Genomic DNA, 55,623 nt, shown 5'->3' with positions numbered 1-55,623 from the left:
TCCATCTCGTCCTTGGCGGCACCGGGGGCATCGGTGCGGGCATCGCGGCCTGGCTGCTCTCGCAGTCCGCGCGCCGGGTGATCCTGCTGGCCCGGCGACCCCGGCTGCCCGACAGCCTCGCGCCGTGGGCGGACCGCGTCGAGCTGATCGCCGCCGACCTGGCCGAGGAGGACCCGCGGGCCATCCTGGCCCGCATCGACCGGCTCGGCCATCGCATCGACGGGGTGGTCCACGCGGCGGGCATGCCGGGCGGCGGTCTGATCGGCGGGCGGGACGGCACTGCGATGCGGGCGGCCACCGCGGCCAAGCTGGGTGGCGCGCTGCTGGTCGAGCGGCTCATCGCGCAGCGCCGGCCGCGCTTCGCGGCGTACTGCTCGTCGATGTCGGCCCTGTTCGGCGGGGTCGGCCAGTTCGACTACGCCGCGGCGAACGGCCTCCTCGACGGCTTCGCACGCCATCGGGGCGGCCCCTCGGAGAGCACCGTACGGATCGGCATCGGCTGGGACGTCTGGAACGAGGCCGGCATGGCGCGCGACGCCCTCGCCACCGACCGGCGCCATCAGGCACACCTGGCGGTCGGCCTGACGCTCAAGGAAGGGCAGCGCCTCTTCGGCAGGGTCCTGCGCCTCCAGCTGCCCCAACTCCTCATATCGACCACGGACGTTGAGGAGTCGAGCGCGTTCTATGGTGGGGAAGCGCACGCCTCCCGCAAGGCGCCCGGCGACGCTCAGAGGGAGGAATCCGCATCCATCGCCGAGCTGCTCACGGTCTGGCTGTGTGAATGGCTGGGTGTGGACGAGGTCGATCCGGAGGTCTCCCTCTACGACTACGGCGCCGACTCCCTCACCATGCTCGACGTCATCAGCAAGGTGAAGCGGCACTGCGGGACCGACCTCGAACTGTCCCAGCTCAGCCACGAGGCGAGCCTGTCCGAGATCCTCGGCCTGCTCGATCAGGACGAGCCGCTTGATCAGGACGAGCAGGTCGACGGCGGCCCGGTGCCGGTGGAGGTCTGGCAGCGCGGCACCGGGCGCGAAGTGGTGTGTCTGGTGCATCCGGTCGGCGGCGACATCCAGGCGTACCGGGCGCTGGTCCCGGTGCTCGATCCGCGCTTCACCGTCTGCCTGATCGCGGACCCGGCGCTGCGCGAGGCCGTGCCGTCGCCGTGGTCCCTGGCCGAGCGGGCCCGGCACTACCACGCCGCTCTCCAGGCCCGCTTCCCGCACGGCCTCTGGTACTGGCGCCTGGCGGGCTGGTCCTTCGGCGCCTGGGTCGCGCACGGGATGGCCGTCGAGGCGGAGTCGGCCGGGCGGCCCGTCGAGGGGCTCTATCTGCTCGACCCGCCGCCGCCCGACGCCGGCCCGCGCTTCGAGGCGTACGACGGCACCCAGTTGGAGGCGGTCTTCGTCCACGAGCTGGGCCAGGGGAACACCGCGGCCCCCGCGAGCGAGGAGGCGCTGGCGTACGCGGAGCGGCTCGCGCGCTGCTGCCGGGCCAATCTGGCGAGCATGGCGCGGCACGAACTGCCGCCGCTCCCCCGCACCCCGACCCGGCTGTGGCTGGCGACCAGACCGGTGCCGGGGCTCCCGGACCTGGGCTCGCCCGATCATCAACTGGAGCTGTGGCATGGCCAGTTGACACTCTCCAGCGACGGGGAGCTTCTTGACACCACCCATTACGACCTCGTACGGCCGCCGCACGTGCAGACCATCGCGCGGACGATCAACGCGGAGCCCCCGCCCACGCCCACGTCTCCCCCGTCCCTCTCATCTCCTCCAACTCCTACGTCACCGGCGCCTCCTTCACCTTCTACGTCTCCTTCATCTCCTTCGTCCGACGAGTCGAGGCCCACACCATGAACCCGTACTCATCGCTGCCCGCCCGCTCGTTCTGGCGTACCGCCGTCGCCGAGCCGGACCCGATGGACATCGACGGGCTGTGGAGCCCCAAGTTCGCCGTGGGCCAGGACGACGTCGTCCTCACCGCCGGGTCCTGCTTCGCCCGGCACATCGGGCGCGCCCTGGTCGAGCGCGGCATGAACTGGCGCGAGGCCGAGCCCGCGCCGCCGGGGCTCAGCGAAGCCGAGCGGCAGGCCCGGCACTACGGGGTGTTCTCGTTCCGCACCGGCAACGTCTACACCGCCGCGATGCTCAGACAGTGGCTGAGCTGGGCGTACGGCGAGACCGACGCACCTGAGGGGGTCTGGCGCGAGGACGGCCGCTTCTTCGACGCGTTCCGGCCGAGCGTCGAGCCCCATGGCCATGCCTCGGCCGAGGAGGTGCTTACGGCCCGCGAGGCGACGCTCGCCGCGATCCGTGCCGCCGTCGCCGAGGCGAACTGCCTCGTCTTCACGCTGGGCCTGACCGAGGCCTGGCGGGACCGCACACATGGCACGGTCCATCCGGTGTGCCCCGGCACCGTACGCGGCACGTTCGACCCCGAACAGCAGGTGTTCCACAACTACACCTTCGCCCAGGTCCACCACGACCTGTCCGCGGCGATCGGTCTTGCCCGCGCCGCCAATCCGGGGCTGCGCGTCCTGCTCACCGTTTCCCCGGTGCCGCTGACCGCGACCGCGACAGGGAGCCACGCGCTCACCGCGACGACGTACTCCAAGTCCGTACTGCGCGCGGTGTCCGGGCAGTTGGCCGAGGAGTGCGCGTACGTCGACTACTTCCCGGCGTACGAGATGGTCACCGGCTTCCCGTTCAAGGCGGCCTTCTTGGAGCCGAACCTGCGCACGGTCACCCCCGAGGGCGTCGCCTTCGTCATGGGCCGCTTCTTCGACGCGCTCGCCCGTCGCCCGGCCGAGCCCCCGGCGGACCGCGCCGTCCGGCCCCGAGCGGGAGAGGACCTCTGGTGCGATGACGCCGTACTCGACTACTACAACCCCCGCTAGTGCACCAACCACCCCTAGATTCCTGCTACTTGGTGATTCTCACGCGGGGCCGATCGGCCGGGCCGCCAAGGGGGCCGGAATCCCCTTCCAGGGTGGGCCGGTCGGGGCCGGGCGGGAGTTCAACGCGGAGTTCTTCGATGCCCGCGGGGACGACGTCGTCTTCCGCAAGGCCGAGGCGGACGCGCTCTACCGGAGGTTCCTGGCCGGGCTGGGCGTCGCCCACCTGGGCGGAATCGGTGTCCCGCTGGTGTGCACCTTCGGGTTCAGCGCGCACTTCCTCGCCACCATCGAGAACTGGCGGATCTACCGGGTCCCCGGCGGCGGCTTCCCGGCGGGCTTCCTGTCGAGCGGCCTCTTCGACGCCGTCATCCGCGCCACGGTGCGCGACGCGCTCGCCTTCTACGGCCATGCGCGCGCCCTGGGCCTCCGGGTCCTCGCGGTGATGCCGCCGCAGCGCGTGCCCGGCCTGTCCGACCCGGCCGTCTTCATGGCGGCCCAGGAAACCGTCCGCCGGGCGCTCGTCGAACTCGGTGTGGACATCGTCGACCTGCGCTCACGCGTCGCTGATGAACGGGGAGTGCAGCGAGCCGAGTTCTGCGAGCCCGACGACACCATCCACGGCAACCTCGCCTTCGGCCGGCTGATCCTGGCGGACCTGCTGGCGCGAGGCCTCTGAACGACGACCCCCACCCCCACTCATCAGGAGGACAGCATGGAACAGTTCGCGCTGGACGCCATCGAGCGCATCACCACCCGCCCGCCGGAGGTCCACCACACCCTCTCCCTCGACCCGCTGACCCCGCTGATCGGCGCCGAGGTGTCCGGTCTCGACCTGTCCAAGGAGCTCACCGACGATCAACTCACCGAGCTGAAACGGGCTTTCCTCACCCATCACGTGCTCGTGTTCCGCGATCAGGAGCTGTCGGACGCGGACCACAAGCGGTTCGCCGCGTACTTCGGCGAGCTCCACCCGGTGACGCTGCCCGCCGAGGGCTCCGATCCGTACGTCCTCGAAATCAGCACCACCAAGGACTCGCGCGCGGTGGCCGGCAACGGGTGGCACGCCGACGGGACCGCCGACGCCGAGCCGTCCCTCGGCTCCATGCTCTACATCACCCGCACCCCCGAGGCGGGCAGCGGCGGCGACACCCTGTTCGCCAACATGCATCTGGCGTACGAGATGTTGTCGCCCCCCATGAAGTCCCTCCTCGACGGGCTCACCGCCGTACACGACGGGCTGCTGCCCTGGCAGGGCGCGACACCGCCCGACGGATACGTCGCACCCAGGACCGAGCACCCGGTGGTGGTGCGCCACCCGGACACCGGCCGCAAGCTGCTGTTCGTGAACGGCGCCTACACCTCCCACATCGTGCAACTGTCGCGCGCCGAGAGCAGGGCGCTGCTCGACCTGCTGTACGACCAGATCGCCCGCACCCCTTTCCTGAACTGCCGGGTGCGGTGGGCCCCGAACACGCTGGTGTTCTGGGACAACCGCTGCGTACAGCACCATGCGACCTGGGACTACTACCCGCACTCGCGCTACGGCCGCCGCGTCGCCATCAACGGGCAGCGCCCGCTGGCCTGACGGCCCGGTCCGCCTTCACGGACGCATGCGGTCCAGATGCATGTGAGTCGTAGTCCGGTCGGTCACGCAGGCCGGTCATACGCGGGCGAGGCTGTCCGCGAAGCCGTCCGTCAGCCGCCCACAGGCCGCGCGCCGCCCCTCGCCCACTCCCTCTCCTGCCCTCTCACCCCCTCCTTCGTCCGGGCCCGCGCAGGCGAGGGCGTACGCGTTGACGCGGGCGTACGGGTAGGTCGCCGCATAGGTCTGCCCGTCGGCGTTCGCGTAGGCGAGCGCGACCGCCCGGGCGTTGGCGAGGGCGTTCGCCACGGCGTAGGAGCGGGCGTTGGCCGTGGTGTTGAGGTCGGCGTAGGTCGCCGCGAACCGTGTCGCCTCGGCCGCGCCGTAGTCGTTGGCCATCGCGTACGCATGAGCGTTGGCGGAGGCGGTGGCGTGGGCCTCTGCGTAGGGATAGGCGGAGCCGTACACCTCCCGCAGGGCCGGTTCGAGGGCGCCGGTCCATTCGGTCGCCTCGATCCGCTCGCCCTTGAGGGCGCGGGCGTGCAACTGCCCGACGGCCACCAGCAGGCCGGTGTCCTCGCCTCGTCGCGCGGCCGCCTCCACCAGCATCGGCACGACCGTGGACGCGTACCAGTCGTGCACGACCCGGAACGGCACCCGGCCGCCCAGGCGCGCCAGTTCACCCTGGACGCGCCGCACCCCCTCCAGCTCGGGGCCCCCGTCGCTCAGCGCCGTGGCCAGCTGAACCGGCCACGGCTCCATGCCCCCGTCGGACACGGCGTCTCCGCACGGGGCACCCGCATCGCTGGACTCCTCGGCGCGCATGGGCCTGTCTCCTGTCTCGGCCGTTCCACCCCAACTCGGGCGCTGGGAAGGGAGATGTCCCGAACCGTACCCCTATGGATCATGAAGCGCAGGTGCCTGGAGCCACCGGTTTTCCGGGGTCCGGCGCCGGGCCCGTGCCCAGGAGGCAAGCGGAGGGCCACCTTCCGAGAACCTGCACATCGAATGCGCAACCCCGTCACCGAGGTCACGGACAGGACTCGGGTCCGGACCGGCGGCCGGGGCTTTGGTGCGGGAGTGTCCCACTTGAGAAAAGTGAGCCCTGGGCCCCAGGAATTCAACTCGTGAAGCTCGTGAAGAATCTGACCCCAAATCATGAACACACCTGCACGCGACCGCAATTCAAAGCGGTGCCGAACCCCTGGCCAGTGCCGGATCGATTGGCTGTGAAAGCTGTCGGCGTGTTTTGATCCTGGCCACTGCGGGAGCCCCGGCAAGGAGTTCCCGATAGGAAATGTCCCCATGAAAGGCAGTACTCACCATGAACAACGCTCCCCAGATTCAGACCGTTGAGATCTCCGACGCCGACCTCGACAACGTGTCCGGCGGCCTCGTCGGCACCGCGCTCGGCAACGTGACCGGCACCGCCGACTCGATCCTCCCGGTCTCCGGCATCGTCGGCTCCGTCACGGGCCTCGTCGGCTCGGTCACCGGCGTGAACACCGCCCCCGTCACCGGCCTGGCCACGGGCCTCGTCGCCGGTCTCTGAGATCGCGCGTGAGCCCCGGAACCTCCACGGTTCCGGGGCTTTGCGGATGATTTGCGGATGGTTCACGGTTAAGGAAAGAGTTTCTTGCAGTTTCGCCAACAGGCCCTTTCCAAACTGCAGTCACCGGAGGAACTCGACCTGCCGGTGCGTTTCGCGCGCCCGCAGGGCAGGCTCGTCCTTTTTGTCACTGTGGTGGTCATGGCCGCCGCCTGTTTCTGGGCCGTGACGGGTTCCGTTTCCTCCACGATCGACGCACCCGGAATCCTCACGCACGCACAGGGCAGCTATGTCCTGCAGAGCCCGGTGGCGGGCCAGATCACCGGCGTGTTCGCCCAGGAGGGCCAGACCCTAGCCGCCGACGCGCCGCTCCTCAAGGTCCGTACGGCGCAAGGCGACCGGACCGTCCGGGCGATCGCCGCGGGCCGTCTCACCAGCCTCTCCGCCACCATCGGCTCGGTCGTCGCCACCGGCGCGAATGTGGCGAGCGTGGAGCGGACCGACGGTGCCGAAGACCCCCTCATCGCCATGCTGTACCTGCCCGGCGACAGCGTCGCGAGTGTTCCCGTGGGCGCGTCCGTGGACCTCGCCGTGCAGTCCGTGCCGGGCGAACAGTACGGGGTGCTGCGCGGCCAAGTGGCCGCGGTCGGCAGGGCGCCGCAGACCAAGGAGCAGATCGCCGCGTTCCTCGGCGACGCGCAGCTCGCCGAGCAGTTCTCGCAGCACGGCAGGCCCGTGGGGGTCCTTGTGAAGCTCGACCCCGCGCCCGGCACGAAGTCCGGCTACCGCTGGTCGTCGGCCGGGGGCCCGCCGTTCGCCGTCGCCTCCATGACCCTGGCCGCCGGCACCGTCCACCTGGCCGACCGGCGTCCCATCGATTGGCTGCTCCCGTGACCGCACCGCACCCCTCCCCCACCGCCCCGCAGCTCCCGCCCACCGGTCACGGCCGTCGGCGCCCCGCCAACTCCCCGGGAGGCAGCCGCCGTTCACGTGCGCGGCAGGCGCCCAAGGCACGGCGGACCAGGACCGTGCGCAGCCCCACGGTGCTCCAGATGGAGGCGCTGGAGTGCGGTGCCGCCTCTCTCGCCATGGTGCTGGCCCACCACGGCCGCCATGTGCCCCTTGAGGAGCTGCGCATCGCGTGCGGCGTCTCGCGGGACGGCTCGCGGGCCAGCAACGTCCTGAAGGCGGCCCGCAGTTACGGGCTCACGGCCAAGGGCATGCAGATGGAACCGGCCGCGCTCGCCGAGGTCCAGGCGCCCGCCATCCTGTTCTGGGAGTTCAACCACTACGTCGTGTACGACGGCATGGGACGGCGCCTCGGGCGCCGGGGCGTGCACATCAACGACCCGGACAAGGGCCGCCGGTTCGTGCCGACGGAGGACTTCGACACCAGCTTCACCGGAGTCGTCCTGGTCCTGGAACCGGGCCCCGACTTCCGGCGCGGCGGCCGCAAGCCCGGCGTCATGGGCGCGCTGCCCGCGCGGCTTCGCGGCACCACGGGCACGATGCTGGCCTCGCTGCTCGCCAGCCTGCTCCTCGTGGCGGTCGGCGCGACGCTGCCCGCGCTGAGCCGTACGTACATCGACCTGTTCCTGATAGGCCGTCAAACCTCGTTGCTGGGCGTGCTGTTCGTGGCGATGGGCACCATGGTGGCGCTCACCGTGGTGCTGACCTGGCTCCAGCAGGCGAACCTGCTGCGGGGGCGCATCATCTCCTCCACGCTCAGCAGCGCCCGCTTCTTCCGGCATCTGCTGAGGCTCCCGGTCACGTTCTTCGCGCAGCGCAGCCCCGCCGACCTCGTGCAGCGGCTCCAGTCCAACGACGCGGTCGCCGAGACGCTGGCGCGCGATCTGACCGCGGCGGCCGTGGACGGCATCGTCGTGCTGCTCTACGCCTTCCTGCTGTGGACCTACGATCCGCAGCTGACCGTCATCGGGGTGGGCATCGCACTGCTCAACGTCGTGGCGATGCGGATCGTCGTACGGCTGCGGGCCACCGGCACGCAGAAGCTGCGGGCCGACAGCGCGCGGCTCACCAACACCTCGTACACCGGGCTCCAGTCGATCGAGACGATGAAGGCCACCGGTGGCGAGAACGGGTACTTCCGCCGCTGGGCCGGCCAGCATGCCACCACCCTGGAGGTGCAGCAGCGCCTGGGCGTGCCGAGCGCCTGGCTCGGTGTCGTCGCCCCCTTGCTCGCCACCCTGAACAGTGCGCTGATCCTGTGGATCGGCGGGCTGCGGGCGGTGGAGGGGCACATCTCGATCGGTCTGCTCGTCGCGTTCCAGGCACTGGTGACCCGCTTCACCGCGCCGGTCACCCGCCTCAACGGGGTGGCGGGCCGCATCCAGGACTTCGCGGCCGACGTGGCCCGCCTCAAAGACGTGGAGAACTTCCCCGTCGACGCGTTGCACACCCGCCCCGAACCGGCCGCGAGCACGCGCCGCCTCAAGGGCCATGTCACGCTCGAAGACATCACCTTCGGCTACAGCCCGCTCGACAAGCCTCTGCTCACCGGGTTTTCGCTGACCGTCGGACCGGGTCAGCAGGTGGCCCTCGTCGGCGGCTCGGGAAGCGGCAAGTCCACGGTGTCCAGGCTCATTTCGGGGCTCTACGCGCCCTGGGAGGGCACGATCCGTATCGACGGGCAGCGCCTGGAGGACATCCCGCGCGGGGCGCTCGCCGCGTCGGTCTCCTTCGTCGACCAGGACGTCTTCCTCTTCGAGGGCACGGTCCGTGACAACGTCGCGCTGTGGGACCCCTCGATCCCGGACGACGCGGTCGTGGCGGCCCTCAAGGACGCGGCCCTGTACGAGGTCGTCGCGCGCCGGGCGGGCGGCATCCACAGCCGGGTCGAACAGGACGGTCGCAACTTCTCCGGCGGCCAGCGCCAGCGTCTGGAGATCGCGCGGGCGCTGGTGCGGCGGCCGAGCATCCTGGTCCTGGACGAGGTGACCAGCGCCCTGGACGCCGAGACCGAGCACGTCATCATCGACAACCTGCGCCGCCGCGGCTGCGCCTGCGTCGTCATCGCCCACCGCCTCAGCACGGTCCGCGACAGCGACGAGATCGTGGTGCTCGACCACGGGACCGTCGTGGAGCGCGGCCGGCACGAGGATCTGGTCGCCGCCGCGGGTCCGTACGCCGAGCTGGTCAGGGAGCACTGAGGTGACCTCCGTACACCCCCTCGCCGAACCCGGCGCCGACCCGGTCGTGGGCGCGCTCGGCGGGCTCGGACAGCACATCGACTGCGCCGGTCTGCGCGGCTTCTCGCTCGACGGGCCGCAGGTGCTGTGGCTCGTGGTGGGCGGCGCCCTGGACCTGTTCGCGGTCGACGCGGCGGCCCAGGGCCACTGGCACTTCCTCGGCCGGCTCGAACCGGGCACCCTGCTGCTCGGCCCGGTCGAGGGCCCGCAGCACACCCTGGTCGGCCGCCCGCTGCGGGAGTGCGTGCTGCGCCGCATCCCGCTGCGCGAGCTGTACCGGTACCCGGACTCCGGCGGGTACGAGGGGCAGTACCTCAGCCAGTACGACACCGGGGACGCGGCGCTCAGCCTCCTGGAGCACGCCTTCTCGCTGGGGGTCGGGCGTGGTCAACGCGTCCTGTTCGAGGCTCCGTTGGACGGCCGCACCGCCCTCGACGAGGCGGTGGCCGACGACGACATCCTGTGGCTCCCGGTGTCGCCGGGCAGCGTGCAGTACGGGGCGGCGTTCAGCGCGGAGGCGGCCGGTGACCTGCTCGTCGACGGCGCCCTGTGGCAGGGCATGGTCAACCAGCAGTACCGGCTGCTCTCCGCCCTCGACCGCTGGATCGAGCGCCTGGAGCGCGCCCACGAGGACCGTACCGCGGCCGGCATCAAGGCGGGCGAGGCCGTCCGCGAGGAGGCCGACCGGGCGCTGCTCACCTCCATCGGCCGGACCCGCAAGGCGCCTTCACGGACAGCGGGTTCGGGCGACGACGCGACGTACGCGGCCTGCCGCCTCGTCGCGGAGGCGGCCGGGATCACGCTCGCGGATCCGGCGCTCGGCGGCGCTGTCAGCGACCGGATCGACGCGGTCGAGCGGGTCGCGGTCGCCTCCCGGATCCGCACCCGGCCGGTGCGGCTCGACGGGCGCTGGTGGCGCGAGGACTCCGGCCCGCTGGTCGGCCACCGCACCAGCGGCACCGCGGTCGCCCTGCTGTGGCGGCGCGGCGGGTACGAGGCGGTGCACCCGGTGTCCGGGCGGCGCACCCGCGTCGACGCGGACAACGCGGAGGAGTTCGAGCAGCGGGCCGTCATGTTCTACCGGCCGCTGCCGGAAAAGGCACCCGGCCTGTGGGGGCTGCTGCGGTTCAGTCTGCGCGGCACCCGCCCCGACGTACGCAATCTGCTGCTCGCCGGTCTGGTGACGGTGGCGCTCGGCGCGCTTGTGCCGATCGCGACCGGGCAGGTGCTCGGCGTCTACGTACCCCGCGCCGAGAACAGCCTCATCGTGCAGGTCTCGCTGGCCGTCATCGTCACCGGCATCGTGTCGGCCGCGTTCACGCTGCTCCAGAACCTCACCATCCTGCGCATGGAGGGACGGATCGAGAGCACCCTTCAACCCGCCGTGTGGGACCGGCTGTTGAGGCTGCCGACGAAGTTCTTCGCCGAGCGCTCCACCGGCGAACTGGCCAGCGCGGCGATGGGGGTCAGCGCGATCCGGCGGGTCCTTTCGGGCATCGGCCCGGTCGCCGTGCAGGCGGGCACGGTCGGCGTGATGAACCTCGTCCTGCTGCTGTGCTTCAGCGTGCCGCTGGCCCTGGTGGCGATCGCCATGCTGATCGTCATCGCCGCCGTGTTCCTCACCATGGGCATGTGGGAGCTGCGCTGGCAGCGCCGCCTGGTCGAGCTCGGCAACAAGCTCAACAACCAGGCGTTCCAGACCCTGCGCGGACTGCCCAAGCTGCGGGTCGCCGCGGCCGAGAGCTTCGCGTACGGGGCGTGGGCGGGCGAGTTCGCGCGCAGCCGGGAGCTGCAGAAGCGGGCGGGCCGGATCAAGAACCTGACGACGGTCCTCAACGCCGTCTATCTGCCGCTGTGTTCGCTCCTCCTGTTCGTCCTGCTCGCGGGCCCGGCCCGCGGCTCCCTGTCGGCAGCCGCGTTCCTGACCTTCAACACCGCCGTGACGATGCTCCTGACCGCGGTCACCCAGCTCACCGGCGCGTTCATCTCGGCCGCCGCCGTGCTGCCCATGTTCGAGCAGATCAAGCCGGTGCTCGACGAGGCGCCCGAGGTGCGCGGAGCGAGCACCCAGCCCGGCGCGCTGTCCGGCGGGATCGAGGCGCGGGGCCTGTCCTTCCGCTACACCGACGACGGGCCGCTGGTCCTGGACGACGTGTCCCTGAAGGTGGCGCCGGGCGAGTTCGTGGCGGTCGTCGGCCCGAGCGGCTGCGGCAAGTCGACGCTGCTGCGGCTGCTCATCGGCTTCGACGATCCGGTCTCGGGCAGCGTCCTGTACGACGGCCAGGACCTGGCCGCCCTCGACCGGGCGGCCGTGCGCCGCCAGTGCGGGGTCGTGCTGCAGAACGCCCAGCCGCTCAGCGGGTCGATCCTGGACTGCATCTGCGGCGCGGAGGTGTTCAGCCAGGAGGAGGCGTGGGAGGCGGCCGCGATGGCGGGCCTCGCCGAGGACATCAAGCGGATGCCGATGGGCCTGCACACCATGATCTCCGGGGGCGGTGCCATCTCGGGCGGCCAGCGCCAGCGCCTCATGATCGCCCAGGCTCTTGTCCGGCGCCCCCGTGTCCTCTTCTTCGACGAGGCCACCAGCGCCCTCGACAACGAGACCCAGCGCATCGTGATCGAGAGCACCCGGAGCCTTGAGGCAACCCGCATCGTGATCGCCCACCGGCTCTCCACCGTCCTGGACGCCGACCGCGTGATCGTCATGTCCGAGGGCCGGATCGTGCAGCAGGGCCCGCCCGCCGAGCTCCTCGCCGACTCCCATGGACGCCTGCACGAACTGGTCCGGCGGCAGCTGCGCTGAACGCCCGGCGCGGTGGCATGGTGGAGAGTGAGCATCACTTCACCGGTCCTGGAGAACGCCATGATCAAGAGGAATGTGCCGTCCCTCCTGCGGCCCCCGGTCCCGGCCGCGCGAGCCCGTACCGCTCCGGGGAGGGTGTGACGGCCGTGCACAGCCGCTTCGAGCCCGACCGGCAGCTGACCGCCCGCATGCTGGTCACCCTGTTCCTGCTCGGCCTGCTGTACGTGGCGTTCGTCGGGGCCCTTCTTGTCCTGCTGAAGTCGACGCTGGTAGTGGTCGTGGTGGCGGCGGCCGTCCTCGTGTCGCAGTACTGGTTCTCCGACCGGATCGCCCTGTACGCGATGCACGGCCGCGTCGTGACCCGCGAGGAGCAGCCGCAGCTGCACGGCATCGTCGACCGGCTCTGCGCGACCGCGGACATGCCGAGGCCTCAGATCGCGGTCTCCGACACCGACCTGCCCAACGCGTTCGCCACCGGCCGCAATGCCGATCACGCGGTCCTCTGCGTGACCACGGGGCTGATGCGCCGCCTGGAACCCGACGAGCTGGAGGGCGTCCTGGCGCACGAGCTGTCGCACGTCGCGCACCGCGATGTCGCGGTGATCACCGTCGCCTCGTTGCTCGGCGTCATCGCGGGGCTCATCGTCCGCTTCGCCTTCTACTCCCAGATGTACGGGGGCCGCGGCCGGCGCGACCAGAACACCATGGTCGTCCTGCTCGGCGTGATGGCGGTCTCGGCGGCGGTGTACTCGCTCAGCTTCCTCCTCATCCGGGCCCTTTCCCGCTACCGGGAACTGGCCGCGGACCGGGCCGGTGCGCTGCTCACCGGGCATCCCTCGGCCCTCGCGTCGGCGCTGACCAAGCTCGACGGGGACATCGCCCGCATCCCCAGCAAGGACCTGCGGACGGCGAGCGCGTTCAACGCGTTCTACTTCGTCCCGGCCTTCGGCAAGGGCAGCAACCTCGCTCGCTTCTTCAACACCCACCCGACCCTTGAGCAGCGCCTCGACGGGCTGGCGAAGATCTCGGCGGAGCTGGGCCGTCCGGCATGACCGCCACCCGGGCCGCCGCCGACTGACCGAGGACGGAGCGCATGGGCTTCCTTGACATCCTGCTCGGCCGCACCCGGCCGACGGCCCCCGACCTGGACCGGCTGTTCGGCCTGCCGTCGGCGGCCGTCACCCTGCAGGCGGCCGCCGGGTTCACGCCGACCGGGCGGGGCTCGGTGTGCTTCACCACGGTGGAGGGCTCGGCGTTCGCCCGGATCCGCCAGGACGTCACCGACCTGCTGAACGCGGACACCGAACGGGACCCGTCCTCGGTCGAGTTCAGCCGCGACTCCTACGGATACTCGTGGCTGCTCTCCCGCCGCGGCCCCGACGATCTCGCTTCGCTCGTAGCCGATCTGCACGCCGTGAACACCGCGCTGGAAGGCTCGGGCTTCGGCCCTCAACTCCTGTGCTCCCTGGTCGGGTTCAGCGATGCGGAGGGCCGGACGTTCGCGTTGGTGTACCTCTACAAGCGGGGCACGTTCTACCCCTTCGCGCCGCTGTCCGGGGAGAAGCGGGACAACGCGCTTGAGCTGCGGATCAGGGCGGTCGTCGCGGACGACCTGCGCATAGAGGGCGACCTGTCCCGCTGGTTCCCGCTCTGGGGAGCGCCGGGCCTGTGAAGCGTGAAGGGCCCAACAGGGCTTCTGTCGACGCCTGTTGAACATCGGGGTGCCCGTTCCCGTACTGGAGGGAGTCCCGCCGCACCCTCAGCCCGAAGGGCCTTCCGTGAGGCACGCATCGAAGCGCAGTGCGGCCCGCTGGGCCGTGGCGCTCGCGACCGCGAGCACGGTCGCGGGCACCGGAGCGGCGCTGCCCGCGAAGGGGCCCACGCCGTCCGTCGCCGCGGTGGACGACTGCGCCCGGGGCGGCGTGGACGTCACGGCGAGCAACGGGGGCGACGCGCCGTTCACCTTCCAGTTGGCGGGCGTGTCGGCGGCCGTTGCGCCGGGCCGGTCCCGGACCATCCTGGTTCCGGTCGCCGACCGCCAGACCTACCGCTTCACCGTCCTCGGCCCGGCCGGCTTCCGCCAGGACGTGAGCGGCGTACTGAACTGTGCGACGGCTTCCCCGTCGCCATCACTGCCCCCGTCACCGACGCCCGGCGAGGACCGGGCGGCCGGCTCCCGGCCCGCCACCGTCACACCTCGCGATGCCGTCGCTGACGGGGGCGGGCGCCGGTTCGCGATCGCCGGGGTCACCGACCTCGACTCGCTGATCACGGGGACGGTCCTGGTGCTGCTCGGCGCGATGCTCTTCGTCGTACGGCGGCTCAGGCTGTGAGCACGGCGCGCCGAGCAGCGGGGTCGGTCGGCTCAGAAGTCGGCCTGGGCCCTGACGTCGGCGCGGCCGACGGACTCCAGGCCGTACATCGAGCAGTACAGCTTGCGGATGTACTGGATGTCGGCGTCGTGCGTGTGGGCCTCGCGGGCGGGATAGAGCACCGTCAGCTCGTAACTGATCTCGCGGTTGATGGAGCCTGTCCTGTCGCGCCACTGGCCGCGGCCCTGCTGGATGGTGAGCCCGGATGGGAAACGGGGGGTGATCACGTCGGCGACGAATTTCATGAACTGCTCGTCGGTTATGGGTGGTTCGCCGTGGTGGCGGCCTGTGCCGAAGTAGAGATGGGTCGCCAGGTAGGGGCTGCCGTGCGCGGCCGGCTGCGTTTGTGTCGACGCGGCCGCGGACGTGCCGTAGGCGACTTCGGACACCGGTCCTCCGGTGGCGAAGAGGAGAACGACCGCCACGAATGCGGCGGCCACGGGCGTGGACACCCGGATCTGGAGCATGTTGTCCCTGTCTGTCGGCTTGAGGTGGGGTGTGTTCCTGGCAGAGCCAGGAGGTCCTAGCGGGAAGGACAGTCCTGGCCGTCGCGGTACAGGGGGACGGCCCCGAGGAGGAAGGCCGCCGCGTCCCGCAGGTTGGCGGGGGCCGCCGGGCAGCCGCGTAAGCGGGCGGCGGTGCGGGCGAGGGTCTCGGTCGTCCGTACGGAGCCGATGCTCGCGGCGCGCGGGGCGAGGTCCGCGATGAGGTCCTCGGCGTCGCCCCAGGCCCCGGCGCCGGCGAGGGCGGCGAGGAGTTCCGCGGTGAAGAGGTGCCGGTAGGAGGGGCCGGGGGCGGTGGCGGCCTCGTGCAGGAGGGGGATGGCCCGGTCCCAGTCGTGCAGCCGGGCGAGCACCCAGCCGTGGTGGCCGGTGAGTTCGACCTGATCGATCCACCAGGCCCAGGGCGGGTCCTGGCGCGAGGGGCCGTCGAGGAACCGGCTCCGGGCGCGGGAGATGAGCTCGTCGGCGTCCCGGCGGCCGCCCAGCATGGCGGTGGCGTGGGCCCGGCGGACCAGGACGAGCGTGCCGACCAGGGTCGGCAGCGGGCGGGGCCCGGCCACGCGGGCGGCGGATTCCAGGGCGGCTCTCGGGCGTCCGGTGCGGGCGTGGAGCATGCTGTCGTTGAGCAGCACCAGGCGGGCGATGCCCCGGTCGCCGCAGAGTTCCGCGAGGGCCAGGGCCCGGGTGTTCATGCGGTGGGCCGTGCGGTTCAGGCCCGCGTCGAAGAGGATCCAGCCGATCACTTCGCAGAGTTCGGCGAGGGCGGCGAGCAGATCGCTGTCCTCGTCGCGCAGGGCGGCGGGGTCGGCGGACAGCTGCGGGACGCCGTGCAGCAGGTCGCGTACGGCGGGCACCGCGGACGTCGCGCCGTGCTCGGCGTCGAGAGCCACGAGGCGCTCAACCGCCCGCAGCGCGAAGGGAGTCAGGCGCTCACGGCCGATGCCGTCGCACCCTGGTGGGTACGGCTGCGTCATGACGGGATTCTGTCGGCCGCGCGCACCGCCCGGCCCTGGGTGAGGGCGGTGAACGAGGACGCGACCTGGGTGAGCCACTCCACCTCGTCGCGGAAGTCGTCGTACGGCGGCCGTGCCGGAATGTCGGCGGCGTCGGCCTGCTCGTCGCGCTCCTCGGCCGGGCGGTTCAGGACAGCCCGCACCTGAAGCGCCTCGCCCAGCGGCGAGGTGGGGTCCTCGGGGAGGCCGAGGGAGCGGGCCACGCGGGAGAAGTCGGCCAGCGAGAGCGAGGTGCGCAGCATCAGCTGTCCGTCGCGTATCTCGATGACGCGCCGGTAGAGGCTGTAGTGCGGATCGCGCGGCGGGACGAGGTCGCGCGCCCAGGACCGGGGCGGGTCGAGCGCGATGTCCGGCGAGGCCTGGTACAGCGCCCACCACAGGGGCCGCAGCCGCAGGTAGGAGCGGTAGCTGCGCAGCCAGCCGACGGCGCGGGTGATGTGGATGCCCCAGGACGGAATGGTCCAGCCGGTGATCTGGAGCAGCGCGCCGATGGTGCCGCACGACCACTGGAGGGGGTCGAGGGCCGAGGCGTCGAAGTGCAGCCGGGTGCCGGCGATCTGAATGCTGCGGGTGACGCAGTAGACAAGGATCAGGCTCGCGCCGACGGTCACGGTGCGCATACCGACTTTGAGCCATTGCCGGTTGGCCATCTTCGTGAATCGCAGCGAAAGCCGAACCGTCTCGAATTGCCCGATACCGCAGATGACGAGGTAGAACGACATGTACAGCGCGTATCGGCCGTCCTGAATGCTGAGAAGGATCGTCGACGTGGCCGTTTTCGCGCTGGCGACCGGGCTGACCGCGAGCGAGGCCACCACCAGGACGCACAGCGCGGCACCGAAGAACAGCACCCTGCGTCGCGCCCTGTGCCGGGCCTCTTCGGGCGGTGACGACCAGTACACGAGGACGACCTGCTGAGCCGCGGTAAGGACGACCACGGCGACCTGGACGATCAGCGAGGTGATGTTGGGCAGGCCGAACAGGTCGGAAATGTGCACCCGCAGCGCGTCCAGGTCGACCAGGAAACTGATCCCGGAACACAGGAAGTAGATGCACAGCGCCCGCAGCGCGACGTCGTGCTTTCTGCGCAGCAGATCCGGCAGCCGGTAACCGAAGGCCGCGAGGCCGCCGAGGGAGCAGACCCAGGTGAGGACCAGGTTGACGGTATTCATGACTGATCCGGGTTGCCGACGCCGTTCTCGATGCGCGCGACGATCTCCGCGGCCTCCTCCGGAACGCCCCAGGCGGGTTCCAGCCACCTCTTGGTGGCGCGGGCCAGGATCAGCGACGCCATCGTCTCGGCCTCCTGCTCCTCGTCGTCGCTGTAGCGAGAACGCATCAACATGCTCTGGACCACCGCCGGTTCGACATCCGTGAACAACTGACTCGTATCACTGCGGTCGAATTCCACGGAACCCCGGTGCGCGAAGGCGATATGAGACAGCTCATGGGCGATGATGTGCTCTTTGTGTGACGGCGAGGCCGCCTTCTCGTAGGCGATGATGTCGAAGTCGTCGAGTTTCAGCCAAAGGCCGAAGAGATGACGCTCCGGGAAGGGCATCGGAATGAGATGGATCGGCCGCTGATTCTGCGTGCTGAGATAGCGGTGCAGTTCATCGATGCCGCAGCCGTGCTCCATGCCCCAGTCCGCGAGCAGCGCCTCACAGGTTTGACGAACCTTTTTGAGACGGCGCCTGAGCCGACGGTCCTCCGGCGACGGTAACGCAGAGCCAGACACCTTCATCCTTTAGCCTTCCACGCCTTCCACGCTGGAGAAGCAGGCCGTTGCAATGCCGATTCAGCGATGCTGGGGATTGAGGTTGCCGAATCCCCTGGCATACGACGCGGCCATGATGCCACACCCCTCAACTCACCTACTGTTGAAGTGACTTTCGCCCGACTCAGCCGACAAAACTCAGCCGCACCTGCCGGTTCGGATTGTCCTTGTTCGTGTCCACCAGGCACACCGACTGCCAGGTGCCGAGCGCGAGTTGCCCACCGATGACCGGCAGCGTGGCGTGCGGCGGCACCAGGGCGGGCAGGACGTGGTCGCGACCGTGGCCGGGGCTGCCGTGCCGGTGCTGCCAGCGGTCGTCGGCGGGGAGCAGGGTGTGCAGCGCGGCGAGCAGGTCGTCGTCGCTGCCCGCGCCGGTCTCCAGGACGGCCACGCCGGCGGTGGCGTGCGGCACGAAGATGTTGAGCAGGCCGTCGCGGCCGGCCGCTCGCTGCCGCAGGAACTCCTCGCAGTCCTGGGTCAGGTCGGTGACCGTCTCGCGGGAGCCGGTCGCGATGTCGAGGACGTGGGTGGTGAAGGCGTCGGACATGCTCCCCATCTTCCCGCCCACGCGCCGGGTACGCGTGGGCGCCGCACCGGGGCCGCCCAACAGGCAAGACCGCGCGTCCGAGGAACGAGACACCGTTGACCCCGTCCGGAACGGGTCGCTACGTTCACGCCATGTTGCGTACAGCCCTGCTCACCACGCGCGGTCACATCGACCTGCTGCGGGTGGCGTCCGCCGCCTGTTGTCGCGGCTGCTGACGTCCCTTCGGGCGACGGGCACCTCTCGGATGGGGCCGGCGGGTCAGCTGGCGCCGATGTATCAGAAGGTGCTGGCGGATCAGATGTTGCTGACGCGTCCTTCCGCCGGTCACGGCTGCTGAAGCCTTCTCCCGCGGCCCCCACGGCCCGTCGCGGCCACTGACGGTACGTCTCTCCTTTCCGAGTCCGGCCCGGTCCTGCCAGTCCTGCCAGTCCTGCCGAGCCCTTCCCAACGCTTGCAGGACCTCGCCGTCGTCCCCTTACACGCGCGGCCGGACGCTCACGTCCCGCACCATCACCCGGCGCATGCACGCGTCCGCGCATGTCCGCGTCGTGTTGGCGGCCGCCGCTGCCCGAGGCCCGCCCGCCCCCTCCCTCTCCCTCCTCGTCCGACCATGGAGTGCCCATGACCGTCGACCATGCCCCGCCGGATATTTCGGTTGAATCCGATTCCGCCGCCTTCGCCCCGCCCGACGGCCCCGCTCTCGAACCGGTCGTACCCGCCGCTTCCCGGGGCGGCCGACTGCGCTCCGTGCCGCGCTGGCTGCGCCGTACCGTCGGGCCTCTGACGCTGCTCGTCCTGTGGCAAGTCCTCAGCGCCACCGGGGTGTTGAGCCCCGACACCCTCGCCTCGCCCGGCACTGTGGCCCGCGCCGGGGCCGATCTGGTCGAGGACGGGACGCTGCCGTCGGCGATGGCCGTCTCGCTCCAGCGGGTGGCCGTCGGCCTGCTGGCCGGCGGCGCGGTCGGGATCACGCTCGCCCTGGTCTCGGGACTCTCGCGGCTCGGCGAGGACCTGATCGACGCCACGGTGCAGATGCTGCGCACCGTGCCCTGGGTCGGCCTCATCCCGCTGTTCATCATCTGGCTCGGCATCGGCGAAGCCCCGAAGGTGGCCCTCATCGCGCTCGGCGTGGCCTTCCACCTGTATCTGAACGTGTATGCCGGGATCCGCGGTGTCGATGCCCAACTCGTCGAAGCGGGGCAGGCGTTGGGGCTCGGCCGCTGGGGCCTCGTGCGTCATGTGGTGCTGCCGGGCGCCCTGCCCGGCGCCATGACCGGGCTGCGCTACTCGCTCGCCACCGCCTGGCTGGCCCTGGTGTTCGGCGAGTCGATCAACGCGGACGCCGGCATCGGCTTCCTGATGAACCAGGCCCGCGAGTTCTTCCGTACCGACGTGATCGTCGTCTGCCTGGTCGTGTACGCCTTCCTCGGCCTGCTCGCCGACGCCGTCGTCCGCACTCTCGAAAGGCTGCTCCTCCAATGGCGACCGACCTTCACGGGCCAGTGACCACCACCACGGCCACCGCCGATGCCGTACGGGTCGAGGGGCTCACCCGGGTCTTCGACGGGCGGCCCGTCATCGACGGGCTCGAACTCACCCTGGGCTCGGGCGAGTTCACCGCGCTGCTCGGGCGCAGTGGCTGCGGCAAGTCGACGCTGCTGCGGGTCCTCGCCGGGCTCGACCGGGAGATCGAGGGCACGGTTCTCGTGCCCAAGCGACGGGCCGTCGCGTTCCAGGCGCCCCGGCTGATGCCCTGGAAGCGGGTGTGGCGCAACGTACTCCTCGGGCTGCCCGGCAAGCCCCGACGCGCCGTCGCGGAAAGCGCGTTGGAGGAGGTGGGGCTCGGGCACCGGTCCGGAGCCTGGCCCAAGACGCTGTCCGGCGGCGAGGCCCAACGCGCCTCGCTGGCCCGGGCGCTGGTGCGCGAGCCGGATCTGCTGCTGCTCGACGAACCGTTCGGCGCGCTTGACGCGCTGACCCGGATCAAGGCGCAGCAACTGGTCGCCGAGCTGTGGCAGCGGCGCGGCTGCGCGGTCCTGCTCGTCACGCACGACGTGGACGAGGCGCTGCTGCTCGCCGACCGCGTCCTGGTCATGCGGGACGGCGTCATCGCCCATGACACGCCTGTCGATCTCGACCGGCCTCGCACGGTCGGCGCGCCCGGATTCTCGGCCTTGCGGTCCCGGCTCCTTGCCGAACTGGGCGTGGAGCAGCCCGCCGTCTCCCCCCTCTGAACCCCTGCGAAGGAAGCACGTATCCATGCGACGCCATACCCTGCCCGTTCTGCTCCTGCCCCTCACCCTGGTCCTCGCCGCCTGCGGCGGGAACTCGGCCGCCGACACCAAGACGAACTCCGGGTCCGGCGCGGTCACCCTCAACATCGGTGATCAGAAAGGCGGTTCGGAGGCGATCCTCAAGGCGGCCGGTGAACTCGACCACCTCGACTACAAGATCAAGTGGTCCACGTTCACCTCGGGGCCGCCCCTGCTCGAAGCGGTCAACGCCAAGGCCGTCGACATCGGCGCCGTCGGCAATACGCCGCCGGTTTTCGCCGCGGGCGCCGACTCCAAGATCAAGGTGGTGGCGGCCAGTCACGGCTCGTCCGCCGGTGAGGCGATCCTCGTCCCCGACGACTCCCCGCTGAAACAGACCTCCGACCTCAGGGGCAAGTCGATCGCCGTGGCCCAGGGCAGCTCCGCCCACTACCAGTTGCTGGCCGCCCTGAAGAAGGCCGGGCTCGGCATCGGCGACGTCAAGCTCAGCTACCTCCAGCCCGCCGACGCCCTTGCCGCCTTCAACCGCGGCAAGGTCGACGCCTGGGCGGTGTGGGACCCGTACACCTCGCAGGTTCTCGGCTCGAAGAAGGGGCGTGTGCTCACGACCGGCGAGGGGGTCGTCAACGGCCTCGGGTTCCAGGTCGCGGCGCCTTCCTCGCTGGGGGACCCGGCCAAGGCGAAGGCCATCGGGGACTACATCCAGCGCCTCAACCGTGCCCAGGACTGGGTGTTCAAGCACCCCGAGACCTGGGCCAAGGTCTGGTCGAAGGCGACCGGCCTTCCCTACTCCGTGGCGCTCGACGCGGTGAAGCGCAGCAACGGCACGCGGGTCGCGGTGGCCGTGGACCCGGCCGCGATCGCCTCGGAGCAGCAGATCGCCGACACCTTCGCCGATCTGAAACTGATTCCGCGCCGCTTCTCCTTCGAGGACTACGTGGACACCCGCTTCAACGGCTCGCTGCCCGCCTCCACCACCGCGCCCCGCTCGTACGGAAAGGCGTCCTCCTGATGACCGTCCATCTGCACTGGTTCCTGCCCACCGGCGGTGACGGCCGGACCCTGGTCGACCGGCACGCCTACACCGACGGCGGCATCAAGCGCTCGCGGATCACCCCGGTGACCGGGGTGCGCGCGCCCGACATCGAGTACTTGGCCCAAATCGCCAAAGCGGCCGAGCAGTTGGGGTTCGAGGCGGTCCTGACGCCGACGGGGACCTGGTGCGAGGACGCCTGGCTGACGACGGTCGCGCTCGCCCAGCACACCGAGCGGCTGAAGTTCCTCGTCGCCTTCCGGCCCGGCGTCATCTCCCCCGTCCTGGCCGCGCAGATGGCCGCCACCTACCAGCGCATCACCCGCGGCCGGCTGCTGCTCAACGTGGTGACCGGCGGCGACTCCACCGAGCAGCGCCGCTTCGGCGACCACCTGGACCACGACCGCCGCTATGCGCGGACCTCGGAGTTCCTTTCGGTCGTACGGGGTGCCTGGCGCGGGCAGCCGTACGACTTCGACGGCGAGCACTACCAGGTGGAGGGCGGTCTGACCGCGCTGCCGCCGGACCCGCTGCCGGAGATCTTCTTCGGGGGCTCGTCGGCGGCGGCCGGGCCGGTGGCCGCCGAGCATGCCGATGTGTATCTGACCTGGGGCGAGCCGCCCGCGCAGGTGAAGCAGAAGATCGACTGGATCCGGGGGCTCGCGGAGGAGCGGGGGCGCACCGTCCGGTTCGGCATCCGCCTGCACACCATCTCGCGGGACTCCTCTCGCGAGGCGTGGGCGACGGCCGACCGGCTGCTCGGAGACCTCGACCCCGAGACGATCGCGGCGGCCCAACAGGCCCTCGCGAAAAGCGAGTCGGTGGGCCAGCAGCGGATGCTCGCCCTGCACGGCGGCTCGCGGGCCGATCTTGAGATCTCGCCGAACCTGTGGGCGGGCGTGGGTCTCGTGCGGGGCGGCGCGGGCACGGCACTGGTCGGCAGCCATACGGAGGTGGCCGCCCGGATCGAGGAGTACCACGATCTCGGCATCGAGCACTTCGTGCTCTCCGGCTACCCGCATCTGGAGGAGGCGTACTGGTTCGGCGAGGGCGTGACACCCGAGCTCGCCGCGCGCGGCCTGCTGCCGAGGATCCCGGCCTCACCGCTGCTCGGCGTGCCCGCGGCCAACGGCCGCCCGGCCTCCGCGCCGGGCGGGGCCCCGCTCCTGGTGGGCGGCGGACGTTAGGGGCGAGCCTCCCGGGAAGATCTCCGCACCCCGCGCGGTTGGTAGAACCGTGAACGACTTCGGGGTGCGAGACGTGGACGTGGTGGTCATCGGCGCCGGGCAGGCGGGCCTGTCCGGCGCGTACCACCTGCGGCGGGCGGGCCTTGAGCCCGACCGCGACTTCGTGGTGCTCGACCACGCGCCGCGACCGGGCGGCGCCTGGCAGTTCCGCTGGCCCTCGCTCACGTACGCCAAGGTGCACGGCATGCACGCGCTGCCCGGCATGGAGCTGACGGGCGCCGATGCGGACCGGCCCTCCTCCGAGGTCATCGGCCGTTACTTCACCGCGTACGAGGACGCCTTCGACCTGCGGGTGCACCGGCCCGTCGATGTCAGCGCGGTACGGGAGGGCGAAGGAGGGCGTCTGCTCGTCGAGACTTCGGAGGGCGGCTATGCCACGCGTGCGCTGATCAATGCCACGGGGACCTGGGACCGGCCGTTCTGGCCGCGCTATCCCGGCCAGGAGACGTTCCGGGGGCGGCAGTTGCACACGGCGAACTATCCGGGGCCCGGCGCGTTCGCGGGGCAGCGGGTGGTCGTGGTCGGCGGCGGGGCCTCGGGCACCCAGCATCTGATGGAGATCGCGGAGGTCGCCGCGGACACGACGTGGGTGACGCGCCGGCCTCCGGTCTTCCGCGATGGCCCGTTCGACGAGGAGGCCGGGCGCGAGGCCGTGGCGATGGTGGAGGAGCGGGTGCGGCTCGGGCTGCCGCCCAGGAGCGTGGTCTCGGTGACAGGGCTGCCGCTGAACGACGCCGTCCGGGCGGCGCGGGCCAAGGGCGTCCTGGATCGGCTGCCGATGTTCGACCGGATCACCGAGCACGGGGTGGCCTGGAACGACGGGCGGAGCATCGAGGCCGATGTCATCCTCTGGGCCACCGGGTTCCGCCCGGTCGTCGACCATCTCGCCCCGCTGCGCCTGCGCGAGCCGGGCGGCGGCATCCGCCTGGAGGGCACCAGGGCGGCCCGGGACGAGCGCGTCCATCTGGTCGGCTACGGCCCGTCGGCCTCGACGATCGGCGCGAACCGGGCGGGCCGGGCGGCGGTACAGGAGATCAAGCGGCTCCTTGAGCGGGAACCGGTCGGGGTGAAAATCGGGGTGCAAGCCGGAGTGTAAACGGCCCGCTCGGGCACCGCCGGAGGGCGGCCGGGCGGATCAGTCGGCCCTGGCCGCCTTCTTCTGGTGCTTGTTGAACTCCCTTACGTTCAACCGGTGTTGGGCATAGCTGTCGGCGAAGCGGGTGTCGCCGGGCGCCACCGTCACGAAGTACAGCCAGTTGCCCGGGGTCGGGCTGAGAGCGGCGTTCACCGCCTGCTGGCCCGGGTTTCCGATGGGGGTCGGGGGCAGGCCCTTGTGCTCGTAGGTGTTGTACGGGCTGTCGGTCCTGGTGTCGTCCGCCGTGGTGGTCAGCGTCGAGCGGTTGAGCGCGTAGTTCAGCGTCGAGTCCATCTGGAGTGGCATGCCGCGGGCCAGGCGGTTGTGGATGACGCGCGAGACCTTGCCCATGTCGGCCGCGGTGTCGGCCTCGGCCTGCACGATTCCGGCGATGGTCACGGTCTGATAGACCGTCAGGCCGCCACGCCGGGCACTCGCGGTGATCCGGTCCTGCCCGAAGTGCTTGTTGGCGGTCTCGACCATGTGGGCGAGCAGTCCGCCCGGGCTCGTGTCGTCCGTGATCGGGTAGGTCGCCGGGTACAGATAGCCCTCGGGGTTGCCCTTGGCCTCGGCCGGCAGCTTGAGGTCCGCCGAGGCCGCGGCCGCTTTGGTGGTGCCGGGCGGCAGATCGAGCCGCTTGTCGACGGCCGCGTACACCTGGCTCGCCCTCCACCCCTCCGGCACGACCAGCGTCCTGACCGGGGCGCCGGCTTCTTCCCTCAGCGCCAGGAAGAGTGCCGCACCGGCCGCCACGAGCAGCGCGAGCACCAGCAGGAGGAACAGCCAGCCACGGCGGGACAGCCGGACCCGTCGGCGGTACGAGGTCTCACTCATGGCGGCACGCTACCCCCAGATTTAAGACAAATCAGACATTCGACGGGCTCGTCGCGAGCCGCCCGGCGCCGTCGCTCCCCGCCCCCACGGGAGCGGCGGTGTCGCCGCGTGTGCGCCGGGCGTTCGGACACGGGCCCTCAAGGAGTGGGGGCCAGCTCGGCGTCCCTGCGGACCAGTGCCGCGTATCTGCCGTCCTGGTCGAGGAGTTCCTCATGGGTGCCGCGCTCGGCTATCCGGCCGCCGTCCAGGACGACGATCTGGTCCGCGTCGCGCACGGTGGACAGGCGGTGGGCGATGGTGATGGTGGTGCGGCCCTCGGAGAGCGCATCGATGGCCTGCTGCACCGCGTGTTCGGTACGGGTGTCGAGCGCGCTGGTCGCCTCGTCGAGGATGAGCACGGGCGGGTCGCGCAGGATGGTTCGGGCGATGGCGAGGCGCTGCTTCTCGCCGCCGGAGAACCGGTAGCCGCGCTCGCCGACGAGGGTGTCGTAGCCGTCGGGCAGCGAGGCGATGTGGTCGTGGATCTGGGCGGCGCGGGCGGCCTCTTCGAGTTCCTCGTCGGTGGCTTCCGGCTTGGCGAAGCGCAGGTTCTCGGCGACCGAGGCGTGGAAGAGGTAGGTCTCCTGGGAGACCACGCCGACCGAGCGGGCCAGGCTGTCGAAGTCCAGCTCGCGCACGTCGACGCCGTCGAGGGTGACGCGGCCGCCGGTGACGTCGTACAGGCGCGGCACCAGGTAGCTGAGCGTGGACTTGCCGGAGCCGGTGGGGCCGACGACGGCGAGGCTGCCGCCCGCGGGCACGGTCAGGTCTATGCCGGCGAGGGTGGGGTGTTCCTGCTTGTCGTCGTACCGGAAGTCGACGCCCTCGAAGCGGACCGCGCCGCGCGCCTTGGTCAGGCGTACCGGCTCGTCGGGCTCGGTGATGTCCACCGGCAGGTCGAGGTATTCGAAGATCCGCTGGAAGAGGGCGAGCGAGGTCTGCATCTGGACGCCCGTGGACAGCAGGCTCACGGCGGGCCGGAACAGGCCCTGCTGGAGCGAGACGAAGGCGACGAGGGTGCCGATGGAGACGGAGGGGCCGCCGGTCTGGAGGGCCATGCCGGCCGCCCAGTAGATGACGGCGGGCATGGCGGCCATGACGATGCCGATGGTCGACATGCGCCAGCGCCCGGCCATGTTGGAGCGGACTTCGAGGTCGACGAGGCGTTCGGACTCGGCGGCGAAGGACTTGGTCAGCGAGTCGGAGCGGCCCATGGTGCGGCCGAGCAGGATGCCGCTGACGGAGAGGGATTCGGTGACCTCGGCGGCCATCGCGGCCATCTGCTTCTGGCGCTGGGTGGTGATCTTCTTGCGTTCGCGGCCGACCCGGCGGCTGATCCACACGAACACGGGCAGCAGGAGCAGCGAGACGACGGTCAGGCGCCAGTCGAGCGCGAGCATCGCGACGACGGAGGCGACGACGGCCGTGAGGTTGGAGACCAGCGAGGTCGCGGTGGAGGTGACGGTGGCCTGCATGCCGCCGATGTCGTTGGCGATGCGGGACTGCACCTCGCCGGTACGGGTCCGGGTGAAGAAGGCGAGTGGCATCCGCTGGAGCTGGGCGTAGACCGCGGTGCGCAGGTCGTGCATGACGCGCTGGCCGACGGTGGTGCTGATGAGGGTCTGCAGCACGCCGAACACGCTGTTGACGACGGCGGTGGCGATCATGCCGAGGGCGAGCAGGCTCAGCAGGCCCGTGCGGTTCTGCGGGATGGCCACGTCGAGGATCTCGCGCAGCAGGAACGGCGAGGCGACCGAGACGAGCGAGGACGCGGCGACGAGAAGGCCGACGATCGCGAGCCTGCCGCGGTAGGGGCGGAACAGGCCGAGGATGCGGCGGACCTGGGCGGGCTCTTGCGGCTCGGTGCCGCGGGGCGGGGGTGTCCAGGTGGATTGTTCGGGGCGCATGGGCTCCTTCGACAGGGTGTGAGGGCGTCCGCCCGGGGGCGGAACGGCGATGGCTTCGGGAGCATAGCTCATTGTTACCTATACTCACAATGAACGGGGTCCTGTTATTGTTCCCGTATGCAGCCACATATTTCCCGGGCCCCCGACGCCGACGGCCTGCTGGCCGAGCAGTTGCTGCGGCTGACGCGCCGACTGCACCGGATCCAGAAGCAGTACCTGGAGCCTGTCGGGATCACGCCCGCGCAGTCCCGGCTGCTGCGCACCGTCGCGCACTGGAACGAGCCGCCGCGCATGGCCGATCTGGCCGCACGCCTCGAAGTGGTCCCGCGTGCGGTGACGACGCTGGTCGACGCGCTGGAGGAGAGCGGGGACGTGCGCCGGGTGCCGGATCCGACCAACCGCCGGGTGATCCGGATCGAGCTCACGGACGCGGGCCGCGCCACGCTGCGTGCGTTGCGCGGCGCGCGCCGGGGCGCCGCGGAGGAGATCCTGGCCCCCTTGACCGCCGACCAGCGCGAGGTGCTCGGCGGACTGCTGACGGCTCTGGTGGACGGGTCTCCGGAGCGCCGCTGCTGACGGACCCTACGAGGTCGTAGCGCCGCCGGAGCCTCGCGCCCCCTGAGCCCCCCGGTACCGCATCGGAGCCCCGGGCCCGCTCGCGCCCCGACACGCGCACCCCGCCCTCTTGCGCATCAACCGCCTCACCCTCCAATGTCGCTACCCAGGTTCGGTAAAGGGTGGGCAAATGGCCGCCCAGGGAAGTCTCGTCGATCGCCTGGAGGTTCGATGAACGACGCGGTACCGGAGCAGCACGACGTCAGTCGGCGGTCCGTTCTGTGGTCCGCGGGGGCCGCCGGGGCCGGGCTCGCGTTCGGGGCGCCGCCCGCGGTGGCGGAGGAGGTGCCCGCTCAGGAGCCCCGGCGGCAGGGCCGCACCATGATCGGGGTGCCCTTTCAGCGGCGTTCGGCGGTGCGGGTCGCGCTGATCGGGCTCGGCAACCGGGGCGGGGCGATGATCGACCTCTACCTGGCCGTGCCGGGCGTCAAGGTGGTGGCGCTCTGCGATCCGGTGAAGGCGAAGGCCGAGCGGGCCGCCGCCAAGGTCACGGCCGCCGGGCAGCCCGCACCGGCCGTCTACGTGCACGGCGACCACGACTACGAGCAGCTTCTCCAGCGCGGCGACATCGACTTCGCGCATGTCGCGACGCCCTGGGACTCGCACTTCGAGATCGCCAAGTCGGCGCTCCTGAACGGGGTTCACGTCGGCGTGGAGTGCCCCATCGCGCTCCAGCTGGACCAGCTGTGGGACCTGGTGAACCTCTCCGAGCGGACCCGCAGGCACTGCATGCAGCTGGAGAACTGCTGCTACGGCCGCAACGAGATGCGGGTGCTGCGCATGGCGCACGCGGGCAAGTTCGGGGATCTGCTGCACGGGGCGGGCGCGTACAACCACGACCTGCGGGGCCTGATGTTCGACCCCGCGTACTACGAGGGCCCGTGGCGCAGGCTGTGGCACACGCGGCTGCGCGGCGACCTCTACCCCAACCACGGCTTCGGGCCGGTCGCCAACTACATGGACCTCAACCGGGGCGACCGCGCGGTCAGCATCGTCAGCGTCGGCTCGCCCTCGCTCGGCCTGGCCCAGTACCGGGCCGCCAACTTGCCCCCGGGCGACCCGAGTTGGAAGGAGACGTACATCGAGAGCGATCGCACGATCAGCCTCGTGCAGACCGCGAAGGGCCGGGTGATCCGGCTGGAGCACGACGTGTCGACACCGCATCCGTACAGCCGGATCAACAGCCTCGGCGGCACCAAGGGGCTCTTCGAGGACTACCCCGAGCGGATCTACATCGAGCCGGACCACAAGAACGACGAGTGGGGCGACTTCTCGAAGTACGCCGAGTGGGACCACTGGCTGTGGAAGGAGCACGCCAATCCCCCGGGCGGGCACGGCGGGATGGACTACATGCTGGTGTTCCGGCTGATGCAGTGCATGCGCCTGGGCCTCGTGCCCGACTTCGACGTGTACGACGCGGCGACGTGGACCTCGCCGGTCCCGCTGAGCGATCTGTCGATCAAACAGCGGGGCATGCCGCAGCGGATCCCCGACTTCACCCGGGGCGAGTGGCGGAAGTCCCGGCCCGGGATGGACTCCGAGAAGCCCGCCGAGGTGTGAGGCCGCCGGTGCCGGACCGCCTCCGCGGTCCGGCACCGTCACAGGAACGGTCCGGCACCGTCACAGGAAATGGCCGCTGGCCAGGTACGGCGCCGGGTCCTTCATGCCGCGTACGGCGATGTACCCCTCCTGGCCGATGTCGAGCCGGGCCGCGAGACCGACGTCGAGGGCCCACTCGTTGGCCGTGGTGATGCAGTTGACGAGGGTGTCGCCGCGCGAGGAGGCCAGCGCCTCCCACAGCAGTTTCTCCGCGGTTTCCGGGTGCGCGGCGGCCAGGAGCGTCGCGCGCCCCTGGCCGTCGATGTACACGTAGCCGGGCCGGCCGTTCTCGCGGGACACGACCAGGCGCTGGGTGTCGAGCAGGTAGCCGTGGTCGGGCCCGTGGCCGGCTCCGCGCACGTCCTGGTCGAGCCGGTCCATCCAGGCGAGGTCGTCGGCCCGCCCCTCGTCGAGCCCGGTGATCGCGGGAAGCGTGGAGCGGTCGACGGTGCCGACCATCCGCATCTGCGGGTGGAGGGAGAAGCCCGCGAGCCGGTAGCGGCGGGTGGCTCCGGGGTGCACGGACGAGGAGAACAGTCCGGGGCGGCCGTCGGCGTGCGCCAGGGCTGCGTCCATCAGGCGCCTGCCGACGCCCGCCCGCTGGTAGTCGGGCAGCACGCCGTAGGTGGCCAGGAACCAGAGGCCGTCGCGGTTCTGCGAGATCGCGAAGCCGACGACCGCGTCGCCGTCCACGGCGATCGAGCAGCCCCCGGGATCCACGGTGAGGAAGTGCCGCATCCGGTCGATCCACTCCTTCTGGCCGGCCACGGAGCGCGGCTCCGGCTCGGGATCTCCGACGCGTGCGCCGATCCGGTCGCCGTCGAGGAAGGTCACGTCCGACGCGCGCTCGGTGCGGTGGAGGTCGTCCTCCCGCATCGGCCGCACCTGTACAGAGTCCATGCCGAGAGCGTAGGGACGCCCCCGGTTGCGGGGCATCCGAATTTCCGGGTGCCCCCGGCCGGCGCGGGCCGGGGGCAGCGGCCTCTCAGCAGTGCCGGACGTCCTCGGTCAGGGTCCCCTGGGCCGTCTTCAGGCTGCGGTCGTAGCAGCCGTCCGAGCCGTACAGGCGGTAGCGCTCGACGGAGGTGCCGACCGCGTGGCGCTGGTCGCGCGGCACGTTCATCGTCCACGACGCGTCACCCTGATAGGTGTCGTCGAGGTGCGAGAAGGCGGTGGGGCGCGCGCCGCGCAGAGTGAGCGCGTCCGCGCGGTCGCCGAGGGTGATGACGGTGCGCAGCCGGTTGTCCGCGGCGATGGTCGTGGTGCCGTCCATCGTGTACGTCCGGGTGTTCCGGGCGGTCACGGCGGGGCCGCGGCCGGCCGTCGTCACACTCTCGTCGTCGCGCCAACTCCCCTTCAGCGCATCGGTGTTCTCGCCCTGGGTCCAGCGGTGCACCGAGTCGGCCGACACCGAGCGGGCCACCGTCGTGGTGACGCGTCCGTGCGAGGTGTCGAGGTAGCCGGCCGTGGTGAGCCGGTGGCTGCTGCTCGCGTCGAGCCGCAGTTCGGGCGAACCGGGCTTGTACGTGGTCGAGTTGACCGGCGTCGTCTCGTCGTGCCGGGTCAGTGCGCCCGTCACGGCCTTGCTGCCCTTGTCCTGCCAGATGAGCAGGTTCGTGGGCGTGGACCAGCCGGCCTGCCCGGCGGGGACCCCTGCGACGGACACCTCGACCTTGTGGGGGCGGCCGTCGTTGAGCAGCGCCGCGTACGGCGTCAGGTCGTACTCGACGGGCTTCACGTCGAAGGCGCGGGGCGCGGGGACGACGTACCAGAGGAAGGGGTTGGACCAGCCGCCCGTCCATACGGTGGGGAACGGGGCGGCGATTCCGGCGAGTTGGCCGTCGACCCTGATCTGCACCTCCCGGTTCGGTCCGGCCGGCGCCTTGCAGGAGTACGCGGCGGGGTCGGGGACCGCGAGGTACCAGAACTCCTCGCAGCCGCCGCCCGAACCGGTCGCGTACACCTCGGCGACGACGCGTTCCGCGTTGCGCGGGGTGGTCACCTGCGGGGTGTTCAGCGGGAGCACCGTGTCGGGGGTCGCGGCGGGTGCGGTGTGTCCTTCGGCGGCGTAGAAGGTGAGCGTCACCTTGACGTCGATGACTCCGGTGTACGTGTCGTCGACGGTGTTGCCGATGAGCATCTCGACGGGCTGCGCGGAGCGGAAGGTGTCGCTGTAGCGCGTGACGTCCTTCTCGACGTTCCAGGCGATGCCGTCCACCGAGGGCTCCGGCGTCGAGGTGCGCAACACTTCCACGCCGCCCATGTGGAGATAGCCGAGGCGGTCGTACTGGCGTCCCTTGACCTTGCCGTCGAGGCGGAGCACCACCTTGCTCCAGCGGTCGCCGCATTCCTTGGGGGGTGTGTAACTCCCCCGGTAGGGCGTGTAGTCGCGGAACTGGGTTTCGGCCAGGGTGACTTGGCAGGACCTGGTGTGCGGTGTGGCCACCGGCGGCGCCGCGGTCAGCGGGTCGTGCCAGTCGGTGCCGAACTCGGCGGGCGGCGTGTCGGCAGCGGCGGCCGGGCCCGCGCCGAGCACCAGACCGGCGGCCAGGGTGAGGCCGCCGAGCATGGACATGATCCTTCGTCGTCTCATGGGTCAGGAGTGAAGCGCGAGCGCGGCCGGGACGCCAGACCCGAGGGGTGGACCATGGCGGGTTCTGTGCGCCAACGCGGAAAAACCGATTGAAATCCGCAAGCAGAAAGGGCGAACCTTGCACGGCTTCAGCCACTCGATGCAAGGAATCCCGGACGCCATGCAGATTCGCGATCTTCCCTTTACGGATCCAGGCGAACCGGACGTCCGCTCGGGTCCCCGCTTCCTCTACTGGCTGGGCCGCAACCAGCTCGGCGGCCAGCTCAAGTCCCTCGCCTGGGGACTGCTCCACCAGTGCGGCATCGCCGGACTTCCGCTGACCGTCGGCCTCGCCGTGCAGGCAGCCGTCGACCGCTCGGGCAACCGGCTCGCGCTGGCCGCGGCGCTCAACGTGCTGCTCGGCGTGGCCATCGCGGTCGGCGAGACGATGCTGCACCGCACCGCGGTCACCAACTGGATCACCGCGGCCGCCCGGGTGCAGCAGTTGCTCGCGCGCAAGACGGCCGAGCTCGGCTCGGTGCTCACGCGCCGGGTCGCGGCGGGCGAGGTGGTGGCGGTGTCAACGGGTGACGTCGAGAAGATCGGATGGTTCGTGGAGGCGCTCTCGCGGTTCGCGGCCGCTGCCGCCGCGCTCGTCATCATCTGTGTCGGGCTGCTCGTCTACCAGCCCGCGCTCGGCATCGTCGTCGCGATCGGCGTGCCCGTACTGGCCCTGGCCGTCCTGCCGTTGCTGCCCCGCGCCACCAAGCGCGCGGACTTCCAGCGCGAAAAAGCGGGCCGGGCAACGGAGTTGGCGTCCGACACGGTCGCCGGGCTCCGGGTGCTGCGCGGCATCGGCGGCGAGGAGCTGTTCCTCGGCCGCTACCGCGAGGCCTCGCAGGAGGTCCGCCGGGCCGCCGTGCGCAGCGCCCGCATGTGGTCGCTGATCTCGGCGGTCCAGGTACTGCTTCCGGGGCTGCTGCTCATCACGGTCGTCCTGTACGGCGCGCCTCTCGCGCTGGACGGGCGGATCGCGGTGGGTGAACTGGTCACCGTGTACAGCGCGGTGACGCTGATGCTGTACCCGCTGCAGCACTTCGAGGAGATCGCCATGGCGTACTCGTTCTCGCGGCCCTCCGCGAAGCGGGCGGCGCGGGTGCTCGCGATCCAGCGGGGCACTGATCCGGCCGGGACGGACACGGGGGTGTCGTCCGGGCCGGATCAGGCTCTGCCGTCGGGTGACCTGTACGACCCGGCGACCGGGCTGCTCGCGCCCGAAGGCCGGTTCACGGCCGTGGTGTGCGGCGACCCGGACGCGGCCGGGCGGCTCGCGGACCGGCTCGGCGGGCATGCCGCCGAGTCGGACGGGCTGGCTTCGGTGCTGCTCGGCGGGGTCGCCCTCGACGGGCTCGCGCTGGACGACGCCCGCACCGTCGTCCTCGTCCAGGACAAGGACCCGGTGCTGCTCTCGGGCACGCTGCGCGAGCTGCTCGACGTGCCGTCGTCCGGGCAGGTCGAGGCGGCGGACGCGCTGGCGGCGGCGCAGTGCGATGACGTACTGGAGGCGCTCGCGCAGGCCTCGGTCGACGACGGGCAGGACCCGATGGGCACCCGGATCACCGAGCGCGGCCGGTCGCTCTCGGGCGGGCAGCGTCAACGCCTGGCCCTGGCACGGTCGTTGGTGACCGACCCCGAAGTGCTGGTGCTCGACGAGCCGACCTCGGCGGTCGATTCGCACACCGAGGCGCGGGTCGCGGACGGCATCAAGCGGCTGCGGGCGGGGCGCACGACGGTGGTGTTCACGTCGTCGCCGCTGCTGCTCGACCTGGCCGAGCGGATCGTGTTCGTGCATGACGGCGAGGTCGCGTCGGTGGGTGTGCACCGCGAACTGGTGCACACCGACGTCCGCTACCGCGCGGTCGTCACCCGCGAGACGGACGAGGAGGAGTCGAAGGCGATGTCCGAGGCGGCGGCACGGGCGATGGAGAAAGTGGAGGAGTCGGCATGATCGGCGTGGCAGCACCGGAGTACGACCCGGCGGCCCCGCAGTCGGCGACCACCCTGCCGGTGGGCACCCCGGCGACGGTGCGTTCGTACGTGAAGGAACTCATGCGGCGCCACCGCAGGGCGTTCTCGGTCCTGGTCGGGGTCAACGCGGTCGCCGTGATCGCCTCCATGGTCGGCCCCTATCTCCTCGGCGGCGTCGTGGAGGACCTGTCGAAGGGGTCCCGCGACCTTCAACTCGGCCGCGTGGCAGCCCTGTTCGCGGCCGCGCTGATCATCCAGACGGTGTTCGTGCGGATGGTGCGGCTGCGTGGCGGGATGCTCGGCGAGGAGATGCTGGCCGATCTGCGCGAGGACTTCCTGGTGCGGTCGGTCGGGCTGCCGCCGGGCGTCCTTGAGCGGGCCGGTACGGGCGACCTGTTGTCCCGGATCACCACGGACATCGACCGCCTGGCCAACGCGATGCGCGAGGCCGTGCCGCAGCTGGCGATCGGCGTGGTGTGGGCGGCGCTGCTGCTCGGCGCGCTCGGGGTCACGGCCCCGCCGCTGGCGCTCGCCGTGCTGATCGCGCTGCCGGTGCTCGTGGTGGGCTGCCGCTGGTACTTCCGGCGGGCGCCCGCGGCGTACCGCTCGGAGGCCGCCGGTTACGCGGCGGTCGCCTCCGCGCTGACCGAGACGGTCGACGCGGGGCGCACGGTCGAGGCGCACCGTCTCGGCGCGCGCCGGATCGCGCTGTCGGACCAGCGGGTCAAGGAGTGGACGGCCTGGGAGCGGTACACGCTCTTCCTGCGGTCGGTGCTTTTCCCCGTGGTCAGCGTGACCCACATGACGATCATGGTGTCGGTGCTGACGATCGGCGGGGTGTTCGTCCTCAAGGACTGGATCACGGTCGGCCAGCTCACCACGGGCGCGCTGCTCGCCCAGATGCTCGTCGAGCCGGTCGGGCTCATCCTGCGCTGGTACGACGAGCTCCAGGTCGCCCAGGTGTCGATCGGGCGCCTGGTCGGCGTGCGGGACATCGAGCCGGACGCGGGCGACGCCGCGATGCGCCCCGACGGCCGGGACGTCGAGGCGGACGAGGTCCGATTCGGCTACCGCGAGGGCGTGGACGTACTGCACGAGGTGTCGCTCTCGGTGGCCCCCGGCACGCGGGTCGCCCTGGTCGGCCCGTCGGGCGCGGGCAAGTCGACGCTCGGCCGGCTGCTCGCCGGGATCTACGCCCCGCGCGAGGGCCGCGTCACGCTTGGCGAGGCCGAGCTGTCGCGGATGCCGGCGGAGCGGGTGCGCGAGCACATCGCGCTGGTCAACCAGGAGCACCACGTGTTCGTGGGCTCGCTGCGGGACAACCTGCTGCTCGCCCGCACGGGCGCCGACGACGCCGAGCTGTGGGCGGCGCTCGGGGCGGTCGACGCGGACGGCTGGGCGCGGGCCCTGGACGACGGCCTCGGTACGGAGGTCGGCTCGGGCGGTCTGTCGCTCACCCCGGCGCAGGCGCAGCAGATCGCGCTGGCCCGGCTGGTCCTCGCGGACCCGCACACGCTGGTCCTGGACGAGGCGACCTCGCTCCTGGACCCGCGGGCGGCCCGCCACCTGGAGCGCTCCCTTGCCCGCGTCTTGGACGGCCGCACCGTCGTGGCGATCGCCCACCGCCTGCACACCGCGCACGACGCGGACGTCATCGCGGTGGTCGAGCGCGGCCGGATCAGCGAGCTGGGCAGCCACGACGAGCTGGTGGCGGCGGATGGCGCGTACGCGGCGCTGTGGCGGTCCTGGCACGGGTGACCCTGCGGGGCGGGGGCCCGGCACTTCGGTGCTGGGCCCCGGCCCGGCACTCCGGGGCCGGGCCACCCCGGTCCCGGCTCGGGGCTGGGCGCCGGGCCCTTGTTCGCTGTTCACTGCGGGCCGTGCGTGGCTGATCGCGCCCACGCGGCGGAGCCGCACAATGTCACAGCCCCGCGCCCCTGGCAGGGGGGTCCGGGGGCGGCGCCCCCGGGAACGGCCCTCAGCCCTTTCACCCCCGGAGGGTCTCAGGAAGAGGCGGGGCGGGGTTCAAATGAAGTTCAGCGCCCCCGCCGCGCCTATCCCGCCCAGCACCATGAACGCCGGCATCAGCACCTTCAGCTCGACCCAGCTGCCGGCCCTGAAGCGCATGCCCTTCGGCGGGCCGACCGGGTGCCAGCGCTTGCGTCCCAGCGGGATCGGCCACAGGATCGGGCAGCCCGAGACCGTCAGCGCGTCGCCGATGTCGTGGACGAGGGCGCCGAGCACGATCGGCAGGCCCAGCCACAGGTATTCCTGGCCCGGCCCGCTGAACAGCCAGTCCGAGCCGTTGCCCGGCTGGTCGAGAATGCCGGCCAGGATCCACGCACTGGTCGCGCCGAGCGCCCACACCAGTACGTCGCTGGAGACCCGGGCGGCCCGCCAAAGGAGGCCTTCCACGGCGAGGACCAGGTGTACGAAGAGGATCGCGAGGACCGCCCAGCGCCCGCCGAACACCGCCGCCGCGGAGGCGCCCGCCCCGATCAGGACGGCCCACAGCCAGGTGTGCGTCAGGGTGCGGTGGCCGCCGTTGCGGCGCGGGTCGCCGGGCCCGCGGGTCGCCTTGTAGACGGCGTGCGACAGCTCGTCGACGATGCCGCACAGGCCGCGCGACACCGGCCCGAAGGCGCGCGAGATGGTCGCCGACTTGTGGTCGAGGTCGGGTGCGAGCGCCGCACCCGCCGTGATCAGGGCGCCCACGGCGAGCACCGGCCACGGCATGGGGTGTCCGGCGGCGGCCGCCGCCGCGCCCACCCCGAGCCAGGCCGCGGCCCCCGACAGTGAGTGCGCAGGTCCCATCATGACCGTGCCCCGCCCCATTCCTCTTGTTCCGTCCGTCAGTTGACGGCCCGTCCGGGGACGGGCCGAGCTGGCAGCCTACCTGCGATGATCTTCCGGTCGGCGGCCGGTTCCCGCTTCCGGCCGTGCGCCAGGCAAGATGGGGTCGTGACCCTTATCGATCAGCTGCCGCCGAGTGCCGACCCCGATGCCCTTTTCGAGGCCTTCTCCACCTGGGCCGAGGACCAGGGCATCAACCTGTACCCGGCCCAGGAGGAGGCGCTGATCGAGGTCGTTTCGGGGGCCAACGTCATCCTGTCGACCCCGACCGGCTCCGGAAAGAGCCTGGTGGCGGCGGGTGCGCACTTCGCGGCACTCGCTCGCGACGAGGTCACCTTCTACACCGCGCCGATCAAGGCGCTGGTCTCGGAGAAGTTCTTCGACCTGTGCAAGCTCTTCGGCACCGAGAACGTCGGCATGCTGACCGGCGACGCCTCCGTGAACGCGGACGCGCCCGTCATCTGCTGCACCGCCGAGGTGCTCGCCTCCATCGCGCTGCGCGACGGCAAGCACGCCGACATCGGCCAGGTCGTGATGGACGAGTTCCACTTCTACGCCGAGGCCGACCGCGGCTGGGCGTGGCAGATCCCGATCCTGGAACTCCCCCAGGCGCAGTTCGTCCTGATGTCGGCCACCCTCGGCGACGTCGCGATGTTCGAGAAGGACCTGACGCGCCGCACCGGCCGCGAGACCGCCGTCGTCCGCTCGGCGACCCGGCCCGTGCCGCTCTCGTACGAGTATGTGACGACGCCCATCACCGAGACGCTGACCGAGCTGCTCGAAACCAAGCAGTCGCCCGTCTACATCGTGCACTTCACGCAGGCGCAGGCGGTCGAGCGCGCGCAGTCGCTCATGTCGATCAACATGTGTACGCGCGAGGAGAAGGACAAGATCGCCGATCTGATCGGCAACTTCCGCTTCACCACCAAGTTCGGCCAGAACCTGTCCCGTTATGTCCGCCACGGCATCGGTGTGCACCACGCGGGGATGCTGCCCAAGTACCGCCGCCTGGTCGAAAAGCTCGCGCAGGCGGGCCTGTTGAAGGTCATCTGCGGCACGGACACCCTCGGCGTCGGCGTCAACGTGCCCATCCGTACGGTGCTTTTCACCGCGCTCACCAAGTACGACGGCAATCGCGTACGCACGCTGCGCGCCCGCGAGTTCCACCAGATCGCGGGCCGCGCCGGGCGCGCCGGGTTCGACACCGCCGGGTTCGTGGTGGCCCAGGCACCCGAGCACGTCATCGAGAACGAGAAGGCGCTCGCCAAGGCCGGCGACGACCCGAAGAAGCGCCGCAAGGTGGTCCGCAAGAAGGCCCCCGAGGGCTTCGTGGCCTGGTCGGACACCACCTTCGAGAAGCTGATCGGCTCCGAGCCCGAGCCGCTGACCTCGCGCTTCCGGGTCACCAACATCATGCTGCTGTCGGTGATCGCCCGGCCGGGCAACGCCTTCGAGGCGATGCGGCACCTCCTGGAGGACAACCACGAGCCGCGCAAGGCCCAGCTGCGGCACATCCGCCGGGCCATCGCGATCTACCGTTCGCTGCTCGACGGCGGTGTGGTGGAGCAGCTGGACACCCCCGACGCCGAGGGCCGCACGATCCGGCTCACCGTCGACCTCCAGCAGGACTTCGCGCTGAACCAGCCCCTGTCGACGTTCGCGCTCGCCGCGTTCGACCTGCTCGACCCGGAGTCGCCGTCGTACGCGCTCGACATGGTCTCGGTCGTCGAGTCGACGCTCGACGACCCGCGGCAGATCCTCGCCGCGATGCAGAACAAGGCACGCGGCGAGGCCGTCGGGCAGATGAAGGCGGACGGCGTCGAGTACGAGGAGCGCATGGAGCGGCTCCAGGACATCTCGTACCCGAAGCCGCTGGAAGAGCTGCTCTGGCACGCGTACAACGTCTACAAGAAGTCGCATCCGTGGGTCGGCGACCACCCGGTCTCGCCGAAGTCCGTCATCCGCGACATGTACGAACGGGCGCTCACCTTCACGGAGTTCACCTCCTGGTACGAGCTGGCGCGCACCGAGGGCATCGTCCTGCGCTATCTGGCGAGCGCGTACAAGGCGCTCGACCACACCATCCCGGACGACCTGAAGACCGAGGACCTGGAGGACCTGATCGCCTGGCTGGGCGAGATGGTGCGCCAGGTGGACTCCTCGCTCCTGGACGAGTGGGAGCAGCTCGCCAACCCCGAGGTGCAGACCGCCGAGGAGGCGCAGGAGAAGGCCGACGAGGTCAAGCCCGTCACGGCCAACGCCCGCGCCTTCCGCGTGCTCGTGCGCAACGCGCTGTTCCGCCGGGTCGAGCTGGCCGCCCTGGACAACGTCGACGCGCTCGGCGAGCTGGACGCGGAGTCCGGCTGGGACGCGGACGCGTGGGGCGAGGCGATGGACAAGTACTGGGACGAGTACGACGACCTCGGCACCGGCCCCGACGCACGCGGCCCGAAGCTGCTCTCGATCGAGGAGGACGCGGCGCACGGCCTGTGGCGCGTCCGCCAGACGTTCGCCGACCCGAACGGCGACCATGGCTGGGGCATCAGCGCGGAGGTCGATCTGGCGGCCTCCGACGAAGAGGGCCGCGCGGTGGTGCGCGTCACCGACGTCGGCGAACTCTGACCGCTCCCCCCCTTCTGCGAGAGGACCGCGACGACATGACCAACCCGGCGGAGAGACTCGTCGATCTGCTCGACCTGGAGCAGATCGAGGTCAACATCTTCCGTGGCCGCAGCCCGCAGGAGTCCCTCCAGCGCGTCTTCGGCGGGCAGGTCGCGGGCCAGGCGCTGGTCGCGGCCGGGCGCACCACGGAAGGCGAGCGCCCGGTGCACTCGCTGCACGCCTACTTCCTGCGTCCGGGCCGCCCCGGCGTGCCGATCGTCTACCAGGTGGAACGGGTCCGCGACGGGCGTTCCTTCACCACCCGGCGGGTCACGGCCGTGCAGCAGGGCCGCACGATCTTCAACCTGACCGCGTCCTTCCACCGCCCGGAGCCCGGCAGCATCGAGCACCAGCTCCCACCCCGCCTCGACTTCCCGGAGCCGGAGTCGCTGCCCACGGTCACCGAGGAGATCCGCGAGCACCTGGGGGCGCTGCCCGAGGCACTGGAGCGGATGGCGCGCCGCCAGCCGTTCGACATCCGGTACGTGGACCGGCTGCGCTGGACGGCCGAGGAGATCAAGGACGCGGATCCGCGCAGCGCGGTCTGGATGCGCGCGGTGGGCCCCCTCGGCGACGACCCGCTGGTGCACACCTGCGCGCTGACGTACGCGAGCGACATGACGCTCCTGGACGCGGTGCGCATCCCGGTCGAGCCGCTGTGGGGGCCGCGCGGCTTCGACATGGCCTCGCTCGACCACGCGATGTGGTTCCACCGCCCGTTCCGCGCCGACGAGTGGTTCCTGTACGACCAGGAGTCCCCGGTCTCGACCGGCGGCCGGGGTCTTGCCCGCGGCCGGATCTACAACCGCGAGGGCGAACTGCTGGTGTCGGTGGTGCAGGAGGGCCTCTTCCGCCCGCTGGTCACCGTCGCCCGCGACTGATCAACTCACCTTATTCCAGAAGGAGTTACCTATGAGCCTGTACGACATCCCGCTGCGCACCCTGACCGGCGAGCCGACCTCGCTCGCCGACTACGAGGGCCGGGCCGTGCTCCTGGTGAACGTGGCGTCCAAGTGCGGTCTGACCCCGCAGTACGCGGGTCTTGAGCGGCTCCAGAAGGAGTACGGCGACCGCGGTCTGACCGTGCTCGGCGTGCCGTGCAACCAGTTCGGCGGCCAGGAGCCCGGCACCGCCGAGGAGATCGGCACGTTCTGCTCGGCGACGTACGGCGTGACCTTCCCGCTGCTGGAGAAGACCGACGTGAACGGCGAGGGCCGGCACCCGCTGTACTCGGAGCTGACGAAGACCGCGGACGCCGACGGCGAGGCCGGCGACATCCAGTGGAACTTCGAGAAGTTCCTGCTCTCCCCGCAGGGCGAGGTGGCCGCCCGCATCCGCCCCCGCACGGAGCCGGACGCCCCCGAGGTCGTCGCCCTCATCGAGGCCAACCTCCCTGCCTGACCCGGTAGTTGACGCCAAGGGCGCTCCCCCTCCTCCGAGGGCGGGGCGCCTTTCGCGCACCCGGGGCCGGTCAGCGGCGGCCGAGCGCCTTGGCGTGCGTGTGCGACCAGCTCGTGAGGATCACTCCGGCGGCGATCACGACCGCGTACGCGCAGAGCAGGGCCCAGTATCCGGCGGGGATCCAGCCGAGCAGTCCGCGGTTGTCGTGGTCGATGAGCAGCCGGATCGCCCCCTGTGCGAACAGGGTCATCATGATCGCGCCGACGATCTGCAACACGTCGTACTTCATGGTTCCTCTCCCGTGGAATCGCTCACCCGTTGATACGAACGTACCAGCGCGAGGGGATGAAATTCCTAGGGAAGGGCGCGTTACGTCACACTAATTCTCCGCCTATAGTCAGTTGTGTGCGTGACGAAAAGGAAGCCTGTTGCGAGGTGTGCGGTACGAGCCTGGGGCCGGTCGGGCGCGGTCGTCCGGCGCGCTACTGCTCGCGGAGTTGCCAGGCGCGGGCGTACCGCGCGCGCAAGCGGCCGCCGCTGCCGGAGCCCGAGCCGCAGGAGCCCGAGGAACCGGCGGGGCGGCGGCGGGAGATCGCGGGGGCGGTGTGGCGCATCGCGGCCGGGCGGGGGCTGCACGAGGCGAGCATGCGGGAGATCGCGGCCGAGGCGGGCGTCTCGCTGCGCTCGGTCCAGTACCACTTCGGGAGCAAGCACCAACTCCTCGTCGGTGCGCTGAAGTTGCTGCACGCGGACAACGAGCGGCGGGCCCGCGAGCGGATCGACTACGACCCGAGCGACCCCCGCGCGCTGCTCGACGCGATCCTTCAGGAGTTCCTGCCGCTCGACGAGGAGCGGTGCTTCGGGCTGCGGGTCCTGGCGGCCTATTACTCCCGCAGCCTCACCGATCCCGCGCTCGCGGCGGTGTTCCTGAGCGCCGAGCATCCACTGGAGGACCTGGTCGCGGGGATCATCGCGCAGGCGCAGGAGGACGGCGCCTGCCGGCCCGGCCTGGACGCGCGCCACGAGGCCGACCTGCTCGTGTCGGGTGCCGTGGGGCTCGGCGGGGACATGCTGCACGCGCGACGCACGGCGGTCGAGGTGACAGCCACCCTGGGCTATCACCTCGACCGGATCTTCGGGCCGCGCGCCGACCACTAGCGGATCGGCATGCCCGACAGGGTGCGGGCGATGACGAGTCGCTGGATCTCGCTCGTGCCCTCGAAGATCGTGTAGATGGCGGCGTCCCGGTGCATGCGCTCCACCGGGTACTCGCGGGTGTAGCCGTTGCCGCCGAGGATCTGGATCGCCTGGGCGGTGACCTTCTTCGCGGTCTCGCTCGCGTACAGCTTGGACATCGAGCCCTCGGCCGCCTCGAACTTCTTGCCCGTCGTCGCCATCCAGGACGCGCGCCACACCAGCAGGCGGGCCGCGTCGATCTGGGTGCGCATGTCGGCGAGCTGGAAGGCGATGCCCTGGTTGTCGATGATCGGACGGCCGAACTGCTCGCGGGTCTTGGCGTATTCGAGCGCGTAGTCGTACGCGGCCCGTGCGGTGCCGACGGCCATCGCGCCGACGGCCGGGCGGGAGGCCTCGAAGGTTGCCATCGCGGCGTTCTTCACGCGCTCTCCGCCCGCCTTCGCCTTTTCGCGCGAGCGGGCCAGCCGCTCGTCGAGCTTCTCCTTGCCGCCGAGCAGGCAGTGCCCGGGCACACGCACGTCTTCGAGGACGACCTCGGCGGTGTGCGAGGCGCGGATGCCGTGCTTCTTGAACTTCTGACCCTGCGTCAGGCCAGGGGTGCCCGGCGGCACGATGAAGGAGGCGTGGCCCTTGGAGCCGAGCTCGGGGTCGACCACGGCCACCACCACGTGGACGTTGGCGATGCCGCCGTTGGTCGCCCAGGTCTTGGTGCCGTTCAGGACCCACTCGTCCTTGGCCGCGTCGTATACGGCCCGGGTACGCATCGAGGCGACGTCGGAGCCCGCGTCCGGCTCGGAGGAGCAGAAGGCGGCGACCTTGACGTCGGTCACGTCGCCGTACATCTGCGGAATCCAGGTACCGATCTGCTCCTCGGTGCCGTTGGCGAGGACGCCGACGGCGGCCAGGCCCGTGCCGACGATGGAGAGTGCGATGCCCGCGTCGCCCCAGAACAGCTCCTCCATGGCGACCGGGATGCCGAGACCGGTCGGGTCGAAGAACTGCTGCGCATAGAAGTCGAGGGAGTAGATTCCGACCTTGGCCGCCTCCTGGATCACCGGCCAGGGGGTCTCCTCGCGCTCGTCCCACTCGGCGGCCGCGGGGCGGATCACATCCTTGGCGAACCCGTGCAGCCAGTCCCGGACCTGCTTCTGGTCGTCGCTGAGATCCATCGTGAACTCGGCCATGTCCCCTCCACCACTCCATGCGTTACTTGCGGTAACAGCAGTCTGTTACCGACGGGTAGCCTCTGTCAACCGACCACCGGCCGCCCAGCGCAGCGGCCGGACGGAGTGTTACGTTGCGCAAGGCTTTCGAAAGATGGAACCCACGGAAAATGCAGTACGGGCGGGGAGAAGAACCCATGGAGACCACACAGCAGGCCGAACAGCAGCGAACGGCGGCGGAGCGCCGACGGCGCGAACTGCTTGAGGCGGCGGACCGGGTGGTGCTCCGGGACGGCCCGAAGGCCTCCATGAACGCGATCGCGGCGGAGGCGGGCATCACCAAGCCCATTCTCTACCGGCACTTCGGCGACAAGGGCGGGCTCTACCGGGCCCTTGCCAAGCGCCACACCGACGCCCTGCTCTCCGCGCTGCGGGCCGCGCTCGACGCGCCGGCCGAGCGGCGCGAGCGGGTCGAGGCGACGCTGGAGACCTATCTGACCGCCATCGAGGCACGGCCTCAGGTGTACCGGTTCCTGATGCACCCCGCCGAGGACTCCCCGGCGCCCGAGTCCGAGCAGGGCTTCGACGTCGGCCGCCACTCCGCGCCGCTGCTTCGGCGCATGGGCGAGGATCTGGGCGTGGTCATCGCCGAGCGCATCGACCTCGGGCCCGGCAGCGAGGTGCTCGCGCGGGTCTGGGGACACGGGATCGTCGGCATGATGCATGCGGCGGGCGACTGGTGGCTGGGCGAACGCCCCTGCTCCCGCGCGGAGTTGGTGCAGGCGCTGGCCGACCTCCTGTGGGGGCGGCTCGCGGCGGCGGGCGACAGGGCGGGCGGGCCGGGGTTCTGATCCCCTATATCCCGCCCCTTCCCCACGGCGCCCGACGGATCGCCCGCCGCAGCAAGGACCTGCGCCACCCCGTGACCCGGTCCGCGTACACCACCCCCTCCAGGTGGTCGCACTCGTGCTGCAGGCAGCGGGCGAAGAAGCCCGTGCCCTCGATGCGTACGGGCTCACCGGAAAGGTCCACGCCCTCCACCACCGCGCGGTCGAACCGCGAGGTCGGCGCCTCAAGGCCCGGCAGGGAGAGGCAGCCCTCGGGGCCGCGCACCTCGATGCCGTCCGCCTCGACCAGCCGAGGGTTCACCACGTACCCGAGATGCCGCATGTCCTCGTCGTCGGGGCAGTCGTACACGAACACCCGCTGAGAGACGCCGATCTGGTTGGCCGCCAGGCCGACGCCGTCGGCCGCGTACATCGTGGCGAACATGTCCTCGACGAGCCGGCGCAGCGCGGGACCGAAGTCCGTGACGGGCTCGCAGGGGGCGTGGAGCAACCGGTCGCCGAGGAGACTCATCTCTCGTACGGAGCCGGAACTGCCGGGAATGGGACGGTGGCGCATGGGCGCAAGAGTACGTTCCGAGGGGTGGAGGCCATTCCGGATGGTGGCGCGGTTCGGGCCGCCGACCGGATCTCGATAGGCTGACACCCGACCCAGGCGCAAGGAGGATCAAGGACGATGTCAGGACACGTTGGAGGTGCCGGGCCCCTGTCACCGCGAGCCAAGCTGGCGGTGACCGCGGGCAAGGCCGCCGCGGCGGTGTCGCGCGCGGCGGGCCGGGGCAGTGGATCGGTGATCGGCGGGCGCGTCGCGCTCAAGCTCGACCCCGATCTGCTCGGGCGGCTCGCCACTCATCTGGACGTCGTCCTGGTGTCGGCGACGAACGGCAAGACGACCACGACCCGGCTGATCGCCGAGGCGCTGCGGGCCAGCGGCCCGGTGGTGTCGAACGCGCTCGGCGCCAATATGCCCGCGGGCATCACGTCGGCGCTGGCGGGCGGTTCGGACGCCAAGTACGGCGTGATCGAGGTCGACGAGAAGTATCTGGCGGGTGTCGCTCGCGATGTGACGCCGAAGGCGATCGCGCTGCTCAACCTCTCGCGCGACCAGCTCGACCGCGCCGCCGAGACCCGGATGCTCGCCGAGAAGTGGCGCGAGGGCCTGTCCGGCTCCAAGGCCGTGGTGATCGCCAACGCGGACGACCCGCTGGTCGTGTGGGCGGCGTCCTCCTCCCCCAACGTGGTGTGGGTGGCGGCCGGCCAGGAGTGGAAGGACGACGCCTGGTCGTGCCCCGCCTGCGGCGGTGTGATGCAGCGGCCCGGCGACGACTGGTTCTGCGGCGAGTGCGGTTTCCGCCGCCCGGCGCCCAGTTGGGTCCTGAACGGCGACTACGTACTGGACCCGCACGGGTCGGCCTGGCCGATCCACCTCCAGTTGCCCGGCCGTGCCAACAAGGCCAACGCCGCCGCGTCCGCCGCGGTCGCCGCGGTGTTCGGGGTGCCGCCGCAGGTCGCCCTTGAGCGCATGTACCAGGTGCAGGCGGTGGCCGGTCGCTACGACGTCGTGAACTTCCAGGGCCGGGAGCTGCGGCTGCTGCTCGCGAAGAACCCGGCGGGCTGGCTCGAAACGTTTTCCCTCATCGACCCGCCGCCCACGCCGGTCATCCTGTCCGTCAACGCGCGCGGCGCGGACGGCACGGACACCTCCTGGCTGTGGGACGTCGACTACACCCGGCTCGCCGGCCACCCGATCTTCGTGATCGGCGACCGCAAGCTGGACCTGGCGGTGCGTCTTGAGGTCGCGAACCTGGACTTCCGGGTCTGCGAAAGCCTGGAGGAATGCGCCCAGTTGGCGCCGCCCGGGCGGATCGAACTCATCGCCAACTACACCGCGTTCCAGGACGTCCGCCGCGTCGTCGGCAACTGACCCAGCAAGGAGCAAGCAAGCGACATGGCAGACAACAGCCTGCGCCTCGTGTGGGTCTACCCCGACCTGCTGAGCACCTACGGCGACCAGGGCAACGCCCTGGTCGTGGAGCGACGGGCCCGCCAGCGCGGCCTGGAAGTGCACCGGCTCGACGTCCGCAGCGACCAGCCGATCCCGACCTCCGGTGACATCTACCTCATCGGCGGCGGCGAGGACCGGCCGCAGCGGCTCGCGGCCGAGCGGCTGCGCCGCGACGGCGGCCTGGAGCGCGCCGCGTCCAACGGCGCGATCATCTTCTCGGTGTGCGCCGGGTACCAGATCCTCGGCCACGAGTTCATCAACGACCTCGGCGAGCGCGAGCCGGGCCTCGGCCTGATCGACGTGATCTCGACGCGCGGCGAGGGCGAGCGCTGCGTCGGCGACGTGCTCGGCGACATCGACGAACGGCTCGGCCTGCCCCAGCTGACCGGCTTCGAGAACCACCAGGGCGTCACCCACCTCGGCCCGACCGCCCGCCCGTTCGCCCGGGTCCGCCTGGGCAAGGGCAACGGCACGGGTGACGGCACCGAGGGCGCGTACAACGACACCGTGTTCGGTACGTACATGCACGGCCCGGTCCTCGCGCGCAATCCGCAGATCGCGGACATGCTCCTGAAGCTGGCGCTCGACGTGAACGCGCTGCCGCCGACCGACGACCGGTGGTACGAGGCGCTGCGCGCCGAGCGCATCGCGTCGGCGACCCAGCCCGCGTAACCACGCGAAACGGGCAACCGCGACAACTCGGCCCGACTGATGGACGGTTCGTACGTTCGTACCACGTCCATCAGTCGGACCTCCGATTCGGCCCCCGTCACCTTGCGCCGGTAGGGTGACGGGGATCCAACCGGACGACGTGGTCCGGTCGTCGGCCCACGTTGCAAAGGTTCTCCGGGCAATGCGAATTGGTGTGCTCACCTCCGGCGGCGACTGCCCCGGCCTGAACGCCGTCATCCGATCCGTCGTGCACCGCGCGGTGGTCGACCACGGCGATGAGGTCATCGGCTTCCACGACGGCTGGCGGGGCCTGCTCGAAGCCGACTACCGCAAGCTCGACCTCGACGCGGTCGGCGGCATCCTCGCCCGTGGCGGCACTATCCTCGGCTCCTCCCGCGTCCAGCCCGCGCATCTGCGCGACGGCGTCGAGCGCGCCAAGGGACACGTCGCCGAACTCGGTCTCGACGCGATCATCCCGATCGGCGGCGAGGGCACCCTCAAGGCCGCGACCCTGCTGTCCGAGGCGGGGCTTCCGATCGTCGGCGTGCCCAAGACCATCGACAACGACATCGCCTCGACCGATGTCACCTTCGGCTTCGACACCGCCGTGGGCGTGGCGACCGAGGCCCTCGACCGCCTCAAGACCACCGCCGAATCGCATCAGCGCGTGCTGATCGTCGAGGTCATGGGCCGCCACACCGGCTGGATCGCGCTGCACTCGGGCATGGCCGCCGGCGCGCACGCCATCGTCGTGCCCGAGCGCCCCTTCGACATCGACGAGCTGACCGAGCTGGTCGGCCGGCGCTTCTCGGCGGGCAAGAAGTTCGCGATCGTGGTCGTCGCCGAGGGCGCCAAGCCGCGCGAGGGCTCGATGCAGTTCGACGTGGGCGGCACCGACGTCTACGGCCACGAGCGCTTCGCCGGGGTCGCCCGCCAGCTCTCCATCGAGCTGGAGCAGCGCCTGAACAAGGAGGCCCGGCCGGTCATCCTCGGCCACGTCCAGCGCGGCGGCACGCCCACCGCGTACGACAGGGTGCTCGCCACCCGCTTCGGCTGGCACGCGGTGGAGGCGGCGCACCGCGGCGAGTTCGGAATGCTGACCGCGCTGCGCGGCACCGACATCGTGATGGTCCCCCTCGCCGAGGCGACGGCCACCCTGAAGACCGTCCCGGCCGAGCGCTACGCCGAAGCGGAGTGCGTCCTCTAGCTTCCCGCCGGGCAGCGCCCTCCGCTTCCGGATTGTTTTGTACGCAATGAACCGCCCCCGGCCGCACCACCGGCCGGGGGCGGTTCTAGTCTGGTGCGGGACAACCGGTACGAATCAGGAGTCAGCGGATGGATCACAGCGGGCACGGCATGGACATGAACATGGACCTGCCGCCGTTCACGCTGGCGCGGGGCCTTGAGTGGTCGGCGGACTCCTTCTTCCTCATCGGCTGCCTCCTCGGGCTCGCCCTGTACGCGTGGGGTGTGGTCCGGCTCAGGCGGCGCGGTGACAGCTGGCCGGTCAGCCGGATGATCTTCTGGACCGTGGGGGTCGTGACCATCGGGCTCGTCATGTGCACCAAGCTGAACGACTACGGCATGGTCATGTTCAGCGTGCACATGGTGCAGCACATGGTGATCAGCATGCTGTCGCCGATCCTGCTGCTGCTGGGCGCGCCGGTCACCCTCGCGCTGCGTGCGCTGCCGGTCGCCCCGCGCGGCCGCAAGGGCCCGCGCGAGCTGCTCCTGATGCTGCTGCACAGCCGGTACATGAAGATCATCACGCATCCGGCGTTCACGATCCCGCTCTTCATCGCGAGCCTGTACGGGCTCTATTTCACGCCGATCTTCGACTTCCTGATGGAGTCGAAGACCGGGCACATCGCGATGATGGTCCACTTCCTCGCGGTCGGTCTGGTCTTCTTCTGGCCGATCATGGGCGTGGACCCGGGCCCGCACCGGCCCGGCTATGTGATGCGGATGCTGGAGCTCTTCGCCGGTATGCCCTTCCACGCCTTCTTCGGCATCGCCCTGATGATGGCCAGCGAGCCCATGATCGGCACGTACAAGAACCCGCCGGCCTCGCTCGGCATCGACGCGCTCACCGACCAGCAGGCCGGCGGCGGAATCGCCTGGGCGTTCAGCGAGATCCCCTCGGTGCTGGTCCTGATCGCCCTCGTCTTCCAGTGGTACGCCACCGAGAAGCGGCACGCGCGCCGCACCGACCGGGCCGCCGACCGCGACGGCGACAAGGAACTTCAGGCCTACAACGCCTATCTCGCCTCGCTGAACACGCGCGGGCAGTAGCGCGGCGGCCCCTCCCGGGGAGACCATGGTCTTCACGGCGCCCGCCGGGAGGAAGGGGACGCGATGCCCCGTTCGACGAAGTCGATGATGGTGCTCACCCTGGTGATGCTGGTGCTGATCACGGCGTACACGGTGGCGCTCGGCAGCAGCGGCTGGCTGTGGTTCGGCTGGGTGGTGCTCGGGCTCACCGCGATCGGGACGGCCGCGACGTCGCGCAGCACGTGAGCGCCGGCGTCCGGTACTCCCCTCGGTCAGCCGAGCCTGACGGCGGTCTCCTGGGTGGCTCCCCCGGTGCCGCTGAGGTCGCCGAAGGTGAGGGTCAGGGACGAGCCCGTGGTGGCGCCGGTGACGGTGGCCGGCCGGGACGTCACCGAGGCGACGGCCCGTACGGTGGCCCGGCCGGGGAAGACATAGCCGCCGTGGCCCGCGAGGTGGGCCCAGGAGGCGCCAGTCAGGGTCGCTGACCAGGGGTAGGAGAGCGGCTGCACGGTGCCGTCGACGGTGAGGGCGGCGCTCCCGGTCGGCCCGAGGTCGCGATTGTCGACGGTCGACTCGACGGCCGTGCCGTCCGTGCAGGAGATGCCCGCGCCGAGGCACACGATGGTGTCGTCCAGGCAGAACCAGGACTTCTTGGCGACCAGAGTGCTCCCCAGACCCTTGAGGTACTGGCCGATGGAGGCCCGCCGGCCGTCGGTGGCGCCGCCCACCCAGTTCACGTCCGGTCTGGACGCCCCTCCAGTCGCCGCCCGCCGCGTCGGCGAGGACCTTGCGCGAGCGGTGTCCCGGGCAGCCGGTACGGGTCCACCGTGGGCCAGAAGGCATCGCTGTACTGCCCGTTGGCATAGGTGTCGCCCCACCAGTAGAGCATCCCGGACCCGGTGTGCCAGCCGTGCGGGTTCCCGCCGGGGCCATCGTGGAGAGCAGGGCGGAGGCGGCGGAGCCGAGGTCGGCGAGCTTGGACTTGAATCGATCCGCCGTCGGGCTCGTCGCCAGTGGTTACAGGGGCGGGGACCTCCCCCTACACTGGCCACCCTTCTGCATGGTGAGGAGCTTGCGGGTGCTCTACTACATCCTCAAATACGCAGTCCTGGGGCCCCTGTTGAGACTGCTGTTCCGACCGAGGCTGGAGGGACTTGAGCATATTCCCGACGAGGGCGCGGCGATCGTCGCGGGAAACCACCTCTCCTTCTCCGACCACTTCCTGATGCCGGTGATGCTGAAGCGGCGCATCACCTTCCTCGCCAAGCAGGAGTACTTCACCGGGCCCGGCATCAAGGGCCGGCTGACCGCCGCGTTCTTCCGGGCCATTGGGCAGATCCCGGTGGACCGGTCCGGCAAGGAGGCGGGGCAGGCCGCGATCCGGGAGGGGCTCGGGGTGCTCGCCAAGGGCGAGCTGCTCGGCATCTACCCCGAGGGCACCCGCTCGCACGACGGCAAGCTGTACAAGGGCAAGGTCGGCGTCGCGGTGATGGCGATCCGGGGCGGGGTTCCGGTGATCCCGTGCGCGATGGTCGGCACCTTCGAGATCCAGCCGCCCGGCCAGGCCCTGCCGAAGATCAAACGGGTCTCGATCCGCTTCGGCGAGCCGCTCGACTTCTCGCGCTACGAAGGGATGGAGAACGAGAAGGCCATCCTGCGGGCCGTCACCGACGAAATCATGTACAAGGTCATGGAGTTGTCGGGCCAGGAGTACGTGGACCGGTACGCGGCCGATGTGAAGGCGGAGGAGTCGCGGAGGTTCCGGGGCATCATCAGCTGAGCCCGGAAGTTCCCCGGAGGGCTCGGCCCTGGGCGGATCCGCGCAGGGCGAAACGCTCTGGCCGCCGAGATCGGCGCGGGCGTAGCGTCCGGGCCATGGCAAAGGGAACGGCGTTGGTCGTCGGAGGTACCGGACAGATCGGGCGGGCCGCCGTGCGCGTGCTCGCGGAGGACGGCTGGGAGGTGCGGGCCGCGTCACGGGGAGGCGGCGGGGACACCGACTGGCCGGCGAACGTACGGCGGGTGCGCCTCGACCGGGAGGACGAAGCGGCCCTGGCCTCCGCACTCGGGGACGGCGTCGACGTCCTGGTCGACATGGTCGCGTACGGGCGGGATCACGCGCGGCAGCTGACCGGCCTCGCCGACCGGATCGGCTCGGCGGTGGTGATCTCCAGCGGCGCGGTGTACGAGGACGACAAGGGCCGCAGCTTCGACACCCAGGGCGAGCCCGACGGCTCGCCGTGCTACCCGGTGCCGATACCGGAGTCGCAGGCCACCGTCGCTCCCGGCGACGCGACGTACGGCACCCGGAAGGTGGCCCTGGAGCGCGAGCTGCTCGGCTCCTCGATCCCCTCGACGCTGCTGCGCGCGGGGGCGGTCCACGGGCTGTACTGCCAGACTCCGCGCGAACTGCACTTCGTGAAGCGGGCGCTGGACGGACGGCCGGTGCGGGTGCTCGCGTACAACGGGGAGAGCCGGTTCCATCCGGCGCATGTCTCCAACATCGCGGAGCTGATCCGGCTGGCCGCGAGCAAGCCCGGCGACCGGGTGCTCAACGCGGCGGACGGCGAGGCTCCGACGGTCGCCGAGATCAGTACGGCCATCGACGAGATCCTCGGCGTGCGCGGCGAGCTCGTCCTGGTGGACGGCCCCGCGCCACAGGGCACGGTCGGCATCACACCGTGGAGCACCCCGCACCCGATCGTGTACGACATGGGTGCGGCCGAGCGGGAACTGGGCTACCGACCGGTGACCGGATACGTGGAATCGCTGCCCGCCACCGTCGAGTGGCTGGCCGGCCAGTTGAAGGGCCGGGAGTGGAGCGAGGCGTTCCCGAAGATGGCCAGGAACTATGCGGCCGTGGGCCTGTTCGACTACGTGGCCGAGGACGCCTGGCTGGCCGGGCGCGAGCGTAAGGAAAACAGGTAAGGAAAAAGGGGCGACCGGAGATCTCCGGTCGCCCCCATCCACTCAACTAACGCCTACGGCACGGGAGTTGCGTGCGGGGTGCACGTGTAGTCCGCGCTGTCGGTCTTGCCGGTGAGCAGGTAGTCGTCCACGCGCGAGTTGATGCACGGGTTGACGAGACCGGTCACACCGTGCGAGCCGGCGCCCTTCTCGATGACGAGGCGCGAGTTCTTGAAGGCCTTGTGCAGCTCGACGGCGCCGTGGAACGGGGTGGCGGCGTCATTGGTGGACTGCACGATCAGGACCTGCGGGAGGCCCTTGCCCGTCTTGACCTCGACCGGGTTCTGCTGCTTGGTGGGCCAGGTGGCACACGGCAGGTTCATCCAGGCGTTGGACCAGGTCAGGAACGGGTAGTCCTTGTTCAGCTTGGTGTTGTCGCGGTCCCACTTGCGCCAGCTGGTGGGCCACTTGGCGTCCGCGCACTCGACGGCGGTGTAGACCGCGTTGCCGTTCTCGGAGGCGATATTGCCTGCGATGTCCGACATGTCGGAAGCGGCGGCGGCCACGACCGGCTTGCTGTCACCCGCCGCGTACGCGCTGAGCGCCTTGGCGACCGGCACCCAGTACGAGTCGTAGTACGGCGCCTTCTGGAAGTACCCGAGCAGCTCGGCCGGACCGACCTTGCCGTCGAGCGGGTTCTTCTTGGCGTCGGCGCGCAGCTTCAGCCACTGCGCCTCGACCTGCGCCCGGGTGGTGCCGAGGTGGAACTTGGCGTCGTACTTGGCGACCCAGTCCTCCCACTCGTTCCAGCGGGCCTGGAAGGCGACGTCCTGCTCCAGGTTGGCCTCGTACCAGATGTTGTCCTGGTCCGGGTTGACCACGCTGTCCACGATCATGCGGCGGACGTGCGAGGGGAACAGCGTGCCGTAGACCGCGCCCAGGTAGGTGCCGTAGGAGACGCCCAGGTAGTTGAGCTTCTTCTCACCGAGGGCGGCCCGGATGACATCCAGGTCGCGCGCGGTGTTCGGGGTGGTCATGTACGGCAGCATCCAGCCGCTGCGCTCGGCGCAGCCGTCCGCGTACTCGGCGGCGAGCTTGCGCTGGGCGCGCTTGTCGGCCTCGCTGCTCGGCACCGGGTCGGCCTTCGGCCCCTTGGCGTACTCCTGCGGGTCCACACAGGAGATCGGCGTCGAGTGGCCCACGCCGCGCGGGTCGAAGCCCACGAAGTCGTACGCCTTCGAGGTGTTCGTCCACAGCGGGCTCTTGGTGGTCACCCGGGCGGGGAAACGCATGCCCGAGCCGCCGGGGCCGCCCGGGTTGTAGATGAGGGCACCCTGGCGCTCGGCCTTGGTGCCGGTGTTGCCGATGCGGTCGACGGCGAGCTTGATCTGCTTGCCGTTGGGCCGCGCGTAGTCGAGCGGGACGCTCACGTAGCCGCACTGGATGGGCTTCGCGATCGCCCAGTCGGCCGGGCAGTCCGTCCAGCTGATGCCCTGCTTGGCCGCCCTGTCGGCGGCGACCTGCACGCCACGCGCCTCGGACCAACCGTGGTCGCGGTTGTCGGCGTTGGCGACCGGAGCCGCTATCGCGCCCACCATCAGCGTGCCCGCGATCAGTGTGCCGGCCGAGCCGAGCACTGCGGTGCGTCTCAAGTGGTACCTCCCCCTGCTGAAGTGCGCTGTCAGTCTCAGCGCTCCATTTGGGCCTGTCGGGGGATCCTTTCGTCTATGAGGGCGCTGTGCACAGGCCGTACAGGTGTTTTTTTACCGAACCGATAGCCGGTGAGTGGTGTTCCGCTGAGCGGTCAGCGTGTCGCGAGGTGTGTCCGGAGTACCTCGTCGAGGGTCCGGCGCAGAAGCCTGGCGTCCGGAGCGACCGCCGTCACGAGGAAGCCGGGTCCGGCGAGCGGGGTGAGCACGGCGTTCTCGCCGAGCATCCTGGACTCGGCGGGCCGTTCGGTGAACTCCGGCCCCATGACGAGCAGTTGGCCCGCCGCCCGGTGCCCGCCGAGCACCGCTCCGCCGTCCCAGCCTCCGGGTGCGCCCGGCCCGTACGCCAGCTCCTGGTCGAGCAGCGGGCGGCCCGCGCGGTGCACGGTGAGGCGGGTGGCGAGGGTGCCGGGCGCCTCACCGTGCCGGCCGAGCACCTGTTCCTCGCGAAACACGAGGCGGGCGCCGGCCGCGAGGTGGATGCGGGTGCGCATCCACAGGTCGCTGCCGCGCGCCGAGATGAGCTGCTCGGGGAGCCAGCGCAGCTCGGCGCCCTCCCCGACGGTGAGGCGTACGTCGTAGTGCGCCCGCTCGCCGTCGCGGCCGGGCAGCGCGATGGTGGCGGCGGCCGAGTCGACGTCGAGCCGCGCCCCGTCGCGCACCTCGGCCTCGACGGCGATCCGGTCGCCGCCGAGCGGGGCGCTCATCGCGCCGACGACGGTGACTCGGTGGTAGGGGCCGCGCGCCCGGGTGCGGCGCAGCGCGAGCGGCCCCTCGCCTTCCAGTACGGGCAGGCCTTCGGGGGTGGCGACGATGCGGGCGGTGGCGCGCAGACCCGGCGCGCCGAGGGTCAGGCCGCCCATGCCGCGAGCTGCTCCCGGACCCATGCCGCGACCTCGGACACACCCTCGTCGGACCTCAACGACTGGAACACGACGGGGAGTTCGGCCCGCTGCTCCTTGGCATCGCGGGCCATCCGCCCGAGATCGGACCCCACATACGGCGCGAGGTCGGTCTTGTTGACGACGAGCAGGTCGGCGGTGGTGACCCCCGGACCGCCCTTGCGCGGAATGTCGTCGCCGCCCGCCACGTCGATGACGAAGATCTGGGCGTCGACGAGACCCTTGGAGAAGGTGGCGGTGAGGTTGTCGCCGCCGGACTCGACGAGGATCAGGTCGAGCGACCCGACCGCGTCCTCCAGGTCCTCGACGGCTTCGAGGTTGGCGGAGATGTCGTCGCGGATGGCGGTGTGCGGGCAGGCCCCGGTCTCGACGGCCTGGATCCGCTCGGGCGGCAGCACGGCGTTGCGCAGCAGGAAGGCGGCGTCCTCGCGGGTGTAGATGTCGTTGGTGACCACCGCGATGGAGAGCTGGTCGCGCAGGGCCCGGCAGAGCGCGGCCACGGTGGCGGTCTTCCCTGACCCGACGGGCCCCCCGAGCCCGACCCGCAGGGCACGCCGGGTCCCGTCGGGACGGTGGGCGTCGGCGCTGAGCGCGGCGGGGCCTTCGTGGGAGTGGTTGAGGTGCATGACGGGCTCCAAAGGTGGTGACGTGCTGGGAGATGTTCGGGGTTTCTGAGCGTTCGGGGCGGATCAATCCCTTCAGTCCGTCATCGGGGTCCCGCCTGGCTCTCAATGCCTTGGAGGCGATCGAGGACGAGCGCCGTTGAGGCGCGATCGGGGGGGCTGGGGGCGGAGCCCCAGGCAGGGAGGCCGCGCCCCCCCCTACGACGCGAACAGCCGCACCGGCCAAGCCGCGTGCGTCTCGGCCATGATGTCCAGGAGCGGCGCGGACGCGGCGGGCAGCGCATCGAGCCCGCCCAGCACCGCCTCCGCCGCAGCGAGTGCCGCCCGCCCCGCCACCGCGTCAAGCTCCGGCGCGAGCCGGGCAAGGACCGCCGTCGCGTCGAACGGGTCGAGGCTCAGCAGACGTACGACGGCCGTGGCCGGCCCGCTCACGACCTCGTACGCCACGCAGTGCGCCGCGTCCTCGGGGCCGAGCCCTGCCGCCCGGGCCGCGAGGCCGAGCACGATGGGCTGGTGAGCGCCGCGCGGGCGGGCGGCGGCCAGCGTGTCGAGTTCGGCGGACGGCCAGGTCGCCCGGGCCGCCCGCATCATCTGGCGGCCGAGCTTGCGGGCGGTGGCCCGCAGCGCCGGGGAGGGGGTGCGGGCGTCGGCGGCCTCGTCCAGGGCGAGCGGGTCGAGACCCGCGGCCGCCGCCGCGGCGAGCGCGGCCGAGGTGAGGCCCGTGGTGTGCAGTCGGCCCCGGCAGAACTCCGCGAGGTCGGCGGCGTCGCGGATGCGTCCCGCCTTGACGGCCGGTTCGGCGCCGCCGGAGTGGGCGTGGCCACCGGCGGGGAATCGGCCGTCGGCGAGGACGAGGAGGGCTGCGCGGCTCATGAGTT

At 71.1% G+C, this 55,623-nt stretch carries 51 protein-coding genes and 1 pseudogene (1 of these 52 cut by a window edge); 33 read left to right on the top strand and 19 right to left on the bottom strand.

Going from position 1 to position 55,623, the window contains the following annotated elements; all coding sequences use genetic code 11:
- The 4 genes in view from ACWC2B_RS25670 to ACWC2B_RS25655 are tightly spaced (at most 36 nt apart) and all read left to right on the top strand, a layout consistent with a single transcriptional unit that may run on beyond the window.
- Positions 1-1,859: the end of an amino acid adenylation domain-containing protein gene (locus tag ACWC2B_RS25670; RefSeq protein ID WP_450720427.1), read on the top strand. The gene continues 7,591 nt to the left of window position 1, outside the view; only the last 1,859 of its 9,450 coding nucleotides appear in the window; the start codon falls outside the window, past its left edge; it ends in the stop codon at positions 1,857-1,859.
- Positions 1,856-2,899 (top strand): GSCFA domain-containing protein, encoded by a 1,044-nt coding sequence (locus ACWC2B_RS25665; protein WP_450720425.1) that lies wholly within the window; start codon positions 1,856-1,858, stop codon positions 2,897-2,899. Before ACWC2B_RS25670 ends, ACWC2B_RS25665 begins: the two co-directional genes overlap by 4 nt.
- Positions 2,865-3,575, top strand: a complete 711-nt coding sequence (locus ACWC2B_RS25660) for a hypothetical protein (RefSeq protein ID WP_450720423.1) — start codon at positions 2,865-2,867, stop codon at positions 3,573-3,575. Before ACWC2B_RS25665 ends, ACWC2B_RS25660 begins: the two co-directional genes overlap by 35 nt.
- Before the next feature lie 36 nt (positions 3,576-3,611).
- Positions 3,612-4,484 (top strand): TauD/TfdA dioxygenase family protein, encoded by an 873-nt coding sequence (locus tag ACWC2B_RS25655; protein ID WP_450720421.1) that lies wholly within the window; start codon positions 3,612-3,614, stop codon positions 4,482-4,484.
- Between the two features lie 75 nt (positions 4,485-4,559).
- On the opposite strand, the gene ACWC2B_RS25650 is transcribed toward ACWC2B_RS25655, so the two are convergent.
- Positions 4,560-5,306: a SpcZ gene (locus tag ACWC2B_RS25650; RefSeq protein ID WP_450720419.1), complete on the bottom strand. Its 747-nt coding sequence runs from the start codon at positions 5,304-5,306 to the stop codon at positions 4,560-4,562.
- A 499-nt stretch (positions 5,307-5,805) separates the two neighbouring features.
- Here ACWC2B_RS25650 and ACWC2B_RS25645 point away from each other — a divergent pair, with 499 nt between their 5' ends.
- The 7 genes from ACWC2B_RS25645 (at position 5,806) to ACWC2B_RS25615 (ending at position 14,375) form a co-directional block, all read left to right on the top strand.
- Entirely contained in the window at positions 5,806-6,033 is a 228-nt protein-coding gene (locus tag ACWC2B_RS25645) for a type A2 lantipeptide (RefSeq protein ID WP_450720417.1), read from the top strand.
- An 84-nt stretch (positions 6,034-6,117) separates the two neighbouring features.
- Complete coding sequence (locus ACWC2B_RS25640) at positions 6,118-6,924, top strand: HlyD family efflux transporter periplasmic adaptor subunit (protein WP_450720415.1); 807 nt, start codon at positions 6,118-6,120, stop codon at positions 6,922-6,924.
- Entirely contained in the window at positions 6,921-9,200 is a 2,280-nt protein-coding gene (locus ACWC2B_RS25635) for an NHLP family bacteriocin export ABC transporter peptidase/permease/ATPase subunit (RefSeq protein ID WP_450720413.1), read from the top strand. The genes ACWC2B_RS25640 and ACWC2B_RS25635 overlap by 4 nt, the downstream gene beginning before the upstream one ends.
- A gap of 1 nt (position 9,201) precedes the next feature.
- Entirely contained in the window at positions 9,202-12,042 is a 2,841-nt protein-coding gene (locus tag ACWC2B_RS25630) for an NHLP bacteriocin export ABC transporter permease/ATPase subunit (RefSeq protein ID WP_450720411.1), read from the top strand.
- A 146-nt stretch (positions 12,043-12,188) separates the two neighbouring features.
- Positions 12,189-13,094, top strand: a complete 906-nt coding sequence (htpX, locus tag ACWC2B_RS25625) for a zinc metalloprotease HtpX (RefSeq protein WP_450720409.1) — start codon at positions 12,189-12,191, stop codon at positions 13,092-13,094.
- Between the two features lie 41 nt (positions 13,095-13,135).
- Complete coding sequence (pspAB, locus tag ACWC2B_RS25620) at positions 13,136-13,714, top strand: PspA-associated protein PspAB (protein WP_450720407.1); 579 nt, start codon at positions 13,136-13,138, stop codon at positions 13,712-13,714.
- A 106-nt stretch (positions 13,715-13,820) separates the two neighbouring features.
- Positions 13,821-14,375 (top strand): phospholipase domain-containing protein, encoded by a 555-nt coding sequence (locus tag ACWC2B_RS25615; protein ID WP_450720405.1) that lies wholly within the window; start codon positions 13,821-13,823, stop codon positions 14,373-14,375.
- Between the two features lie 32 nt (positions 14,376-14,407).
- On the opposite strand, the gene ACWC2B_RS25610 is transcribed toward ACWC2B_RS25615, so the two are convergent.
- The 5 genes from ACWC2B_RS25610 to ACWC2B_RS25590 all read right to left on the bottom strand — a co-directional run bounded on the left by ACWC2B_RS25610 (position 14,408) and on the right by ACWC2B_RS25590 (position 18,254).
- Entirely contained in the window at positions 14,408-14,881 is a 474-nt protein-coding gene (locus ACWC2B_RS25610; RefSeq protein WP_450720403.1) for a DUF3574 domain-containing protein, read from the bottom strand.
- 56 nt (positions 14,882-14,937) lie between these two features.
- Positions 14,938-15,891 (bottom strand): DNA-binding protein, encoded by a 954-nt coding sequence (locus ACWC2B_RS25605; protein ID WP_450720401.1) that lies wholly within the window; start codon positions 15,889-15,891, stop codon positions 14,938-14,940.
- Entirely contained in the window at positions 15,888-17,102 is a 1,215-nt protein-coding gene (locus ACWC2B_RS25600; protein ID WP_450720399.1) for an MAB_1171c family putative transporter, read from the bottom strand. The genes ACWC2B_RS25605 and ACWC2B_RS25600 overlap by 4 nt, the downstream gene beginning before the upstream one ends.
- A complete protein-coding gene (locus ACWC2B_RS25595) occupies positions 17,099-17,674 on the bottom strand; it encodes a hypothetical protein (RefSeq protein WP_450720397.1) in 576 nt (191 codons plus the stop codon). The genes ACWC2B_RS25600 and ACWC2B_RS25595 overlap by 4 nt, the downstream gene beginning before the upstream one ends.
- A gap of 157 nt (positions 17,675-17,831) precedes the next feature.
- Positions 17,832-18,254 carry a YjbQ family protein gene (locus tag ACWC2B_RS25590; RefSeq protein ID WP_450720395.1) on the bottom strand — a complete coding sequence of 141 codons (423 nt, stop codon included), beginning with the start codon at positions 18,252-18,254 and terminating at the stop codon, positions 17,832-17,834.
- A gap of 131 nt (positions 18,255-18,385) precedes the next feature.
- On the opposite strand from ACWC2B_RS25590, the gene ACWC2B_RS25585 reads away from it, so the two are divergent.
- The 6 genes from ACWC2B_RS25585 to ACWC2B_RS25560 all read left to right on the top strand — a co-directional run bounded on the left by ACWC2B_RS25585 (position 18,386) and on the right by ACWC2B_RS25560 (position 23,903).
- Positions 18,386-18,469, top strand: coding sequence for a putative leader peptide (locus ACWC2B_RS25585; RefSeq protein ID WP_356832488.1), 84 nt, complete (start codon positions 18,386-18,388; stop codon positions 18,467-18,469).
- A gap of 406 nt (positions 18,470-18,875) precedes the next feature.
- On the top strand, positions 18,876-19,760 hold the full coding sequence (locus ACWC2B_RS25580; protein WP_450720393.1) for an ABC transporter permease: 885 nt from the start codon (positions 18,876-18,878) through the stop codon (positions 19,758-19,760).
- Entirely contained in the window at positions 19,733-20,488 is a 756-nt protein-coding gene (locus tag ACWC2B_RS25575; RefSeq protein ID WP_450720391.1) for an ABC transporter ATP-binding protein, read from the top strand. The genes ACWC2B_RS25580 and ACWC2B_RS25575 overlap by 28 nt, the downstream gene beginning before the upstream one ends.
- A 25-nt stretch (positions 20,489-20,513) precedes the next feature.
- Positions 20,514-21,539, top strand: coding sequence for an ABC transporter substrate-binding protein (locus ACWC2B_RS25570; protein WP_450720389.1), 1,026 nt, complete (start codon positions 20,514-20,516; stop codon positions 21,537-21,539).
- A complete protein-coding gene (locus ACWC2B_RS25565) occupies positions 21,539-22,747 on the top strand; it encodes an LLM class flavin-dependent oxidoreductase (RefSeq protein ID WP_450720387.1) in 1,209 nt (402 codons plus the stop codon). Before ACWC2B_RS25570 ends, ACWC2B_RS25565 begins: the two co-directional genes overlap by 1 nt.
- Positions 22,748-22,811: 64 nt before the next feature.
- Complete coding sequence (locus ACWC2B_RS25560; protein ID WP_450720443.1) at positions 22,812-23,903, top strand: NAD(P)-binding domain-containing protein; 1,092 nt, start codon at positions 22,812-22,814, stop codon at positions 23,901-23,903.
- A gap of 39 nt (positions 23,904-23,942) precedes the next feature.
- Here ACWC2B_RS25560 and mltG read toward each other — a convergent pair whose 3' ends face one another.
- Both mltG and ACWC2B_RS25550 read right to left on the bottom strand, forming a co-directional pair.
- Positions 23,943-24,776 carry an endolytic transglycosylase MltG gene (gene mltG / locus ACWC2B_RS25555; RefSeq protein ID WP_450720385.1) on the bottom strand — a complete coding sequence of 278 codons (834 nt, stop codon included), beginning with the start codon at positions 24,774-24,776 and terminating at the stop codon, positions 23,943-23,945.
- A gap of 137 nt (positions 24,777-24,913) precedes the next feature.
- Positions 24,914-26,722 (bottom strand): ABC transporter ATP-binding protein, encoded by a 1,809-nt coding sequence (locus ACWC2B_RS25550; RefSeq protein WP_450720383.1) that lies wholly within the window; start codon positions 26,720-26,722, stop codon positions 24,914-24,916.
- A gap of 117 nt (positions 26,723-26,839) precedes the next feature.
- On the opposite strand from ACWC2B_RS25550, the gene ACWC2B_RS25545 reads away from it, so the two are divergent.
- Entirely contained in the window at positions 26,840-27,298 is a 459-nt protein-coding gene (locus ACWC2B_RS25545) for a MarR family winged helix-turn-helix transcriptional regulator (RefSeq protein ID WP_450720381.1), read from the top strand.
- A 210-nt stretch (positions 27,299-27,508) separates the two neighbouring features.
- Positions 27,509-28,897, top strand: coding sequence for a Gfo/Idh/MocA family protein (locus ACWC2B_RS25540; RefSeq protein WP_450720379.1), 1,389 nt, complete (start codon positions 27,509-27,511; stop codon positions 28,895-28,897).
- A 60-nt stretch (positions 28,898-28,957) separates the two neighbouring features.
- On the opposite strand, the gene ACWC2B_RS25535 is transcribed toward ACWC2B_RS25540, so the two are convergent.
- Together ACWC2B_RS25535 and ACWC2B_RS25530 are read right to left on the bottom strand one after the other, a co-directional pair.
- Complete coding sequence (locus ACWC2B_RS25535) at positions 28,958-29,836, bottom strand: GNAT family N-acetyltransferase (protein WP_450720377.1); 879 nt, start codon at positions 29,834-29,836, stop codon at positions 28,958-28,960.
- 85 nt (positions 29,837-29,921) lie between these two features.
- Positions 29,922-31,529 carry a peptide-N4-asparagine amidase gene (locus ACWC2B_RS25530; RefSeq protein WP_450720375.1) on the bottom strand — a complete coding sequence of 536 codons (1,608 nt, stop codon included), beginning with the start codon at positions 31,527-31,529 and terminating at the stop codon, positions 29,922-29,924.
- A 160-nt stretch (positions 31,530-31,689) separates the two neighbouring features.
- Here ACWC2B_RS25530 and ACWC2B_RS25525 point away from each other — a divergent pair, with 160 nt between their 5' ends.
- Both ACWC2B_RS25525 and ACWC2B_RS25520 read left to right on the top strand, forming a co-directional pair.
- A complete protein-coding gene (locus ACWC2B_RS25525; RefSeq protein ID WP_450720373.1) occupies positions 31,690-33,516 on the top strand; it encodes an ABC transporter transmembrane domain-containing protein in 1,827 nt (608 codons plus the stop codon).
- Positions 33,513-35,294, top strand: coding sequence for an ABC transporter ATP-binding protein (locus tag ACWC2B_RS25520; protein ID WP_450720371.1), 1,782 nt, complete (start codon positions 33,513-33,515; stop codon positions 35,292-35,294). The genes ACWC2B_RS25525 and ACWC2B_RS25520 overlap by 4 nt, the downstream gene beginning before the upstream one ends.
- 267 nt (positions 35,295-35,561) lie before the next feature.
- On the opposite strand, the gene ACWC2B_RS25515 is transcribed toward ACWC2B_RS25520, so the two are convergent.
- Complete coding sequence (locus ACWC2B_RS25515) at positions 35,562-36,353, bottom strand: metal-dependent hydrolase (protein WP_450720369.1); 792 nt, start codon at positions 36,351-36,353, stop codon at positions 35,562-35,564.
- A gap of 84 nt (positions 36,354-36,437) precedes the next feature.
- Here ACWC2B_RS25515 and ACWC2B_RS25510 point away from each other — a divergent pair, with 84 nt between their 5' ends.
- From ACWC2B_RS25510 to ACWC2B_RS25500, 3 genes are read left to right on the top strand one after another with little or no spacing between them, the layout of a single operon-like run.
- On the top strand, positions 36,438-39,011 hold the full coding sequence (locus ACWC2B_RS25510) for a DEAD/DEAH box helicase (RefSeq protein WP_450720367.1): 2,574 nt from the start codon (positions 36,438-36,440) through the stop codon (positions 39,009-39,011).
- Between the two features lie 35 nt (positions 39,012-39,046).
- Positions 39,047-39,931, top strand: coding sequence for an acyl-CoA thioesterase (locus ACWC2B_RS25505; protein ID WP_450720365.1), 885 nt, complete (start codon positions 39,047-39,049; stop codon positions 39,929-39,931).
- A gap of 31 nt (positions 39,932-39,962) precedes the next feature.
- Positions 39,963-40,451, top strand: a complete 489-nt coding sequence (locus ACWC2B_RS25500) for a glutathione peroxidase (RefSeq protein ID WP_450720363.1) — start codon at positions 39,963-39,965, stop codon at positions 40,449-40,451.
- A gap of 70 nt (positions 40,452-40,521) precedes the next feature.
- Here ACWC2B_RS25500 and ACWC2B_RS25495 read toward each other — a convergent pair whose 3' ends face one another.
- A complete protein-coding gene (locus ACWC2B_RS25495) occupies positions 40,522-40,740 on the bottom strand; it encodes a hypothetical protein (protein WP_450720361.1) in 219 nt (72 codons plus the stop codon).
- Between the two features lie 116 nt (positions 40,741-40,856).
- On the opposite strand from ACWC2B_RS25495, the gene ACWC2B_RS25490 reads away from it, so the two are divergent.
- Positions 40,857-41,609: a TetR/AcrR family transcriptional regulator gene (locus ACWC2B_RS25490; protein WP_450720359.1), complete on the top strand. Its 753-nt coding sequence runs from the start codon at positions 40,857-40,859 to the stop codon at positions 41,607-41,609.
- Here the strand turns inward: ACWC2B_RS25490 and ACWC2B_RS25485 are convergent.
- Positions 41,606-42,832 carry an acyl-CoA dehydrogenase family protein gene (locus ACWC2B_RS25485; protein ID WP_450720357.1) on the bottom strand — a complete coding sequence of 409 codons (1,227 nt, stop codon included), beginning with the start codon at positions 42,830-42,832 and terminating at the stop codon, positions 41,606-41,608. The two genes, ACWC2B_RS25490 and ACWC2B_RS25485, sit on opposite strands and share 4 nt — an antisense overlap.
- A gap of 176 nt (positions 42,833-43,008) precedes the next feature.
- On the opposite strand from ACWC2B_RS25485, the gene ACWC2B_RS25480 reads away from it, so the two are divergent.
- Positions 43,009-43,662: a TetR family transcriptional regulator gene (locus tag ACWC2B_RS25480; protein WP_450720355.1), complete on the top strand. Its 654-nt coding sequence runs from the start codon at positions 43,009-43,011 to the stop codon at positions 43,660-43,662.
- Between the two features lie 4 nt (positions 43,663-43,666).
- Here the strand turns inward: ACWC2B_RS25480 and def are convergent, their stop codons facing one another.
- Positions 43,667-44,215, bottom strand: coding sequence for a peptide deformylase (gene def / locus ACWC2B_RS25475; protein ID WP_450720353.1), 549 nt, complete (start codon positions 44,213-44,215; stop codon positions 43,667-43,669).
- A 117-nt stretch (positions 44,216-44,332) separates the two neighbouring features.
- Between def and ACWC2B_RS25470 the strand changes: the two genes are divergently transcribed.
- The 5 genes from ACWC2B_RS25470 to ACWC2B_RS25450 all read left to right on the top strand — a co-directional run bounded on the left by ACWC2B_RS25470 (position 44,333) and on the right by ACWC2B_RS25450 (position 48,850).
- Positions 44,333-45,580 (top strand): MurT ligase domain-containing protein, encoded by a 1,248-nt coding sequence (locus ACWC2B_RS25470; RefSeq protein WP_450720351.1) that lies wholly within the window; start codon positions 44,333-44,335, stop codon positions 45,578-45,580.
- 24 nt (positions 45,581-45,604) lie between these two features.
- Positions 45,605-46,333 (top strand): type 1 glutamine amidotransferase, encoded by a 729-nt coding sequence (locus ACWC2B_RS25465; protein WP_450720349.1) that lies wholly within the window; start codon positions 45,605-45,607, stop codon positions 46,331-46,333.
- A 181-nt stretch (positions 46,334-46,514) separates the two neighbouring features.
- The gene (locus tag ACWC2B_RS25460) at positions 46,515-47,540 is read left to right on the top strand and encodes a 6-phosphofructokinase (RefSeq protein WP_450720347.1); all 1,026 of its coding nucleotides are present in this window, start codon (positions 46,515-46,517) and stop codon (positions 47,538-47,540) included.
- 128 nt (positions 47,541-47,668) lie between these two features.
- The gene (locus tag ACWC2B_RS25455; RefSeq protein ID WP_450720345.1) at positions 47,669-48,625 is read left to right on the top strand and encodes a cytochrome c oxidase assembly protein; all 957 of its coding nucleotides are present in this window, start codon (positions 47,669-47,671) and stop codon (positions 48,623-48,625) included.
- A 63-nt stretch (positions 48,626-48,688) separates the two neighbouring features.
- The gene (locus tag ACWC2B_RS25450) at positions 48,689-48,850 is read left to right on the top strand and encodes a hypothetical protein (protein WP_399490153.1); all 162 of its coding nucleotides are present in this window, start codon (positions 48,689-48,691) and stop codon (positions 48,848-48,850) included.
- 26 nt (positions 48,851-48,876) lie between these two features.
- Here the strand turns inward: ACWC2B_RS25450 and ACWC2B_RS25445 are convergent.
- Positions 48,877-49,493 (bottom strand): annotated as a pseudogene (locus ACWC2B_RS25445) (polysaccharide lyase family 8 super-sandwich domain-containing protein).
- A gap of 189 nt (positions 49,494-49,682) precedes the next feature.
- Here ACWC2B_RS25445 and ACWC2B_RS25440 point away from each other — a divergent pair.
- Together ACWC2B_RS25440 and ACWC2B_RS25435 are read left to right on the top strand one after the other, a co-directional pair.
- Positions 49,683-50,384 (top strand): lysophospholipid acyltransferase family protein, encoded by a 702-nt coding sequence (locus ACWC2B_RS25440; protein WP_450720342.1) that lies wholly within the window; start codon positions 49,683-49,685, stop codon positions 50,382-50,384.
- Positions 50,385-50,479: 95 nt separating this feature from the next.
- The gene (locus ACWC2B_RS25435; protein ID WP_450720340.1) at positions 50,480-51,532 is read left to right on the top strand and encodes an NAD-dependent epimerase/dehydratase family protein; all 1,053 of its coding nucleotides are present in this window, start codon (positions 50,480-50,482) and stop codon (positions 51,530-51,532) included.
- Positions 51,533-51,585: 53 nt separating this feature from the next.
- Here ACWC2B_RS25435 and ACWC2B_RS25430 read toward each other — a convergent pair whose 3' ends face one another.
- From ACWC2B_RS25430 to ACWC2B_RS25415, 4 genes are all read right to left on the bottom strand, one after another.
- On the bottom strand, positions 51,586-53,109 hold the full coding sequence (locus ACWC2B_RS25430) for an alpha/beta hydrolase (protein ID WP_450720441.1): 1,524 nt from the start codon (positions 53,107-53,109) through the stop codon (positions 51,586-51,588).
- Between the two features lie 206 nt (positions 53,110-53,315).
- Positions 53,316-54,083, bottom strand: a complete 768-nt coding sequence (locus ACWC2B_RS25425) for an urease accessory protein UreD (RefSeq protein ID WP_450720338.1) — start codon at positions 54,081-54,083, stop codon at positions 53,316-53,318.
- The gene (gene ureG / locus ACWC2B_RS25420; protein ID WP_450720336.1) at positions 54,071-54,748 is read right to left on the bottom strand and encodes an urease accessory protein UreG; all 678 of its coding nucleotides are present in this window, start codon (positions 54,746-54,748) and stop codon (positions 54,071-54,073) included. The genes ACWC2B_RS25425 and ureG overlap by 13 nt, the downstream gene beginning before the upstream one ends.
- A gap of 195 nt (positions 54,749-54,943) precedes the next feature.
- Complete coding sequence (locus ACWC2B_RS25415) at positions 54,944-55,618, bottom strand: urease accessory protein UreF (protein ID WP_450720334.1); 675 nt, start codon at positions 55,616-55,618, stop codon at positions 54,944-54,946.
- Positions 55,619-55,623 lie beyond the last annotated feature (5 nt).

It is taken from the genome of Streptomyces sp. NPDC001415 (assembly GCF_053597395.1).
Note: the sequence above shows the minus strand (reverse complement) of the source record. Positions and strands in the feature narration are given on the sequence as shown.

Excerpts from the sequence above, each read along its gene's own strand:
- ACWC2B_RS25665 (WP_450720425.1), top strand. The coding sequence starts at position 1,856 with ATGAACCCGTACTCATCGCTGCCCGCCCGCTCGTTCTGGCGTACCGCC.
- ACWC2B_RS25660 (WP_450720423.1), top strand. The coding sequence starts at position 2,865 with ATGACGCCGTACTCGACTACTACAACCCCCGCTAGTGCACCAACCACC.
- ACWC2B_RS25655 (WP_450720421.1), top strand. The coding sequence starts at position 3,612 with ATGGAACAGTTCGCGCTGGACGCCATCGAGCGCATCACCACCCGCCCG.
- ACWC2B_RS25650 (WP_450720419.1), bottom strand. The coding sequence starts at position 5,306 with ATGCGCGCCGAGGAGTCCAGCGATGCGGGTGCCCCGTGCGGAGACGCC.
- ACWC2B_RS25645 (WP_450720417.1), top strand. The coding sequence starts at position 5,806 with ATGAACAACGCTCCCCAGATTCAGACCGTTGAGATCTCCGACGCCGAC.
- pspAB (WP_450720407.1), top strand. The coding sequence starts at position 13,136 with ATGGGCTTCCTTGACATCCTGCTCGGCCGCACCCGGCCGACGGCCCCC.
- ACWC2B_RS25610 (WP_450720403.1), bottom strand. The coding sequence starts at position 14,881 with ATGCTCCAGATCCGGGTGTCCACGCCCGTGGCCGCCGCATTCGTGGCG.
- ACWC2B_RS25605 (WP_450720401.1), bottom strand. The coding sequence starts at position 15,891 with ATGACGCAGCCGTACCCACCAGGGTGCGACGGCATCGGCCGTGAGCGC.
- ACWC2B_RS25600 (WP_450720399.1), bottom strand. The coding sequence starts at position 17,102 with ATGAATACCGTCAACCTGGTCCTCACCTGGGTCTGCTCCCTCGGCGGC.
- ACWC2B_RS25595 (WP_450720397.1), bottom strand. The coding sequence starts at position 17,674 with ATGAAGGTGTCTGGCTCTGCGTTACCGTCGCCGGAGGACCGTCGGCTC.
- ACWC2B_RS25590 (WP_450720395.1), bottom strand. The coding sequence starts at position 18,254 with ATGTCCGACGCCTTCACCACCCACGTCCTCGACATCGCGACCGGCTCC.
- ACWC2B_RS25585 (WP_356832488.1), top strand. The coding sequence starts at position 18,386 with ATGTTGCGTACAGCCCTGCTCACCACGCGCGGTCACATCGACCTGCTG.
- ACWC2B_RS25580 (WP_450720393.1), top strand. The coding sequence starts at position 18,876 with ATGACCGTCGACCATGCCCCGCCGGATATTTCGGTTGAATCCGATTCC.
- ACWC2B_RS25575 (WP_450720391.1), top strand. The coding sequence starts at position 19,733 with ATGGCGACCGACCTTCACGGGCCAGTGACCACCACCACGGCCACCGCC.
- ACWC2B_RS25570 (WP_450720389.1), top strand. The coding sequence starts at position 20,514 with ATGCGACGCCATACCCTGCCCGTTCTGCTCCTGCCCCTCACCCTGGTC.
- ACWC2B_RS25565 (WP_450720387.1), top strand. The coding sequence starts at position 21,539 with ATGACCGTCCATCTGCACTGGTTCCTGCCCACCGGCGGTGACGGCCGG.
- mltG (WP_450720385.1), bottom strand. The coding sequence starts at position 24,776 with ATGAGTGAGACCTCGTACCGCCGACGGGTCCGGCTGTCCCGCCGTGGC.
- ACWC2B_RS25550 (WP_450720383.1), bottom strand. The coding sequence starts at position 26,722 with ATGCGCCCCGAACAATCCACCTGGACACCCCCGCCCCGCGGCACCGAG.
- ACWC2B_RS25545 (WP_450720381.1), top strand. The coding sequence starts at position 26,840 with ATGCAGCCACATATTTCCCGGGCCCCCGACGCCGACGGCCTGCTGGCC.
- ACWC2B_RS25540 (WP_450720379.1), top strand. The coding sequence starts at position 27,509 with ATGAACGACGCGGTACCGGAGCAGCACGACGTCAGTCGGCGGTCCGTT.
- ACWC2B_RS25535 (WP_450720377.1), bottom strand. The coding sequence starts at position 29,836 with ATGGACTCTGTACAGGTGCGGCCGATGCGGGAGGACGACCTCCACCGC.
- ACWC2B_RS25530 (WP_450720375.1), bottom strand. The coding sequence starts at position 31,529 with ATGAGACGACGAAGGATCATGTCCATGCTCGGCGGCCTCACCCTGGCC.
- ACWC2B_RS25525 (WP_450720373.1), top strand. The coding sequence starts at position 31,690 with ATGCAGATTCGCGATCTTCCCTTTACGGATCCAGGCGAACCGGACGTC.
- ACWC2B_RS25520 (WP_450720371.1), top strand. The coding sequence starts at position 33,513 with ATGATCGGCGTGGCAGCACCGGAGTACGACCCGGCGGCCCCGCAGTCG.
- ACWC2B_RS25515 (WP_450720369.1), bottom strand. The coding sequence starts at position 36,353 with ATGATGGGACCTGCGCACTCACTGTCGGGGGCCGCGGCCTGGCTCGGG.
- ACWC2B_RS25510 (WP_450720367.1), top strand. The coding sequence starts at position 36,438 with ATGATCTTCCGGTCGGCGGCCGGTTCCCGCTTCCGGCCGTGCGCCAGG.
- ACWC2B_RS25505 (WP_450720365.1), top strand. The coding sequence starts at position 39,047 with ATGACCAACCCGGCGGAGAGACTCGTCGATCTGCTCGACCTGGAGCAG.
- ACWC2B_RS25500 (WP_450720363.1), top strand. The coding sequence starts at position 39,963 with ATGAGCCTGTACGACATCCCGCTGCGCACCCTGACCGGCGAGCCGACC.
- ACWC2B_RS25495 (WP_450720361.1), bottom strand. The coding sequence starts at position 40,740 with ATGAAGTACGACGTGTTGCAGATCGTCGGCGCGATCATGATGACCCTG.
- ACWC2B_RS25485 (WP_450720357.1), bottom strand. The coding sequence starts at position 42,832 with ATGGCCGAGTTCACGATGGATCTCAGCGACGACCAGAAGCAGGTCCGG.
- ACWC2B_RS25480 (WP_450720355.1), top strand. The coding sequence starts at position 43,009 with ATGGAGACCACACAGCAGGCCGAACAGCAGCGAACGGCGGCGGAGCGC.
- def (WP_450720353.1), bottom strand. The coding sequence starts at position 44,215 with ATGCGCCACCGTCCCATTCCCGGCAGTTCCGGCTCCGTACGAGAGATG.
- ACWC2B_RS25470 (WP_450720351.1), top strand. The coding sequence starts at position 44,333 with ATGTCAGGACACGTTGGAGGTGCCGGGCCCCTGTCACCGCGAGCCAAG.
- ACWC2B_RS25465 (WP_450720349.1), top strand. The coding sequence starts at position 45,605 with ATGGCAGACAACAGCCTGCGCCTCGTGTGGGTCTACCCCGACCTGCTG.
- ACWC2B_RS25460 (WP_450720347.1), top strand. The coding sequence starts at position 46,515 with ATGCGAATTGGTGTGCTCACCTCCGGCGGCGACTGCCCCGGCCTGAAC.
- ACWC2B_RS25455 (WP_450720345.1), top strand. The coding sequence starts at position 47,669 with ATGGATCACAGCGGGCACGGCATGGACATGAACATGGACCTGCCGCCG.
- ACWC2B_RS25450 (WP_399490153.1), top strand. The coding sequence starts at position 48,689 with ATGCCCCGTTCGACGAAGTCGATGATGGTGCTCACCCTGGTGATGCTG.
- ACWC2B_RS25435 (WP_450720340.1), top strand. The coding sequence starts at position 50,480 with ATGGCAAAGGGAACGGCGTTGGTCGTCGGAGGTACCGGACAGATCGGG.
- ACWC2B_RS25430 (WP_450720441.1), bottom strand. The coding sequence starts at position 53,109 with ATGGTGGGCGCGATAGCGGCTCCGGTCGCCAACGCCGACAACCGCGAC.
- ACWC2B_RS25425 (WP_450720338.1), bottom strand. The coding sequence starts at position 54,083 with ATGGGCGGCCTGACCCTCGGCGCGCCGGGTCTGCGCGCCACCGCCCGC.
- ureG (WP_450720336.1), bottom strand. The coding sequence starts at position 54,748 with ATGCACCTCAACCACTCCCACGAAGGCCCCGCCGCGCTCAGCGCCGAC.
- ACWC2B_RS25415 (WP_450720334.1), bottom strand. The coding sequence starts at position 55,618 with ATGAGCCGCGCAGCCCTCCTCGTCCTCGCCGACGGCCGATTCCCCGCC.